The sequence below is a fragment of the Sphingobacterium sp. UBA6320 genome, assembly GCF_002440335.1.
Classification (GTDB): Bacteria; Bacteroidota; Bacteroidia; order Sphingobacteriales; family Sphingobacteriaceae; genus Sphingobacterium.
Window position 1 is genome coordinate 51,256 of sequence record NZ_DJTA01000002.1, and the last position, 46,105, is coordinate 97,360.

Here is a 46,105-nt window from a genome sequence, read left to right on the forward strand (position 1 = left end):
TTAGAGCTTTTTTAGTTTTTTTTATCTTATGATGAAGGCCATTCTATTTTTTAATACCAATAATAGTGATCTCATCCATTTGAGATTCAGGTATAGTTTTTACCGAATCGTGGTTATTTTTCACTTTAATGCTGACTCCCTTAATTGTTTTTCCGTTATCACTTTTTAATGTAGTCGAATTTCCGGAGGTTTCCTTTTTTGTTGTTACGATGATGACGCCATTTTCTGCTTTGGCTCCATAAAGCGCAGTTGCAGAAGCATCTTTTAAAACTTCTATACTTTCGATATGATCAGGTTGAATTGAACTTATTTCACCCTCATAGATTTTTCCATCAACTAGATATAAGGGGTCATTAGCCAATCTATCTCTTTTATGAATAGTAATCCTTGGTGAAGTGGTGCTCACGAAAGTTGCAGAAGTTCTTTGCTTAATTTCAATTCCGTCATTTTTATTCTTCAAGCTACTAGTAGATTCTGAGGCTGTTGGTGCTGAAAATTTTTCCGCAGAGGATTTGGTCGTTATAAATATCACTCCATTCTTCGCCTTTTCACCATATTTAACTGTAGCAACCTGATCTTTAACCACACTAATTTCTTTTATATGATATGGATCAATACTACTGATATCATCAGCTTGAGTCTCTTTTCCATCCACTATATATAAGACATCCTTACCTAAAGATGAATTACCTCTTATTATAACAGTTTTCACCTCATTACTTTCAGTTGTTTTAAAAGAAGCATCTACTATTGCACTTCCTCTGATAACAGTATCGGTGTTTAACTTAAAACCGATTACTTTTCCTTTTAATGTATCTGGCTTGGTATCGATTACTTTCTCTATGGTATCAACAGGTTTTTGAACCTCTGATACGACAGGTGCTAAAGTCATTTCCTTAGCCGCATCTACCGCTTCTGTAATCTTCGCTTCAGCTTTATTTAAAGTAAATGCTGCAGCAGTTAATACAAATACAGGCAGCATAAAAGCATATTTGCTCATTTGTATTTTTGCTGATCGTTTTTTATTCATCATCATAATCCTTCTTTTTAAGGCTTTAAAACTAAATTGATTCCCTAATGTAGCAGCACCCCCACTACTGTTGACACGCAACAGGCTATATTGATATGCTTGTTTATCGACTCCATGGTTAAGTACTTGTTGGTCTGTCAAAAATTCTAAATTTTCACGTATCCCTTTCCGCATCAACCAGACTAAAGGATTGAACCAACTACTGATTAAAGTAAATTCGCTGATCAAAATATCAATAGAGTGCAGACCTTTAACATGGATATCTTCGTGTTTAAAAATATCCAATAATTCAGGTTCGTCATGATGGTCTCGATTGACATAGATTTTATTCAGAAATGAAAAAGGAACAATAGGTATAAAAACATTTCTAAAAAGATAAGATTGCCATTGTGCAGGTTCCGAATAGATATGAATGCGCAACAAACTGATCATCTGGATCAAAAACCGTATAAATAAAACAGCAATACCTATACCCAATATGATAATCAATATGTTATTTAAAGTGAAAAATGATTGCTCAACATCTTGATCCAAAAACATAGACCAATCCATCGCGATCTCCCCAACGGATGGAATGGGTTTACTAAACCAAGATTGTATGTCAAGAAACGGATATACAAATGAAAAGACAATACCTGTCAACAAGTACACCCGATTGAGCATATAAAATGTTAGGTTTTTTAATAAAAATGCATAACCTAAGTAGACAACAGTAAGTAATACATTAATTTGAATAGCATAATTTAGGATATTTTCCATACTTATTCGCTTTTGTTATCTTTAATCATCTGCATGATTTCTTCCAATTCAGATGCAGAAAGTTTTTCTTCTTTTACAAAGAATGACACCATCTCTTTGTATGAATTCTTGAAATAATCTCCAACAAAGGAGTGCATAAATTTTTCCTTGTAATCCTCTTCAGATATAAGGGGCTCATATCGATTGGCATTTGCATATTTAACAGATTTGACGAATCCCTTTTTTTCTAAATTTTTAACTGTAGAGGCCAATGTGGTGTAAGGCATTTTCTCTCCTTTAATATGATCTAAAATCTCCTTCACGAAACATGCCTTAAGATTCCAAATTGCTTGCATCGCTTGTTCTTCTTGTGCTGTTAACTTTTCCATATCTGATTATTAAACTACTAATTATACACAAGTCTACGAATAAATCGTAACAAACAAAAGAAATATTTTATTTTTTTCTTTCGATAGTCACATACGGCTACTTGTCTCCTATAAAAGTAAAACAAAAAATGCTTGCAAGCTTTCAGCTTACAGAGCTGTCCTATACCCTATTTGTGCAAGCAAGATTTAGGCGTACTCCAGTGTAATCATCCGACAACAAAAGAAGGATATGACATAAACTTTTGCCAGATTTAATGTGCATAAAAGATACATTTGTGAATAATAAAACTCTTATAAAGCTCTTCGCTATTGTGACAATATTGTTAATCCATGAAATCGCATCTATTTTTTTATAGATTTGGAGCAATACATGACATCACAATAAGGCTATATGGATTTCGATTTTAGACTAAAAGTATTTTATGTTGCAGCTCATACACTCAACTTCACCAAAGCAGCATCGGAACTGTTCATTTCTCAGCCTGCAGTGAGTAAAAATATTCAAGAAATTGAAAATTCAATAGGTACTGCTCTATTTGAAAGGTTAGGAAATCGTTTAGCGCTTACCCCTGCTGGAAAAATCCTCTATCATCATGCACAAATTATTTTGGAGCAATATAATCTGGCGACATATCAAATCAACGAAATCATTGGAAAGGAAAATGGAAATCTTTTACTCGGCATAAGTACGACTATATCCCAGTATGTCATACCTAAAATGCTAGTAGCATTTAATCAGCATTTTCCACAAAATGAAATTAAGGTGATCCAAGCAAATTCAAAACGTGTTGAACAGTTGCTGATAAAAAATGAGATTCATCTAGGTATTACAGAAGGATTGCCCGATAATAGATCGTTAAAATTTATTCCTTATATCAAAGATGAAATTGTTTTGGTCACCAGATGCAATAATATGATATGCAATGAGGATAAATATGCGCTTAACGATATCTACAAACTAGCTCTCGTCTTTAGAGAGGCAGGTTCTGGTACGCGCGATATTATTGATCGGAAATTGAAAGAAGCAGGAGTTTCTATACAACACCTTCATACAGAAATTACCTTATCTTCTTCTGAAAGTATAAAGCGTTATCTCAAATATAGCCATGCTGCAGCATTTTTATCCATTCATGCTATCCAAGAAGAACTTAAAAATGGTGAACTCAAAATTATAGAATTTGATAATTTCAGTATAGAACGTTATTTCTATATCACACATCTTGTCGGCGGCTTAACCGGTCTACCTATTAAATTTATGAACTTTATACAGCAGCATAAAGGTAAAATCTACTCATAACCATATGTTATGAGTAATAATAATTTTGAATTATAGTGTTGCTTTCGATTCAGCTACTTTTGTTTTAAACCCAAGTATGAATGGAAGAGGAAATAAAAAAAATTAGGAGAAGTAGTAGTACCATTATGGTGATCACGAGTATATTAGTATGCTTTATCATTTTATTTGCTTACATGACAAATGCTCTGCCTGATAAGTCTTCTCCCAAAGAGCATAAAAGTGAAGAAATGATCACACATGTGGATCAATTAAAACGAAGTCCCTATGAGCAAACTAACGAAGATAAGATGGCAAATTATGGGGAAAAATTGATTCGGGAGACTTACAATTATTTTTATCAGAAAAATGGAACAAAAATCGGTAATCATTTAGCTTGTACCAATTGTCATCTCAATGGTGGCACAAAATCATTTGCTGCACCTTACGTTGGTCTAACGGGTGTTTTCCCTATTTACATCGGAAGAGAAGATAAAATAGAATCGTTAGAAGAACGTATCAATGGTTGTTTTGAACGCAGTATGAATGGTCATGCTATTGATGTCAACAGTACTGAAATGAGATCCATAATTACTTATATCAAATATATCAGCAAAAATGTACCTATTGGAAAAAGAATTGCTGGTCAGGGATTTGTGAAAGTCACCATTCCAGAACGGGCCGCCAATCAAAAAAATGGTGCTGCCGTATTTCAACAACAGTGTCAAAGTTGTCATGGTGCAAATGGGGAAGGTCAAAAACTTACAGATAGTAGGGGTTATCAATATCCACCATTATGGGGTGATGATTCCTACAACGATGGTGCAGGAATGGCACGCGTGTTGACGGCAATGAAATTTATTAAAGGGAATATGCCTTTAGGTGCTACACATGACAATCCCATCTTAACAGATGAGGAGGCATATGATGTAGCAGCATATATCAATTCTTTTTCGAGACCTATCAAAGCAAATAAAGAAAAAGACTATCCCAATTTAGCTAAGAAACCAAAGGACTCTCCTTACCCACCCTACAACGATAAAATTAGTGCAATACAACATAAATTTGGACCTTTTAATTTTTAAAAAATGAATAAAACGATGATGATCATGATCATTTCTCTACTAAGTGTAGGGAAATTATCCGCTCAGACCCCAGAGGAATTGACTAAAAATGCTTCATTTCAGGGAGCTATTGCCGAAAAGAAAGCTTATCATACGATCTATCAATTGGATAGTAACGATCCTAAAACGATTGAAAAAGCGATTCGAAATATCAATAATGTATTAGATGATCCAAGATTAAAGGGAAAATTAACAGTAGAGCTCATTACTTTTTCTGGAGGAACGGAGGCTTTTCTAAAAAGCACGTCTAAATATGAGGAACAATTCAAAAAGCTAATTGCCCGAGGTGTTATTGTAGCACAATGTACCAATTCGCTAAAGGAAAGAAACCTCACGAAAGAACAGCTTTTTGACTTTATCGGTTATGTACCGAGTGGTAACGGTGAATTGATCATCAGAGCTCATCAAGGATGGAATATTGTTAAACCATAATTAAGGACAACACATGAAAATATTCTTTCAAACACTTCTTGCTTTTCTGCTAGGAACAGCATTTACATATGCCCAAGATTACCAATTTCATCCCCCATGGAATACACCACCTGAATCTGCAGTAAATTTTACGATTCCAGGCATTGATAATATTCCTGATCTATACGGTGAGATCGAAAACCCACAATTGGTTATTTTCTTTGCAGGAAATCAGTTTATGGTTATTGACGATCTCATCAAAACGTTTAAAAAGGAATACCCACAGTATGAACGTATTTTTGTAGAAACACTTCCTCCTGGAATTTTAGCTAAACAAATACAGGGTGGATCTTTGACGATTGGTAATCTGAAGATCACCCATACACCTGATATCTATACGGCTGGTCAAAGAAGGATCACCGAAATGGCAGACTACTTCGATCACACAATTGCATATGCGACCAATAAACTGACCCTTATGGTTCCTAAAGGAAATCCAAAAAACATCAAGTCTTTAACAGATCTGAAACGCAAAGATGTTCGCATCAGTATGCCAAATCCAGCATGGGAAGGGGTTGGAGAACAAATAAAAACGGCTTATCGGAAAGCAGGCGGAGAAGAACTCATTCATGCTGTTATGAAAGAAAAAGTAGCCGATAAATCAACTTACCTCACTAAAATTCATCATCGGGAAAGTCCTTTGAGAATACTAGAGGGACAAGCTGATGTGGCTCCGGTATGGTATTCTGAAGCCTACTTTCAAAAGATAAAAAATCATCCAATTGAAAGTATTGCTATTCCAGATCATGAAAATATAACGGCAAAATACATGGCTGGTAAATTAAAAAAATCAAAAAATAAGCAGGCCGCAACTGATTTTATGACTTATCTACAGTCATCATCGGCTAAAAATATCTATAAAAAATATGGTTTTCAAGTTGATTAAAAACTAAGCTTTTTTAAAATCAATTTTACTGTAAAAGAATAACATATGGATCCTTACTATGGAGCGGAAAACGATCAATCTCCGATCGTGTAGATCTCTTATATTATACTTAAAAAATTATATTTTTAACTTTTTTATCCATCTAAAACTTTTGGATAACCAAATGGCAGTTATGAGTAAAAACTGCCATTTGTAATTAAAATTAAAGTCAAAAACAAGCGGATTATGGCATTATTATTACGAAAATCTAGTATATTAGCTATCAATTTTATTACATTTGCATAAACACATGATAACATAAGAAGCTTATGTCTGAAACAGCATCTATTATTTTAAATGGTTCGTCATACGAATTTCCAGTTGTTACTGGTACAGAAAACGAAAAAGCAGTTGACATCTCTAAATTGAGAGATCAATCTGGATATATTACTTTAGATCCAGGTTTTAAAAACACAGGAGCAGCAAAAAGTGCCATTACTTTCCTAGACGGTGAAACCGGTATTTTGAGATACCGCGGATATCCTATTGAACAATTAGCTGAAAAATCGACTTTCTTAGAAGTTGCTTATCTATTGATATACGGAGATCTTCCTACAAAAGCCGTTTTAGAACAATTCCGCACGGACATCAAATCACAAATGATGATCCATGAAGACATGAAGAACTTCTTTGCAGGTTTTCCTTCAAAATCTCATCCAATGGGACAATTATCATGTCTAGTTGGTGCTTTATCGGCATTCTATCCAGAATCTTTAGATCCTAACCCTACACCAGAAGAAGAAGATAAAACAATCATCAATTTATTGGCAAAAATGCCGACTATTGTTTCTTGGATTCAAAAGAAATCTTTAGGTCATCCTGTTGTCTATCCTAAAACTAATTTAGGCTATATCGACAATTTCTTAAATATGATTTTTGGAGAAGTCAATCAAGATAAGACTTTTGATCCTGTTGTCATTGATGCTATGCATAAATTGTTGATTTTACATGCTGACCACGAACAAAACTGTTCGACTTCTACGGTACGTATCGTAGGTTCTTCAAATGCAAATTTATACGCATCGGTATCTGCCGGTATCAATGCGCTTTGGGGTCCATTACACGGTGGTGCTAATCAAGCTGTCATTGAAATGCTGGAAGCAATCAAAAATGATGGTGGTGATGCAGAAAAATATTTAGCAAAAGCAAAAGATAAAAATGATCCTTTCCGTTTAATGGGATTTGGTCACCGCGTTTACAAAAATTTCGATCCTCGTGCTAAAATTATTAAAAAAGCATGTGATGATATTCTAGAAAAATTAGGAGTGAATGATCCTGTTTTAGATATCGCGAAAAAATTGGAAGAAGCTGCATTAAACGATCAATACTTTATTGACAGAAAATTATATCCAAACGTCGATTTCTATTCGGGAATTATTTATCGCGCATTAGGATTTAATTCGGAAATGTTTACCGTATTATTTGCATTAGGTCGTCTTCCGGGATGGATCGCACAATGGAAAGAAATGCGTGAAAACAAAGAGCCGATCGGCCGTCCAAGACAAGTTTACACTGGACAAACAGAACGTAATTATGTTGAAATTACACAACGTTAATCGTTAAAATATTTCTATAAAAAAGCATCTTTTAAGATGCTTTTTTTGTTTCTAAAAACAAATGTCTATTAAACCAGTATATAATTTGTTTTTCCTGCTCTTAATTCATACCTTTTACTTAAATTTGCCTACTAGAATTTCACTTATTCATAATCATTACAAATAAGACTTGTTAGATTTATTTATCCATATCCTTGTTCCTGTCGCTATATTCATGTTTATAGCGATCTTCACGTTGTTTGCAGTATATGCTGAACGTAAAATAGCTGGGTTTGTTCAAGACAGACTTGGTCCTATGGAAACTGGAAAATATGGTTCTCTCCAAACCATTGCTGATATCTTAAAACTGCTACAAAAGGAATTAATCACTCCACTCTTAGCTGATAAAATTTTATTCCGTCTGGCTCCGATCATTATTTTCGTGGCCGTTTTCACGGGGTTTTCTGTTATGCCCTGGTCACAAGATTTTATTCCCGTCAATACACATACGGGTTTATTCCTTATTATGGCCATTGTATCCATTGATGCAATCGGGATTTTAATGGCAGGCTGGGGTTCCAACAATAAATTTTCATTACTGGGTTCGATGCGTGCCATTGCACAGATGGTCTCCTATGAAATCCCTGTTGGCTTATCATTGATCGCTGCTGTTATGCTGACACAAACATTAAACTTAAATGATATTGCAACCAATCAAGGCGTACTGGCAACAGAAGAAATCAAATTTTTAGGTATCTGGTCGATCAAAAATGTTGGTGGAATATTCGCGTGGAATATCTTTCAGGCTCCACATATGATCGTCACCTATATCATCTTTTTTATCGCGACATTGGCAGAATGTAACCGTGCCCCATTTGATATACCCGAAGCAGAATCAGAATTAGTAGGTGGTTTTCATACCGAATATGGAGGGATACAATTTGCATTCTTATTTTTAGCTGAATATGCGATGATGTTTTTAGTGTCTATGTTGGGAGTGGTCATCTTCTTAGGGGCTTGGAACACTCCTTTACCTAATATTGGCGCATTGAAGCTTGCCGATTGGACAACAGGCTTTGCTTGGGGAATATTTTGGACATTTTCAAAGTCGCTTTTTTTAGTTGGTGTGCAGATGTGGATCCGCTGGACATTACCTCGTTTACGTGCAGACCAACTGATGAATTTATGCTGGAAAGTATTAACACCACTAGCATTTCTATGTATGGCAATCTCTGCAATCTGGAGAATTTTAGTAATTGTTTAATTTGGTTAAATTGATATGATATTCAAAACGGCTTTTCATGCATTAACGACTGCTTTCAAAGGATTATCTCTGACAGTAAAGCATCTATTTGGTGCTCGTAAGGCGCGTCAAGAACTGGATATTACAAAAGATAATTATTTTGATAAGCAGGAAGGTATTGCGACAGTTCAATATCCCAAAGTCAAAATGCCCATTCCTGAAGTTGCACGCTATCAACTTGAAGTTGAAATTGACGATTGTATCGTCTGTGATTTATGTGCCAAAGCCTGTCCTGTCGACTGTATTGCAATTGAGGCCATCAAATCGCCAGAAGCGATAGGAAAAACTTCTGATGGCAGTGTCAAACGATTATATCCAGCAAAGTTTGATATTGACATGGCTAAATGCATGTACTGTGGATTGTGTACCGTGGTCTGTCCAACAGAATGTATTGTTATGACCAATCAATATGATCGTAGTTCAACCAAACTGACCGATTTAATTTATGGGTTTTCGGACATGACAGATGATCAGGTAGCGCAAAGAAAATCGGAATGGACTAAATTTCAAGCTGAAAAGGAGGCAGCAAAAGCAAAATAATGAATATAGAACTTTTTTTATTTTACGCTTTCGCAACCCTAGCTGTCGGTTCAGCTATATTGGTGGTGAGTTTAAAAAATATAGCACGGGCCCTATTTTTATTTTTTGTAGTATTATTCGCTATGGCGGGTCTTTACTTATTTGCCTTAGCCGATTTTGTCGCGATCACACAGATCATGGTCTATGTCGGTGGTGTACTTATTTTGTTATTATTCGCCTTTATGCTTTCGAATAAAGAATTGCTCAACGATCTACAACAGACTACGGGATCTTTGTTTTCGCTCCCTACATGGAAAGTACTTCCTTTGATCTTGGCGTTTTTAGGAATGATGATTTTCGGTATTATAGAATGGCAACAGACCCCTACGGTGTGGATGACTACAGCTATTGAAAATAATACCGTTATCAAAAGCACAGATAATAATATCCATCAACTGGGTATTAAATTTATGACTCAATATGTGTTGCCTTTTGAAGTGATATCCATCTTTTTGATGATGGCTTTAATAGGTGCATCGCATTTATCACGAAAGGATTTACAAAAATGATCACCTTAACACACTTTTTAGTTGTTTCAGCTTGTATCTTTTGTATCGGCCTATATGCTGTATTAGCAAAAAAGAATGCGATTATGATTTTGGTGGGTATTGAATTGATGATCAATGCTGCTATTCTCAATTTTGTTGCTTTTGGTAAGTATGACAAGATCAATTATAGTGGGCAGATATTTGCCTTATTTGCAATTGTATTAGCTGCAGCTGCGGTTGCAGTTGGGTTAGCTATTATTCTCAACGTATACCGCTACTACAAAACCGTTAATCCGGATCAAATTCGGGAATTAAAAGATTAACATTGGACTTTTTATTAAACATATCGCCTATTTGTACTGCACTTTTAACTGTAGTCATCCCTTTATTGGCTTTTTTATATCAAGCTATTGTTGGTAAAAAAGACCAATCAGGTCTCGTTGGGACGTTAGCGATTATATTCAGTTTTGTCTTCAGCTTACTGACATTTCTTGATGTATGGAATGCCATGCCCCTATCCTCTGAAATCACCTGGTTTAAAATAGGCAACACGACATTTACGGTTGGTATATTGCTGAATAACCTCAGTTCGCTGATGCTGCTTCTGGTTTCCACCATAGCAGTTCCTGTTCATATTTATTCGAAATCCTACATGCACGGCGATGCTGGAATACACCGTTATTGGATGTATCTCAGTTTATTCTGTTTCGCAATGCTCGGACTTGTCATCATGAACAACTTACTGCTCATGTACGTATTTTGGGAACTTGTTGGCTTTGCATCCTATTTATTGATTGGATTCTGGTATACCAAGGATGCTGCTGTACAAGCCAATAAAAAAGCTTTTTTAGTCAACAGAATCGGTGATTTGGGATTCTTAATTGGTATAGCCATTGTCTACTCGCAATTTGGCACTTTAAATCTCGTCACATTATTTGGAAACGATGGTTTGATTGCGAACACAACTATTGAAAATGGACTCTGGATATCACCATACAACAGTATGGATGCGATCTGGTTAACGGTAACTGGAATTTCGTTTTTCTTAGGGGCCATGGCAAAATCAGCGCAATTTCCACTACATGTCTGGTTACCTGATGCCATGGAGGGTCCTACCTCCGTTTCTTCATTAATACATGCTGCGACCATGGTTGCCGCGGGAGTATTTTTAATGAGTACCTTATTTCCGCTTTTTAATGATACTGTACTTTTGATCATGGTTATCATTGGTACGATAACGGCTACTACTGCAGCGTACTTTGCGTTAGCGCAGTATGATATCAAAAAGATATTAGCCTTTTCTACGATTTCACAACTGGGCTATATGATGGTGGGTATCGGTATCGGTACTTGGGATGCAGCGATGTTTCACTTATTGACTCATGCCTTTTTCAAGTGTTTACTGTTTCTATGTGCTGGAGCTGTCATCCATGAGATGGCACATCTTAAAGTACATCATAAACTTGATTTTGACCCTCAAGATCTGCGTAACATGGGGGGACTACGTCAATATATGCCTCAAACATTTATTTTAATGACCGTTGCTTCACTAGCACTCGCAGGATTTCCCCTGACTTCAGGCTATCTATCTAAGGACAGTATTATTATTTCTGCATTTGAATGGGCAGCAGCAAAAGGTCCCATCTTTCAGATCGTACCGACAATTTTGATTATCGTCAGCATCATGACTGCATTTTATATTGGACGTCTCATTTTTAAAGCCTTCTTTTCGGAGTTACGCATTAAAAATTTATTGGGGTCATCAGTTCATTTGAATGACTCTCCTAAATTGATGCTCTGGCCCATGTACTTCTTAGGAATTTGCTGTTTCTTTCCCCTATTTTCCATAAACCCCATTTCCTACCATGATGCATGGGTCATGGATGGATTGCTTGTACAGTATCCCTATGAAACTAATCATACGGCACATCTTATTATTCCAATAATCTTAACTGCTGGTGCATTATCGGTATGGGTATTGGGATGGAGATGGTATGCTCAAGGACAATATCCACTGCATGCCAATAGCCTTGCTAATCGAATATCTTTCAATCAGGGTTATCTCAATCTTTTTAATGAGAAAGTTATAGTCAACGGTGTGTTGAATTTAAGTAAATTTTCTTATTGGATAGATCGCCATATTGTTGATGGTTTCATTCATATATTTACAAAATTAATCCAGCAAATAGCCCTTTTGAGTCATTGGTTGGATAAAAACATTGTTGATGGCCTTGTTAATGCTTTTGGGAAAATTGCACTTACATTAGGAAATTTTGCACGGTCAGCACAGAATGGAAAACTACAGACCTATTTATATTCTGTTTTTTTACTTGTTATAGTTGGTTTAGTTTATCTTTTATTACGTTAGAAAATGCCTACACTATCCTTATTAATCTTTTTACCTCTTCTAGCCACAGCGATCATACTTGCGCTTCCTAGTCGATTCAAAGATGTTTATAAATACATTGCCCTTGCTATAACTGCTGTACAGCTTGTTTTGGCAGGAATGGCTTATTTCTCCTTTAACCCCACTTCAACTGGTATCAATACATTAGCTGGGTATCAATTGGTCGAACAGCTACCTTGGATCCGACTGGATTTGGGCACTACTGGAAAATTAGAAATTGATTACTTATTGGGTGTAGACGGTATATCGATGCCCTTATTGGTATTAAGTACATTTGTGATGTTAATGGCTATCGGTGCTTCTTGGAATATGAAGAAAAGCCTGAAGGGGTACTTTGCCTTATTGATGTTATTGAATATGGCGGTGATCGGTATCTTTTGTGCTTTGGATTTCTTCTTATTTTACCTCTTCTATGAAGTGATGCTACTGCCCCTGTATTTCTTGATTGGTATATGGGGTGGAGAACGACGAGAGTATGCTGCGATGAAATTCTTCATCTACACCTTATTTGGTTCTGTATTTATGCTGTTGGTTATTGTTGGTCTTTATTTTTCTGTCATTAATCCAGTAACAGGTGCTCATACCTTTAGTATGATCCATATGATGAATCCAGATAACTATGTGGATGGCTCTATATTTGCGCTTGATGGTTATCAAGAAATATTTGGTATATCTGCCCGCTTAATTGGTTTTATCGTACTTTTCTTTGCTTTTGCCATTAAAGTCCCCATTGTTCCGCTACATACTTGGTTGCCTGATGCCCACGTGGAAGCTCCAACACCGGTATCGATCATATTAGCCGGTATATTATTAAAAATTGGTGGATACGGTATCATACGCGTTTGCTTTAGCATCTTCCCTGATGCTGCAGCACAAAGTAACTGGTGGCTGGGTCTCATTGGTGTCATTTCTATTTTATATGGGGCTTTTAACGCTTTGGCTCAAAAAGATTTAAAACGTCTGATTGCCTATTCTTCCGTATCACATATGGGCTTTGTGTTGCTTGGCTTAGCATCATTTACTACAGAAGGTATCTCTGGAGCAATGTTCCAAATGATTAGCCATGGCTTTCTATCTGCTGCTTTATTCTTTTTAGTCGGTGTGATTTATGATCGTGTGCATGATCGATACATTCCACATTTTAGAGGTTTAGCTACCATTATGCCCAAGTACACAGCCTATGTTGCGATCGCATTTTTTGCTTCACTAGGTCTACCTGGATTCTCGGCATTTATAGCAGAGGCATTTGTTATTATTGGTACATTTAATTCTGCAAGTCTCGGTACTGGTCTTCCGAGATGGATGGCTATAGCGGGTTCTGTTGGTATACTGATGAGTGCTGCTTATCTATTATGGACTCTGCAACGTATGTTTTTTGGACAAACAAGGTTGAAAGGTGGCGACTCTTGGAATATGGCTCTGGTGGACTTAACAGGACGAGAGCAACTCATCCTGTTCCCTACATTAGCACTTGCGTTGATTTTGGGGATATGCCCATTTATTGTATTTGATCAAATGAACGCCTCGGTTATCAATTTGGTTGCATTTATTCAACAGTATAACTAAGAACATGTCAGCATTTGCTTCATCAATTTCATCAATCTTAGATCATATCATTGCAAGTATTCCCCTTTTCAAGCCGGAGCTTACTTTAATGATTGCTTTTGTATGCAGTATCATTTGCAGTTTGTTTGTAGACAAAATATGGAAATTCAGTTCCTTTATCATTACTGTAGCAGGTTTACTCATTAGTTTATTTTTCCTTTTGGATCAGCATCAGTTATTCATTGGTCAATCTGGATTCTTTGAAATGATCAAAATTGATCAATTATCCATTCTATCTCGCATCATCATATCGGTATCGACATTATTCATATCGGTTTTCATACAGCAGCGTTTTTCAAACCAAATTCGCCCAATTGGAGATTTGTATGCGGTCTTGATCACTGCAACCTTGGGACTGCATCTATTGACTCTAAGCAGCAATTGGCTGTTGATCTTTATTGCTATAGAAACTGTATCCATCAGTTCGTACGTGATGGTAGGATACTTTTCCAAAACGAAGTTTGAGGCTGAGGCTGCAATGAAATATGTCCTCTTCGGTTCCATCTGTGCTGCAGTGATGTTATATGGATTATCGCTGATATACGGTTTCACGGGAAACTTAAATTTTGACTCGGCACAACATATACAAGGACTTATTGAAGCTCCTAAAATCATGTGCAGCATCGCATTTCTATTTCTGCTTACTGGCATTGGTTTTAAGTTGAGTTTCGCTCCTTTTCATGTATGGAGTCCCGATGTATATCAAGGCGCTCCGACTCCGATCACTGCTTATTTATCAACTGTTCCTAAAATCGGCGCCCTCGTTCTTTTATCACGTTTATTGGCAAGTTGGACCGCTAGTCCTTTCTATTATTCCGAGTTTCTAACCACGATCATTATCATCATTGCTATCGCCACGATGCTGATCGGAAATTTAGCTGCCTTAAAACAAAAAGATGTGAAAAGAATGATGGCTTATTCTTCTATTGGTCATACGGGTATCTTGTTGATGGTAGCTCTCGTCTATGTCCAGCATGATATCGCTGTCCTATTATTCTATATAACGATTTATGCTTTGATGAATATTGCTGTTTTCATATTGATTGATCAATTGGAAAATGGGATTGGCAACACTAAAATTGAATCCTATACCGGTTTGGGCAAAAAATATCCTCTTCTATTCGTATGCTTCTCAATCCTCTTGATTTCTTTGATCGGATTGCCTCCTACTGCTGGTTTTATCGGTAAACTTCTGGTATTTTCCAAGGTCTTCGAACAATATCAAGTTGTAAATGAAGTGTCCTTACTCATCTTACTTATCGTAGGTGCACTAACATCGGTGATCTCTTTATTCTATTATTTTAAAATTCCTTTACAAGCATTTTTAAGAGAAAATCAAGCAGTTACAGATTTACCCAAATTCAATATCTTTTTAATCTCTATAGCCGTTTCCATTAGTATTGTAGTCATGATTTTGGGTATTTATCCCAGTTTACTATTGAATTTCATAAATTAAGTTACCTATTTCATTTATCATGATATTTCAATTATAAAATAATTTGGAATCAGACAAAAGCGCGTGACTATTGTAAATCCATCATGAAGACCGTCTAAAAGAGATTCTGATGAATAAATTTGTTTTTATATATGACGTAATTAAGATTGTAAATAAAACAAATTTATCTAAGTTTGTAGTATGATAAGTGCATTAGCTAACACTATTTTTCAACGTGCAATCGCAGATTATCACGTTGAAAACGAAATTGATCAAGTTATTCAAAATCCATTTGAATCGTCGTCATTAGAACATTTACTCTATATGAAATGTTGGATTGATACGGTACAGTGGCATATGGAAGATGTGGTCAGAAATCCAGAGATCGATCCTAAAGAAGGTTTATACTGGAAAAGAAGAATTGATGAGTCCAATCAGCACCGCACAGATACAGTAGAATATATAGATAGTTATTATCTTTTAAAGTTTCAGCATATTACTCCAAATGAGGATGCTAAAATCAATACGGAAAGTCCAGCTTGGGCAATTGACCGCTTGTCTATACTTGCATTGAAAATCTACCATATGGAGCAAGAAACATTACGTGAAGATGTCGAGCAAAGTCATATCGATGCTTGTCAAATTAAACTAAATGTATTATTGGAACAACGCATTGATTTGTCTCAAAGTATTGACGAATTGCTTTCGGATATTCAAGCAGGCAAAAAATATATGAAGGTCTACAAACAGATGAAAATGTATAATGACCCAAGTTTAAATCCCGTGTTATATCAGGCAGCTAAATAATGGCTTTACCTTCAAAAATAATTGTTACACGCTTTTCTGCCATGGGAGATGTTGCCATGGTTGCTTCTGTGCTGAAAGAATTTGCAGAGCAATATCCATCAGTCTCCATCATTATGGTCAGTCGTCCGCTTTTTCAAGCCTTTTTTGAAGGAATACCCAATATCAAATTTCATAGTTTTTATCCTAAGGAAAAACATAAGGGATTAAAGGGAATTATAGCCCTGAAGAAAGAATTAGCATCGGAAGGTGCTGATGCTGTTGCAGATCTACATTTTAATTTAAGATCTAGGATTTTGTCGGCTCTTTTTAAGTTCTCTGGCTTACAAGTAAAGCAATTGGATAAAGGGCGTAAAGAGAAAAAAGAACTGACTCGCTTCCCTAACAAGGTTCTGAAACCCTTGAAACCCACTGTTGAACGCTATGCGGATGTATTTCGCCAACTGGGTTTTCAATTTGTACTTCAAAATAAATTAGTACCAAATCAATTGCCATTACCCAATCTAGCACATGCTCTATTTGCTAATGATGACAGTAAAAAAATTGGGATTGCACCATTTGCTCAACATCCCTACAAAGTTTTTTCACTCGAAAAAATGCAAGAGGTAATCAGTTACTTATCGCACAATAATGTGGATGTCTATATCTTTGGAGGCGGTAAAACTGAGCAGACACAAGCAGAAAAATGGCAGGTATTATATCCCAATGTGCATAGTACGATCGGTCGCTTCAAACTCAAGGAAGAATTATCCATTATCTCTAATTTAGATTTAATGATCAGCATGGATTCGTCCGGAATGCATATGGCTTCTTTAATGGGCGTACGTTGCTTATCAATATGGGGGGCAACTCATCCTTTTGCTGGATTTCTAGGATATGGACAAACGATTTCAGACTGCATACAAGTGGAACATCCAAATAGACCTAATTCTGTTTACGGCAATAAGTCCTGCCTTTGTGATGGAACTGAAGCGATCGACTTGGTCTCTTCCGAAATGGTTATTTCAAGCATCAATCAAATTATTTAAATGGGGAAAATTGGATTTATAACGGTACGTTATGGTTTAGATGTAACCGGCGGTGCCGAATTTCATTGTAGAATGCTAGCTGAAAGGTTAGTCAATAAGTATGATGTTGAGGTACTAACCACAACAATAAAAGATTACACAACATTCATTCCTGAATTAAAAGAAGAATGTGATGAAATAAACGGAGTTAAAATTAGACGTTTTAACAATAATCCATTTGACAAGGATCAATACAGAAAATTACAAAAAAAGACAAAAAAAGCAAGAAAAATTAGACGGTTAATTTATCGTTTAAAATTATCTAATATCATTTTCCCCATTTTTCCTATTTGGAATTATCAAAAAGATGCAGAATATAAGTTAATGAAACATCATGGCTTTTATTCTGATAATTTACTAAATTTTATTAAAAAGCATCAAAAGGGATATGATGTTTTGATATTTTTAACGTATGAAAACGCTATAACTCATTTTGGTGCACTTATAGCGCCCGAAAAAACTATTTTGATACCAACAGCTCATTTGGAAAGCATGTTATTTCGCTCTATTAATTCCCACTTATTTACCAAAGTTGGTTTTATAGCATTTAATACTAGTACTGAACAGGAAATGTGCAGAAAAATTTTTCAACACAAACTTGCCTCAAACGAAGTTATATCAGTTGGGGTAGATATTACTCCTGCAAATGTTGATGATATTCAAAAGATAAAAGATAATTTATCCAGTCCCTATTTACTATTTTGTGGAAGAATTGTTGAAGGTAAGCTAAACAATTTTTTAGATTATTTTGTTAGTTTTAAGCACAAATATAAAATAGATTTAAAATTAGTTCTCACAGGTGATTTATTTATGCCAAAAGTAGAACATCCAGATATTATTTATACTGGATTTGTATCTGAATCAGAAAAAACGGCGTTAATACAAAACTCTTTTGCAGTCGTAAACCCCTCAATTTATGAAAGCCTTTCCCTGATAGCACTAGAAGCTTTATCATTAGGAAAAATGGTAATTGCTAATAAACGATGTAATGTAATGATTGAGCATGAAAGTAAAAGTAAAGGTGCTCTAGTATGCTATAAATCAGAAACTGACCTACATAAAATTTTATTTAATTTGCTTAATAATCCTATTATAGTTAAACAAAAAGGTATTGATGGTATGAAATACGTTGAGGAAAATTATAAATGGGATATAATTATAGATAAACTGACAAATTGTATTGAACGAATAAAATCAAAAATATAAATATGCTTAATTTAGGATTTGATGCAAAGCGTTTTTTTAATAATCAGACGGGCTTAGGAAACTATAGTCGTGATTTAATTCGTATTTTACGTGCATACTTTCCTGAAGAGAACTATTTATTATACACTCCGCATCTTGGAAAACAAGAATACGATCAACTTGTCCCAAATCATATTGTAAGACAACCAGGTGGTTTTATTAATAGAACTTTCAAAAGTTACTGGCGAGGAGATGGTATTGTTGAAGACCTGAAAAGAGATATGATTCAAATATTTCACGGTTTATCTGGAGAGATTCCAGTTGGCCTACAGGAAACTTCAATTAAATCTGTAGTGACTATGCACGATTTGATTTTCATACGTTATCCTGAGTTATATAAAAAGATAGATCGTACTGTTTATCACAAGAAGTTCAAATATGCTTGCGAGCATGCTGATCAAATCGTTGCGATCAGCGAACAGACTAAACTAGATATCTGTGAATTTTTTCACATTCCTGAAAATAAAGTTAAAGTCATCTATCAAGGTTGTCATGAATCATTTAAGTCCATTAAAACAGACGAAGAAAAAAATAACTTAATAAGTAAGCTTGGCCTGCCAAGAGATTTTATCTTGAATGTGGGAACAATTGAGTCTCGAAAAAATGCACTGTCAATTGTTAAAGCAATTGTAGATAAAGACATACCCTTAGTGATTGTCGGTAAACCTACAGCATATACAAAAGAAATACATGAATTTGTAGACCTTAACGGCATGCAAAATCGTGTCATCTTTTTACAGGGGTTATCTATGCAGGAATTATCTGTACTTTATAGCATTGCTAAAATATTTGTTTATCCTTCTATATTTGAAGGTTTTGGAATTCCAATTATCGAAGCATTGTATAGCGGTACACCAGTAATTACAACAGCTTCTGGTGTATTCCCAGAAGCTGGAGGTCCATCCTCTTATTATGTCAACCCTAACGATATCGACCAACTGAGTGATGCTATCGATACGATTTTAGATTCACCTCTTCTGCAAGAGAAAATGAGTAAAAAAGGATTGGAATATGCACAACAATTCAATGATGATACCTTAGCGAATCAATGGATGAATCTTTACAGACAACTCGACAATGAAAATAGCATTTTTTAACACTATAAAATCTTGGGGTGGTGGAGAGAAGTGGCATTTCGATGCGGCAGTTCACTTCGCAAACATTGGTCACGAGGTTTATTTTTTTGGTGACTCTAATAGTAGATTAAAAACAAGATTACTTGATTTTCCTGCGATTACTTACATTGCCATTAACCTAAATAATTTTAGCTTCTTGAATCCATTGAAACGGTGTGCTTTAATGTCTAAATTTCAGGAATTAATGATTGAAACCGTTTTAATCAATAATCCAAAGGATTTAAAAATAGCGGCCTATGCTGCACATACAGCTAAAGTTCCACGCATTATTTATCGGAGAGGATCAGCTATTCCGATTAAAAATACATTTTTAAATCAACGTATTTTCAAAAATTATGTGACCGATGTGCTAGCGAATTCACAAGCAACAAAAGAAACAATACTAGCAAACAATAGTCAATTATTTCCAAAAGATAGAATCAAGGTGATCTATAATCCTATTGATATACAAAAATTTGATCGATTAGAATATAAAAGAATCGTTCCAAATCATACAGAAGATGAGTTGATTATTGGAAACTTGGCAAGACTAGCTCCACAGAAAAATCAAAAATTTCTAATTGATTTATCTCTAGAGCTTTCTCAACAAGGTGTTAAGCATCAGATATATATTACAGGAAAAGGAGAGTTGGAGGAGGAATTAAAGAATTATAATACTGAAAAAGGAACTTTGAATAATGTTCATTTTTTGGGATTCACAGATTCACCTAGAAGTTTTTTAATTGATATCGATATTTTTGTATTAAGTTCCCTATGGGAAGGTTTTGGTTACGTTTTAGCGGAAGCATCATTAGCGGAGAAACCAATCATTGCTTTTAATATCAGTAGTAATCCCGAATTGGTCAAAGATCATATTTCAGGTTTTCTAACCGAAACAAATAATATATCACAAATTGTAGAAAAGATAAAAATTTTACAAGACTCAAATCTTCGCCGTAAAATGGGTGATGCTGGCCGCAAGTTTGTATTGGAATCTTTTGATAAAAATAGCATTTACAAACATTTGGAAGAGTATATTTTACAAGGGAAATAAATTTATGGTTTGAGTTTATTAATCTCTCTAACTTTTAGACACTTTATAAAAACATAATAAGAAGAAAGTTTACTCCAATAATATCCTTCTATTCCATTTAAAAAATTAAGGTTTAACAAGTACTTTTTTAAGAACTGTATTTTCGGCTTGACAACCACTTGTAATAAGGAATAATTTTTACCTTTTTTTAAAGCCTTTTGGGCATTAAGGCTAGTATATTTATTTACCGTATTCATATAGGCCTCATAAGATGCATAACTATCATGTAACAAATAGCCGTCTAAAATTTCAGTTTTTCCCTCAGATTTTAATACTTCATGAACAATATCTTGAGTAAAACTTGCTCGATCAGAAACTAACCGTAAAATTTTTCTTGCTGACTCATCACCATATTTAAAGATCTTACCCATGAAGACCTGTCTCCTTTTGATATAATATGCCTTACAATCTGTATTATTCAATAGGACTTGTTTAATACTTGTTATTAACTGATCGTCCAATACTTCATCAGCATCCAAAGACAATTTCCATTGATATTGACAAGCTTCCAATGCTGTTTGCTTCTGTTTACCAAAACCTTCAAATTTTTTAGTAATTACCTTTGCTCCAAATTCGTTCGCAATAGCAACTGTACGATCTGTGCTAAAAGAATCCACAATAATGATTTCATCACACCATGTTAATTTTTCAAGTGTTTTGGGGAGATTTTTCTCTTCATTATAGGTGATAATAAATGCGGAAATCTTGTTTTTAGGCATATTATTTGAATTATGAGCAACTTTACAATACAAAAATATAAAATTCCAATGAAAAGTAATATTTACATTAATTAACATTATTATTGTAACATAAACAAGACAATTCTCGTTATATGAATATAAAAGAGATTGTACTACCATGCATAAGATGAATATGAGTATTAGTTTAATAATTTCAACATATAACTGGCCTGAAGCATTGGGCTTAGTATTGGACAGTGTTGCATCTCAAACAAGAATTCCCGATGAAATTATAATTGCTGACGATGGATCTGATGCTAGGACAAGTAAATTGATTGCAAATTTTGAGTCAAAACACAATCTCAACATCAAACATATCTGGCATGAAGATAAAGGTTTTAGAAAATGTATTATCTTGAATAAAGCACTTCATGCAAGCACATCATCTTATATAATAGAAATTGATGGCGATATCATTTTGAATAAACATTTTATTAATGATCATTTAAAGGCCGCCGAAAAAGGTTTTTTTATACAAGGAAGCCGATCTATGATAGGAGAAACAAGATCGAAGCAAATCTTAACAACTAAGAAGTGTAAACTCCATGCATTTTCGGCAGGTATGGTTACGCGTTTTAATGCTATCCGTTTTCCTTTACTATCTACAATATTCAAAACTGATCCAACAAGTTCCCATAATGTTAAAGGATGTAACTTAGCCTTCTGGAAAGAAGATTATATCAATATAAACGGATATTTTAATGGTTTTGAAGGATGGGGATGGGAAGATTATGAATTTGCTGAACGATTGATTAATTCAGGTGTTAAAAAGAAAAGATTGAAATGGGCTGCTGTTTGCTACCACCTTTTCCATCCGCTTAGCTGCAGAGCTAACTTTATACCAAATGAAATGATTTACCAGGAAACTGTAAGAGAAAGAATCATTCGCAGAACTCCAGGCTACAGCGAAGTTCAATACAGTTGAGAAAATAATGGAAGTATAATGTAATCAATAGCACACTATACTTCCATAAAAATTTTATCAAGAAACTGTGTTTCTAATTTGGGATGATGATGTTTTTCAAAATATGAGCGCGCCTCAATTTGATGTTGAGTATAAAATGTCTGATCTGATAATAATTTTAAAATATATCTCGCAAATTCCTTTTCTTCATTTGCGATTAAACATCCATTTTGTGACTTATTAACCAAACCATCTACACCTCTTCGAGTTGTTACAACAGGCAACCCATAAGATAATGATTCTAATACTTTTATTTTAACTCCTGTGCCAGTTAACATTGGACAAATTGTAATTTTAGACTGTTTGTAGATCGCATCTAGATCATTAACAAGACCTAGTTTAACAATATTTGCTTCATCCTGAATTTTCGAGCATATCTTACCGACAATATATATTTTAACATTACCTAATAAAGGTAGTACACGATTTATAAACCATTGTATGCTATTGACATTATGCTGATTATCACTAGCTACATACAAAACCGAATACTTGATAGGAGCTGCTAAATCATTACTATTTACAGCAGACGAAACAGGTACTAATTTAACATTTGAATTAGTAAATTGATCGAAAATATAATGTTCTTCAATGGAATAGGTCCAAATTTCATTATACTTTTTCAAAACATTCATTTCGTTTCTAAAAAGCTTTCCAATATCAAAATCTATACTATCTTCATAATTGATTTTATACTGCAATGTCATAAAATCATGCGTGTCTAAAATGAAATAAGGTCCTTGAATATCATCAATTATATTTCCCCAAGTAGAATAACTAATCATCACGATATCATAATGGTTATCTTGAATTTCTTTTTTAAAAAGACCTCTAAAATAAGGTGTTGTAAGATCTAAGGTATTCTTATTAAAAGCTCTATTTAATTCCTTTGGAATTTTGTCATTAATCAAATATTTAAACAAATTTGATTTGGACATTTTTAATTGAAAAATCTTTAGATTTAAATCAGGATATTTCAATTTAAATACCTGTTCACTCTCCTCGTCCCAATCCATCGAAAAAATAAAAGTGACATCAAGTGTATTACAATTTTTTTGAAAATAGGTTAACATCTGATTACATCTGGTTAAATTCCCCCCCTTTCCTTTCAAAGGATTATCAGGCATATAATATAAGACCTTCTTTTTAGACATAAAATAAACTTTTCAATTTTGGATAGATAATTTACATATTTCCTTAATAAATTTATTCCAATCTGCTGAATTTTTTGATTCATTGAAAACTTCTACAGAATTCTTGGCATTCCTTCCAAGATAATTACGAAGGGTTGCGTTCTCCATCACTTTATCCATAAAAAACATCAATTCGTCAACATTTCCTGCTAAAAAACCTGTATTTTCATGCTTTATGAGTTCGTTAACACCTGAACAACTCTTTAAACCAATACAAGGTAGACCTACTGACATTGCTTCAACTAAAGCCAAGCCAAAGCCTTCATATTTACTTGGAAAAACAAATACATCTGCTTCACTCAATTTTTGAATTGGATTATCTGTAAATCCCATTAAAAAAATCCGCTCTTGCATGTTGAGCTCTAAAATTTGCTTTTCTAATAATTGTCGATCGGGTCCTTCTCCCCATAATTCAAAATCCCAGTTTACATACTTAGATGCTAACTGCGCAAAACTCCTAATTGCTAAATGCTGTTGCTTACATCCTATATCTAATCGTGCAACATGAATTATTTTATACCGATCTTTTACAACAGAATGATCTACACTTTTATCAATTTTAGGAACTGGATTGGAAATTACAGCAGTTTTACCCCTAAAAGAATCTGGTAAGTACTCACGGTAACTATCAAATAATATTTGAACTCCAGCTAGATGTTGAAAAGAATCTTTTAACAAGTTAACTTCAAGTGATTTCCTTCCACCAAAAATATTGGTATAATCATAGTCTGGTCTTCCATTTACTGAATTAATAACTGGAATGGTCATTTCATTTTTATATGAAATCTCCAGTAACGAACTAATAGACATTGTAATGATAAGATCGGGTTTCAACTGATCTATGTATAATTTCCATGCTTTGGAACGCCTCTCTAGATTGTAGATAAATAAATTCCCTTCACCTCCCATCCTCTTCTTTAAAAAAACATTATATAGCTTCGCGTACTTCTTCCTAATTTTATAATATAGCCATAAAAACGGTTTTTTTCCTCTATAATTGTAGATTGGGATCAGTTCTTTTTGATCAATATTTGCATCAAAAATATTGGTTACTTTTACCTGATCCACCAAGGGAAACATTGCAGTTCCAGAAATATTTTCATTTGTTGCAATTTCAACCTGATGTCCACTTTTTACAAAATTATTAGCGAGAACACAACAGATTTTTTCAGTTCCGCCAGTCCCGTTCAAAAAATACACATGTTGGATTAGGAGTATTTTCATAACTTGTTATAATTCTTACGGACTTTCTTTCTAAATTCTCTTCTCCATTTAGATATTGGAATCAGCTTGATAAAAAACAATTGCATCTTAATTTTTTTAGTTTTCTTACACTGATAATTTACATAAAACTCGTCAAAATGTTTATGATCATCGGCTGTCAAAAAGAATCTGAATGGGATACTTAGTTCAGTTAATTCATTATCACATAAGAATGGCATCACATGCTGTTGCATGAAAGTTTTAATTAGTGAAAATAAAAAGCTTTTTTGTGGATCTTCAAATGGCATTCTTATATAACGAAGTTCAAAAGGTTCATGTTCTATAAATAATGCTAAATGAAGAGCATGGGATTTATAAAGGCTATTTTTTAAATAAAAGCCTTTGAGAATCTCTAGCCACTCTGGAATCTGAGCTAAAACTTTAGTCGTGTTTTTATTAATTAGAATATGATTTTGATCATCATGCTGACGATAATGGTACATTCCCTCCGGATATAAAGCAACTTGATTTGTTAACGCTAACAACTGATGGGAAAATAATCCATCTTCACAAGGTTGGATTCCATTGGGAAATCTAATATCTGGATGGGACCTCAGAAATTCCATTTTTAAAAACATGGCACATGTAGGCAAGGCCATAATATGCTTAGAACGAAAACAATAATCTTCGCCAATGGCGACAAAATCACTTTTATTCTTTTCGGCAATTCTCAGAGCTTCTTTTAAAAATTTGCGATCTATTCTATCATCGCCATCCAAAAAAAACACATATGAGCCATTTACTTCCGATAATCCACTATTTCTGGCAGCCGACACCCCCCTATTTGTCTGTTCATAATAACGTATATGATCGTACTGCTCTATATATTTATAACAAATTTCCCGCGACTTATCTGTACTCCCGTCATTGACTAAGATTAATTCCAAAAATCCATAATCCTGACTTAAGACACTTTGTATAGCATCCTCCAAGTATAATTCTTGATTATAAATTGGAATTATTACTGATATCAATATTTGGTCTGACTGCATACAAACATTTTAGCACTAAATAGCTAGTGGATAGCAAAGGTAGCAAAATAGGTACCTCTACTCAAAAAAATATGCTATTTCCAACAATTATCAATCTTTTCTTTACTAAGTGTAAATTCTTTATACCTAAATTGTCCTGATTTATTTGCTATCATAGCTCCCATTTGAATCATCTTCTCATCGGTCTTCATGGGAAAGATTGAAGATCTGTAGGCGTTGTTCTCAACGATAGCTTTTGGGAAAACCTGATAATTTAAACCATCTTTTGAATAGGCAATATACAGCGCTTCTGAAGTATACTTTTTAACATCGCCTATTGCCATACATAAAAAATAATATCCATCAACATATGTTGCTTGGATATGCCAAGGTGAATAAGCTGGATTTAATTTTAACCAAGGTTTATTCAGAAAATTTACAATTTTGCTTTCTCTAAAGTAATCAAAATTCATTCCATCACTGGAATTTCTTCGGATTACATAAGAAGGATCATTACCTTTAAAATTTTTCTTACCAAAATTTAATTCGATTTCATAGCTTGTGAATTTATTTCCATCATGAATAAAAGATGGAGATAAAACATGATTATTACGAGGAGTATAAGGTGGATTACTCGTAAAAGCAATGCTTATGGGAGACCAGTTAACGCCATCTGATGAAGTTTGTTGTACAATCGTCCTTTGAGCGTCCACTTCTAACTTTTTTAGATTTTCACTATTTTTTTCAACTTTTTTCTTTAATGATGATGCCGAAATGAAACTAGCTCTGTAGTATAGATGAAATTTATGATTTACATATACCCAATCAACATCTGACCAAAACCCCTGCTTGGGATCACGGTTATTCTCTCTTATACTTTCTTGTGGAAAAGGAGCTGCCATAATTGGATTAATCAAACCAACAGGGCTTACCCAATTTATACCATCATTTGAGACAACAACAGTGGGATTTTCAAATCGCTTCGAATTCTGATGTGTACCAACCGCTCCAAAATAAGGGGTAAATACCATCCAATATTTGTAGCCATTAAATCCTTGAGGAAAATACAACACATCTGGATGACAGTAACTATGATTTTCTTTAGCGATATCTATCAGAAATTTACTATAATTAAAGCCAAAGAAATTGGCATTTGCCATAATATTTATATTAACAATTCCTTTTTCATCATCAAATAGTACAGAATCTACAGGTTTAGCTATTAAATCCAATTGATCAGGATCTTGTGCGTATAAATTTTCATCGACGCGAGTACAGGAAAACAACAAATTTAACAGACATAAAACTGCAAATATACTTTTATACATATATTTAAAAACCAAAATTGTAAGCTGAAATTCAAAAATAATATTCGTTTATAAAACATAATATTATCGCTGATTTTTTACTGCCCAAAAATATATTTTTAATATTAAATTTCACGCAGTCTGAAACAAAATATAAGTGGATTTAGTATATTTATATAGATAACTTCATATTATGTCTAAAAATCTTTATATCGTCCGTCATGCAAAGGCTGAACAGTCATTTTCCAAAAGGGATTTCGACCGTATATTAATAGACAAAGGCATTGAAAGAGCACAACGCATTTCCCATCAACTATCCTTGCACATGCAAGCTGATGCAACTACGCTTTGTATTTCTTCTTCAGCAGATAGAGCATACCAAACAGCCGAAATATTTATTAAAGCGATCAAATATCCACAAATTGCTTTAATAAAAGAAGATCAGCTGTATGAAGCAACCTACTTGGATATTTTAACATTAATCAATCAGGTACCTGCACATATCAATACGCTTTTTATCTTTGGTCATAACCCGGGCCTATCCGACTTTATTGAATACGTCAGCAATGAATCGGTTCCATTATCAACTTCACAGGTCGTACACTTAGTACTTGATGATGGATTTGATTTTAATACTTTGACTTCCAACTCGGCAACGCTTTTAAATACTATAGTATAATTCCTTTTTGTACCTTCGGGTTATGGCAAATCAATTGCAATTTGAAAATTCTCCCTACCTGAAGCAACATGCTCACAATCCAGTTCATTGGATGCCATGGGGAGAGGAAGCTTTAAAAAAAGCTCAAGAAGAAAATAAATTGATCATCATCAGTATTGGTTACTCTGCGTGCCACTGGTGTCATGTCATGGAACGGGAAAGCTTTGAAAATGAAGTGATCGCTCAAACCATGAACAAGTTCTATGTACCAATCAAAATTGATCGGGAAGAACGTCCGGATATTGATCAAGTATACATGACTGCAGTACAACTCATGACTAACGCGGGCGGATGGCCATTAAACTGTATCTGTTTACCTGATGGTAGACCGATTTACGGTGGCACTTACTTTAAAGCACATGACTGGCAAAACATATTAATTCAGATTGCCCAAATGTGGGAAGAACAACCTGAGGTGACACTGGAATATGCTGACAAATTGACAAGAGGTATTCAACAAAGTGAACGTTTTCCAATAAATCCAATTCCTGAACAATATAAATTGGATGATTTGAAAGATATCATCAACCCCTGGAAAGAGCTATTCGATCCAAAAGATGGCGGTTATCACCGTAGTCCTAAGTTTCCTCTTCCAAACAACTGGTTATTCTTATTACGCTATGCCGTCTTAGCGCATGATCATGAAACCTTAAATCATGTGCATTTTACGCTTCAAAAAATAGCCTCAGGAGGTATTTATGACCATATTGGTGGTGGGTTTGCTCGTTACTCGGTTGATAGTGAATGGCATGTCCCTCATTTTGAGAAAATGCTTTACGACAATGGTCAACTGATTTCCTTATATGCAGAAGCATATCAACAACATCCTTTACCTTTGTACAAACGTATTGTTGAAGAAACAATTACATGGGCCAAGCGAGAGATGTTAGCTCCAAATAAGGGCTTTTACTCAGCCTTGGATGCAGATAGTGAAGGAGTAGAAGGAAAGTTTTATACTTTTGATTTATCGGAAATTAAAACCATCTTGGGCGATGATGCTGATTTATTTATCGCTTACTTTAATATTACAGCTGAGGGAAATTGGGAAGAAGAAAAAATCAATATCCTGAATTGTGATATTGATGCAGATCAAATGGCTCAAGAAGCAGGATATACCTCCGAAGAATGGGAAGCTTATCTGCGTACAATTAAGAAAAAATTATTTGATTACCGAAAAAAACGTATTCATCCGGGACTTGACCATAAACAGCTCGCCACTTGGAATGCACTTCTTCTAAATGGTCTAATCGATGCGTATCGCGTATTTGATAAGCAAGACTATTTAGAACTCGCTTTGGAAAATGCGGAATTCTTGATGCATGAATTGATTGCAGAAGATTTCACAATGCTCCATCAACCGAAAGATTCTAATCGGAGTATTCCCGGATTTTTAGATGATTATGCTTTCACTATCGCTGCATTTACAGCATTGTATGAAGCGACATTCGAAGAGAAATGGCTTTATACAGCAAAAGGATTATTAGATAAAACAATCGAACTGTTTTACGACAATCATGAAAAAACCTTCTACTACAGCGCTTCTAATGCAGAAAAATTAATTGCTCGAAAAAGTGAAGTCATGGATAATGTCATTCCGTCATCTACATCTACAATCTGTCATCAATTAAAAAAAATAGGACTACTATTTGATAATGAGGGATATATAGCGATATCAGATCAATTATTTGCAAATGTATTTCCACAAATCAAGACATATGGCTCTGCTTATTCAAATTGGGCAATATTATTGTTAGAAGAATTGTATGGTTGCAATGAGATTGCGCTAACTGGAGAGGATGCTCAGGCATTTCGTAAAGAGCTAGATCATTATTACATTCCGAATAAAATCGTATTAGGTGGAACAAAAGGCAGTCTACCATTGTTATTAAATAGAGAGGGTTTAAAATCAAAAGCCTACCTTTGTAGAAATAAAACATGCAGTCTGCCACAGAATACGATTGCAGAACTTATAAAAATAATAGAATAATAACGGGGAAAATCCCAAAAATCAAAACAAATGGCAATAGTAACTAATGACGTAGTAGCGTTAACTTACAAACTTCACACAATCGAAAACGGCGAAAAAGTTTTCGTAGAAGAAACAACAACAGAAAATCCTTTAGACTTCTTATACGGTGTTGGCATGATGCTTCCTAAATTTGAAGAAAACATCGCTGGCTTAAATGTTGGTGACACTACTGCATTTGAATTATCTGCAGAAGATGCATATGGTGAAAAAGACGAACGTGCTGTTGCCCAATTACCAGCAGATATGTTTAAAGAAACGGGTTTACCTCCAGTTGGAGAAGTTATCCCATTACAAGATAACCAAGGTAACCAATTCCGTGCTGTAGTTGTAGAAGTAACTCCAGAAGTTGTTGTTGCTGACCTAAATCACCCAATGGCTGGTAAATCATTACATTTCGAAATTGAAATTTTAAATGTGCGCCCTGCAACTGAAGAAGAGTTATCTCATGGTCACTCTCATGGTGTAGACGGTACTCAAGGTCACTAATTCTGATCGAGATAAATAAAAAAAGCGGATGCTGGTTTTAAACTGGCATCCGCTTTTTTTATAAGTTCTAAAATTACAATATAAAATGGAAAACTCTTTTTCCCTTATATATTTTCATTCCTATTTGATACCCAAAATTTCTCTATTAAAATGATCATCTGCTCCCGATGCTGCAAAATCATCAAACGCGCGTTCAGTTACTTTAATGATGTGTTTCTTTATAAATTCTGCCCCTTCAGTTGCACCATCTACGCTGTTTTTTAATGCACATTCCCATTCCATCACTGCCCAGCCATCAAAATCATAAGCGGCAAGTTTACTAAATATCCCTTTGAAGTCTACTTGTCCATCTCCCAACGATCGGAAACGTCCTGCACGATCCAACCAGCTACTGTAGCCTCCATACATCCCCTGCTTACCTGTAGGGTTAAATTCCGCATCTTTCACATGGAACATTTTGATGCGTTCATGGTAATGATCAATATAACTTAAGTAATCCATACCTTGTAATAATAAGTGTGATGGATCGTAAAGTAAACACGCTCGTGGATGGTTATTTGCAGCTTCTAAAAAGCGCTCGTAGCTCACACCATCGTGCAGATCCTCCCCTGGATGTATCTCATAACAAAGATCTACTCCATGCTTGTCAAATTCATTTAAAATGGGAACCCAACGATTCGCCAACTCTTTAAAACCAAGTTCAACAACACCGGAAGGTCTTTGTGGCCAAGGATAAACCATATGCCATAACAAAGCACCGCTGAAAGTCGCATGCGCATTTAATCCTAGATTTGCAGATGCTTTTGCGGCATATATTAATTGCTGTGTAGCCCATTCGGTTCTAGCTTTTGGATTATTACGAACTTCTGCCGGAGCAAATCCGTCAAAGAGCTGATCATATGCTGGATGAACTGCAATTAACTGGCCCTGCAAATGTGTAGAAAGTTCCGTAATTTCTAAACCTATCTCCCCTAATTTTCCTTTTATTTCATCCGCATACGTTTTACTTTCAGCGGCTTTTTGTAAATCAAAGTATTGTGGATCATTGGTCGGTAACTGTACGCCTTTAAATCCGAGAGATTTAACCCATTTACCAATATTTTCAAGTGTGTTATAAGGTTCCTCGTTAGCAACAAATTGGGCTAAGAAAATTCCTGGTCCTTTTAGTGTCTTCATAAATAAATCGTTTGCTAAATATAATAAAATTAAAAAAGTAAATGAACATAAATTGCTTTAAAAACCATTATACTGTTTATAATCTAGCATAAGAGTACTGAAAAAATCCATCTTACAGTATAATCTACTTCCACTTTATTATATATGATGCATGCTAACTCATAAATGTAATACGATGATATTGTTTCTGCTACACTACTTGAAGATTATGATCAGTCAGTAATCACCACACTTATTCACCTAATCCATGTATTAAACAATTCTATTAAATTGCACTGTAAAGGTTGAACCTTCACCAATTGCAGATTGAACAAATAATTGACCATCGTGCATATCAATGATCCGCTGCACAATTGAAAGTCCGATACCATGTCCATTTTGGTCTGGAGAAGATGCTGATCGGTAAAAAAGTTCAAATATATGCGGTAAATCCTCAGATGAAATCCCTCTCCCCTTGTCAGAAATATGTATTGTTGCAATCCCTTTATTGTACATGATCTCTACTAAGCAATGCTTATCAGCACTATATTTGCACGCATTCTCGATCAAATTAGCAAAAGCCACTTTAAGTAAATAAGCATTGCCCATTACCAAAATTTCATCTTGATCTTCACCAGCATGGAGCAATTCATAATCAAAAGATATGCTGACACGGTAATCCTTATCTTTATCCTGAACCAAAAATTTTGATTCAACTAGAATTTCGTCCAATCGCAGGGAACTAAAACTAACTTGTGAACTATCATAGTTCGCACGTGCAAAATCCAACAAGGAATTAGATAAAACAGTTGCTTCTTTAGCATCTAGTAAAGCGGTATCGATCGAATGCTTATAATCTTCCAAGGTAGTATTCAACTCTTTGGCAAGTTCCAGTTCAGCGATCATAGCGGACAAAGGAGTCCGAAATTCGTGGGATATAATAGAAACAAAATGTCTTTGGTTGTTGAACGATTTCTCCAGTCGATTGAAAGTCCCATTAAATGTATCGATCAATTCAGAGAGTTCATCCTTTGCTTCTCGATAATATACCCTTTTACTTAGATTATGTTCAGAGACGTCCCTAATTTCATTAATAATATGTTTGATTGGTTTTAGAATATATTGGGCAAAGAAAAAAGAAGCTATAAATATAAAAATAATGGCAACGATGTAAATACTAATCAGAAGTTGCTGTAAACGTTGCATATGGGCATAACCAGTCTGGTCATACGCATGTCCAATAAGATAGTATTGTTTGCCTTGAAAAGGATAATGCATCCCCATAAACAGCTCATCACCCTGATTCCAAGTCATAAAATTTTTATTTCGAATCTTCTCTAATAGAGCTCGATCATAATTTTGTTCGCCAAAGTCTACAAAGAGCTTTTGAAATTGATTGTCAAAAACTGTTATCTGAGCCTCATTGATCATTTTTTTATTTTGTTCATGAATCTGACGCAATTGCGCTTCACTCACTTTGGCATCAAAAATAAATTCTGCACGCCAAGTAATTTTATACCTCAACCGGTCTATAAATTCTTCCTCCCTATTTTTCTCGGAAAAGAAATAGATACTATAAGCAAAAAGAAATAGTATTGCCGCAGAAAATAACGTAAATACTAACGAGGTCCGAGAAGCTATTTTCATTCTTTATTTGATAAGATAAAACCATGTCCTGATTTGGTGTGGATAAGTTTAGTTTCAAAATCTCTATCTACTTTTTTTCTAAGATAATTGATGTATACATCAATATAATTAGTCCCAGTATCAAAATTTTTTCCCCATACATTTCTGGCGATCTCATCACGGCTCAATAACGTTTCATGATGGCGCATAAAGAATACAAGTAGATCAAATTCTTTTGGGGTCAATTTAATGTCCATATGATTGCGTGTCACACTTTTACTTCTCAAATTGACCGATAGCGAATCATAATCTAAAGTTTCATTATTTTCCCAACCGCCAAACTCTTTATTTCTTTTTAGAACAGCTGCAATGCGGACATATAATTCGCGAAGATCAAAGGGTTTTACCATATAGTCGTCTGCTCCGGCATCAAAACCGGCGATCTTTTCATCGATTTGACCAAGAGCTGTGAGCATAATAATCGGTATTTTAGGATAGATCGATTTCATGCGCTTGCTCAATTCGATGCCGCTCATGCGAGGAAGCATAATATCGATAATGAGCATATCATAATCAAGTAACTTCACCTGCTTTAAAGCAGATTCAGCATCAGGGGCAACACTAACTTGATAGTCTTGGCTCTTTAATCCTTTTTGTAATACCGAACTTACACGTTCATTGTCTTCTACGACCAATACCCTCATATAAACAAATGTAGATACTTTTTAAATAAAATAAAATCAACAAGAAATTGCTATGCATACTGTTATATACAGCATGCACAGCAAAATCTATCTTTGCTTTGATCATTATACTATTGAAAAAATAGTATTTCTCCTATTGGCATCTCTATTTTTTCGAGTCATAACTGGCGACAAATAAATCATCGGCCCCTTCTTGTAGCGGTATGTATAAACGTTCCCAGCTTTTGGTATGAACCATTTCCCAACTGTGGCCTTTCCCTTTCAAATCTTCTGCGAGTAAGATCACTCCTGGTTTAATCAAAAATGTGGAACCATCACTAACTTTAAAACGGATTTTGCCTTTTAGTGTCACTACATATTGACGTCTGGGAGCAGGGTGAGCATTTTTTTCCCAATCCTCTGTTTTATTGCTAGACCAAAAAGTAGTTGTACTGGCATGTTTCAATGTTGGAATATATCCTTTTTCAAAAGAACAAGTTCCGTCAGGATTATTGATCAAGCGTATCGCGGGCATTTTACCTTCACTTTCTTCTACTTTTACCGATGTGATGTTTCCATGGTTTTCTTGTGCTTTTACTGATTGACCAATAAATGCTAAACTGACAAGCATGATTGCTTTTGAGATAATTTTCATTTTTTATTAATTTTAAGATCTATTATTATTTTTACAAATTTTCATATACACTGTCGTGAACCATCATACGGTCAAAGTAAGGCTTATACTGCGCTACCAAAGCAAGATGCTGCGGTAATTTTCCGTAAGCTTCTAATTCTTCGAGGCTATCAAATTCCATCGAGACATTGTACGTAAAACTATTATCTAACACAGTACGTGGACTTGAAGCGGCAGGTCTACCATAACGTACATTTTTGACGTAGGGCAATTTTTTGAGTCCTTCAAAAAATTGTTTAAATTCTTCAACTTGCGTTACTGAAAGATCAGGTTTCAGCCAAAAAAGCAGATAATGAAAAAACACGGGTTTTACTTTTTTATGATTTGCTGCTAGTAAATTAGAACTTGTTACGCCCAAGACGCCTACAGTACCTAATGTTTGTATGAAATTTTTTCTTTTCATGTTATTATTAATTAAAATCTATTCTATATTTGAGGATAAAGGCCCATTTATGATCGGTGACCAAACTTTCTTTTGCTGCATTCATACTATAAATTGGTCTATTTTGAGCATCGAAGGTCAAGCGGCTACTATTTCCATGAAATAACATCGATATTCCAGCATCGTATATCGCACTATTATCTTTTAAAGCATTGTAGTTGGCAAGTTGTATGGATACTGCGGGCTGCAGTTGCAGGTTATGATTATTGCGGCTAAAATAGGGCAATGTACCTCCTATTTGAGCATAAAATGTATTACCCGTTCCTGCGGTAGGTAAAGCATTCCCAGCTCCATTTAAACTTGCATTGGCAGCTACTACTCCCGTAGCTGGATTATTTGTTCCAGAAAATCGGACATAATTGGGTCCGTAGTCATTATGCATAGCCATAGCATATGCACTGATAGACGTTCCTTTATCTTTATTGAGAGGCGCATCATAGAAAACATCGAGCGCAACACTTTTCATATCGTCGTTTTGTACTGCTTTATTAGCATCTAAATGCCATAGCGCATGGTTCATATATTCAAAACCTCCACCTACACTTAATACTTTTTTCTTCCCTAGATAGGTACCCGCATTAAATGGCGTTTCAATATTCTCCTTATCAAAAAATGCATATCTAAAGTAACCTGACACATCTTTACGGGCTTCATTTTTACTAAATTTAGCGACATTTAATTCCGGATCAGCATTTGTTGCCGTATAAGGGTCCGCCACCACCAGTCGGTAATCAAAACGTCCAAGTTGACCTTTAATATAAGCACTCATCTCCCGAACAGTCATATCTGTAATACCTGTATTTGAAGTCGCATATAAGGGAAGATCATAGAGTAAAGTTGCCTGAGGTCCTGTTGTAAAACGAGATAGTCCTCTCCAAGTGGAACGTCCAGCACCTACTGCAAGCTTAGGGCTAAAGCTATACTCTGCATATGCATCTAGAAGATCCATATAGGTATTATTTTTACTATTAACATTGACATTTGTGGGTCCCATTTGCAGTACGAAATACAAATTTTCAGTTGGTTTATACGTCATCTTTGCACGAATACGGCGCAGTGATAAATCGGATACACTTCCTACTGGTTCATTATTAACAAGGCTTCCTGGATTTAATTGAGTATAACGTGCCCACAGTTCTGCATACCCACTGAAGCTCACATAACGAGTATGCTCCTTATTTAAATAATGGGTAAGTTTGGGATTTCCAAAATCATTTGTTTGTGCCTTACTTGTTTGTACTCCAGTAAGACCAATGGTCAATAATAATGACGCAAACAGCGGCTTTTTATTCATGATAATTTGTCTTTAATATGATTCGTTTGTTAAGACAAATTTAGCTTGGAATAGAAAGGCAAATTATTAGAAAACTATTAGAAATATAGCTGTAATAATTTAAAAAGGTTAGCGAAACAAGTATATTTCAAATTTATTAAGATTTTACTTTTCATTGGATTGTTAACAGGAAATATGCCTTTAAACGATAATAGGAGATATTTTACTCGATATATTGGCTTTCTGTAATCGCTTCTTTAAAAGAAGGAGCTCCTTCTTTTAAAGAAGCGATCCAATCTTTCAAATAAGGGACACCCTCTTTCTAAAAAAGATCAGACTACCTACCAAAACGGTTCTATGTTTGTTTAATAACCTGGTACTTAGTGAAAAGAAAAGGATCAACTTTAATAGTTTTGGTTTATTATTCTAAAAAAGTGATCATATCCTGAAAACAAACGATCATAGCTTGAAAACAAGCGACCAAAACTTATAAACAAGGAGCTAAACCTTACAAACAAGGGACTGCTTATTAATAAGAAGGGATTGCATGTAGAGAAGAAGGACCTCAATGTTTAAAAGAAGGGATCCCTTCTTTTAAACATTGAAGTCCTTCTTGTAAAGAATCCAAGATAAAACCAAATAATCAGGACAATCTTTTCAAAAAGGGGTTACTTGTTGAAAAGATTGTCTTACTTCTGAATAACATGTGATCCCTTCTTGAGAAGAAGGGATTGCTCCGAACCAAGAAGTGATCCAACTTTTGCATACTATCTTAGGGTCTTGCAGCATGTTGAACATAAAACTTAGCACGCTAACTATTTTAATCACTGCTAATCCCTTCTTCTTACAAGAATACTTCATCATCATAAGAAGATGATGCCTTTATCATTTGTCGTTATGGGATAGAAAGGACGATAGCCCCATTTTGACCAGAAAAAGATCAGATAGGCTCGCTCTTCTCTATTAAATTTTTGTTGCCCGTAGCATTTCCCTTTTTCCTGGTGCACCAGGAGCTTTTTCAATCGTAAATCCTAAAGCCTTCATGCTTCTTTTAAGATTTCCAGTGATCGCATAGGTAACAAATACGCCTCCTGGCTTTATAAATTTAGCGACATGTGCTAATGCTTCATCTGACCACATTTCGGGTTGATGGACCGCAGCAAATGCATCAAAGTACACGATATCAAAAATCTTATTGGAGTTAAAATTCATCAATAAAGTATGATTGATATGTAACTGCGCTTGTTTGTTGATCTGCATTGTTCCAGTTAATGCGTCCTTATAATGCGAGATATAATTTTTCCAATCTTCCTCTGACACAAAAGCATCATAACCAATTTCTTGGATCACTTCTAGAGGTAATGGAAATCCCTCTATTCCAACATAATCTATCTCAACCTGTTTATCAGCAATGTAAGCTAGCGTTTGTGTAAAATTTAAACCTGTTCCAAACCCGACTTCTAAAATTGCAACTTTATCTAACTGATGCTGTTGTATATAATAATCAAGCCCTGTATGAATAAAAACATGTTTACTTTCCTGAACTGCACCATGTTTGGAGTGATAACACTCGCCTATTTGTTCATTGAACAATGTCTTTGAACCATCTCCTGTTGTTACAAATTCCATTTCTTGCATATGGAACAAAAGTAAAATAAATAGATCTTAATCGATACATCTATTCTAGTGTTATTCATCTTTATCTAACCTTAATGATATTAACAAACAAAAAGGCTAGGACGATTGCCTAAATTATAATTGAAAGATAGACTTACTATACCCCCAACAAAATATGGTTGGATAAAATTTGCTCAATCCTATAAGGAAAGATCCATATTCATCTCAATTTATATAAAATTCATATCGAGAACTTAAATTTATATTAAGCTGTTGATCTAACATGTTAAGTGAAATATGCTATTAAAACATTTTTAATAAAACATATTAGAAAAAAAACTAATTTAGTCTTCACAATGACATATTCAATCAATTTATTCCTCCAAAATTATGGGAATATCATCCTACTGATTGTAGGTATTCTTCTAGGTAGTATTTTAGGAATATATCTACCCCAAGTGGTGGTTTATATCAAACCTATAGGTGATATTTTTCTTAATTTACTATTTGTAGCGGTTATTCCTTTAGTATTTTTCGCTATTTCTTCCTCAGTAGCCAATATTGAAGGTACAAACCAGTTAGGAAAGATAATTGGTACGATGAGTATGGTATTTTTAATGGGGGTTTTAATTTCCGCTTGCGCAACTATTGCGGTACTTTATTTTTTTCCTTTGGAGGCTCCACATGTAGCCGATGGGGCTCATCTGCTTGACAACAATCCTGATGATACCTGGAGCGATAAAATGGTTCGCTTTATTACGGTTTCAGAATTTGGAAAATTACTCTCCAGGGAAAATATGCTCGCCCTCGTTATATTTTCATTTTTGGTTGGCATTTCCACTCGAAAATCCAGTACCGCTGCACAACCTTTTCTCGCCTTCTTGAATGGTGGAAACGAGGTAATGAAGAATTTACTGATTTTAATCATGAAAATTTCACCCTTAGGTTTAGGCGCATATTTTGCCTATCAAGTGAGTAGCTTAGGTCCACAATTATTTGGTTTCTATGCTAAACCTCTAGGTCTTTACTACCTTTTTGGTACCCTCTATTTCATTTTGGGTTTTAGCGTATTTGCTTTTATTTCTAATGGAAAATACGGTCTAACGTCATTCTGGAAAAACAATATTGTACCCACATTGACTGCGTTAGGTTCATGTAGCAGCTTGGCCACGATGCCCGCGAATTTACTTGCCGCAAAAAATATTGGAATTCCAGATGCGATCGCAAATGTTGTCATCCCATTAGGAACAACCTTGCATAAACAAGGTTCGAGTATATCGTCTATTTTTAAAATATATGTTGCTTTTCTACTCATAGGGAAAGATTTCTTTGATCCTACTACGCTCATCACAGCACTTGGTATTACTGTACTGGTAAGCGTTGTCGCTGGAGGAATTCCAAATGGTGGATATATTGGCGAAATGCTTATGATTTCAGTTCTTGGCCTACCTATTGAAGCTGTTCCTGCAGTTATGATAATCGGAACGTTAGTTGACCCCTTAGCTACCATCTTAAATGCAACAGGGGATACGGTAGCGAGCATGCTTGTAACAAAATTTACGGGCAATAAATTTCAGGTGGCAGCCGTAGATTCCTTAGAATCTTAATCCATAAAATATAGTACCGTATTGATGTGTTTTATAAAGCATCTCTTTTGCCTCACGCGATTGAAATACATAGGATAGTCCTAAAGATGATCTACCGTTTGCGAGCATAAAACCGATTTTATGGCTATAGATGATTTTTTCAATCTGATATTGTCCTTTGTTGATGTCTTGATGCCCCAACCCACCTTGAATAGTGGCATTATAACCATTAAAATAAACAGCAGGTACGTAGTATAAAAATAATTCGCGATCGTTTCTCGTGCTTTGCACATGCCCCTTTGTAAAAACCGAATGACTGAATGAGCGTAAGCTTCCCCAGCGTATAGGCAACCCTACATGCGCATTGATATGATTCATCCCTAATGTACTAGAGCCCACACCAGATATTTCAAAATTATTGTTTATCGATCTGTAAATTAATTTTTGATATTTCACACCAAGATCAACTCCAAAAGCATTCGATATTTCCTGATCCCAACCTGAAACTTCATACATCTTAAATACTTGATGAATTACTTGTTGGACTTCCTTTCCTTTTGCAAGTGGGCCAACTTGACCTAATTCTACTTTTAAACTTAATACTTGATCATCATTATAAAACTGATTCAATTCTCCGGACAAATATAAATAACCGGCAAAAGGACGATCCCACTGTAAAGACTTTGTCGTATATAAGTTAATCCCATTGTACATTTTTTGTCCAAATTCTATATCCAGTACCCGATTTTTTAGTCGAGAAGTATCCGACCTTAGCCCCAATCGATAGTTGATGTTAATTCCATTTGTATAATAACGATCCTGAGAAGTCAGCAAATAAACATCATTATCATTTTGAATAACAACTTCATGCCGTATATTTTTTGTTTGTGACCATGAATGCTTGACACTACATATTGCTAAACATACATACATGAAAGACAGAATAATTATTTTGATGTTATTCAACTGATTGTAAAAATTAAGATATAAACTAAATTAAAAATATTTAACAAGATTCTAGCTATCTCGTGCAGAATCATTTAAAGATATGTTTTCGATAACAAATAATTATTTAGAAAGGTTATAAATAAACTATCAGAGTTGCAAATTTAGTTACTTCGCCAATCTATTTGTAATTTTGTAGCCGATAAGGTGTTAAATTTTTTAGAATGAAACCTTCATGAGCTTAAATCAGCTCATCAATAAACATGAATAACTGTTCATAAATGATCATGAACATTAAAAAATTACTCGAATGAAAAAAAGTTCCATTGTTCTAATCGCCATCATTGCTGTTGCTATTGCTATGATTCTTGTTATTTACACAGATTCAAGTACATATTCAACTTTTACTGAAGCGAAAGAGAAAAAGACAGAGCTCTATGTTGTAGGTGTACTTAATAAAGAAAAAGCGTTGCATTACGATCCAAAAACAAATGCTAATCACTTTTCATTTTACATGTATGACAACGATAGTACTGAATGCGTCGTGGTATTCAATGGTTCAAAACCACAAGATATCGAACGTTCAGAACAGATCGTGTTAACAGGAAAAATGGATGGCGATGTATTTCACGCATCAAAAATTTTGATGAAATGCCCTTCAAAATACAACCAAGATCAGGTTGAAGTTATCGAAACGAACGCAGTAGCTTTTAATAAATAATATTTCATAATCACCTCATAAATGGACGTAAACTACGTAGGCGAGAATCTATTGCCTGGAAAAATAGGTCAATTTTTCGTTATTCTCTCATTTGGAACAGCACTACTTTCTTTCATCAGTTATTATTTTGCGACAACTAATACGAATAAAGAGGACAAATCTTGGTTAAAGATCGCTAGGATCTCCTTTTGGATAAATGCCGTTTCAATTCTTGCAATTGGGTCGACATTATTTTACATCATATACAATCATTTATTTGAATATCATTATGCTTGGGCCCATAGTTCGAAAGCACTTCCAACGCATTATATCATTTCCAGTTTTTGGGAAGGTCAAGAAGGTAGTTTTTTGCTTTGGATGTTTTGGCAAAGTGTATTAGGATCAGTTCTACTGTTTAAAGCAAAGGATTGGGAAGGTCCCGTGATGACCTTTATCATGTTGTGTCAAGTATTCTTGGCTTCGATGATCGTAGGGGTTCAAATTTTTGGATTTCACTTCGGTAGTTCGCCTTTTATCTTATTACGAGAGGCTATTGAAGGCCCAATTTTCAGTCAAGCTGATTATCTTTCCTTAATTCCCGATGGTCGAGGCTTAAATCCATTATTACAAAATTATTGGATGGTGATCCACCCTCCTACACTATTCTTAGGGTTTGCTTCTATGGTTGTTCCTTTTGCATACGCAGCTGGAGCACTTTGGACCAAACGTTACAAAGAATGGATCACACCTGCATTGCCATGGGCGCTTTTTGCGGTTATGATTTTGGGAGTAGGTATTATTATGGGTTCTTTTTGGGCGTATGAAGCCCTTAACTTTGGTGGTTTTTGGGCTTGGGATCCAGTAGAAAATGCTTCTATTATTCCTTGGTTTACATTAATTGCTGCTGTCCATGTCATGATCGCATACAAAAACTCCGGTCATTCTTATTTCACTGCTACATTTTTAGCATTGGTGAGTTTTGTACTGGTTATCTATGCATCATATCTAACAAGAAGTGGTATTCTTGGAGAAACATCTGTTCACTCCTTTACAGATCTTGGTTTAAACGGACAGTTGATCGCATTTAATGCCACATTCTTTGTCATTATGGTTGTAGCCTTGGTAGTGCGGAAAAAACATATGCCCACAACACAAAAGGAGGAAGATATCTATTCTAGAGAATTTTGGTTGTTCATCGGCGCTTTAGTACTGACTGTAGCCTGTGTTCAAATGATTTCGTCCACATCAATCCCCGTCTTTAATGCTATTTTTGGAACCAAAGTGGCTCCTCCTTTAGATCCTATCCAACATTATAATAAATGGCAATCAGGTTTTGCTGTTATTATTATGATTTTAACATCTATTACTCAGTTTTTAAAATATAAAAAAACAGATCCTAGAAAATTTTTCGCATCTACTATTGCCTCCTTAATCGTTGCGGTTGTATTGACTGCTGTCGTTTCTTATATCACTAAAACATATACAAACCTCATTTTCATATTGATTACTTTCTCTTCTTTATTCTGTATTCTTGCTAATATCCGTGTATTAGCCGATGCTATAAAAGGGAAATGGAAATTAGCGGGTTCGTCTGTAGCACATATTGGCTTTGGACTGCTATTAATTGGAGCTATGGTAGCTGCTTCTACAAACGAAGTCATCTCCATCAATAACACCGGTTATATCGCGGTATCAGGGTTTGATAAAGTGGAGAAACCTGGAGATAACTTGTTTTTAACAGAGGGAGAGCCTGTTCAAATGGGTGATTACCGTATTACCTATATCGGTGATAGTGTTGCTCAACCTAATGTATTTTATAAAATAAAATACGAAAAAATTGATGAAGAAAGTGGAAAAGTCGAAAGTTCATTTGTACTGATGCCATTTGCTCAAAATAATGAAAAAATGGGAGGATTGATTGGTACTCCAGCAACTAAACATTACTTTACTCATGATATTTACACTCTGATCACAGCTGCGGCTTCGGATCAGCAGGCAAAAAATGCGAATATTCCTGCCGAACAAAAAACGGGTTTTGAAGATTATGAAGAACCTGCAACTTATGAGGCTAACGTAGGCGATACACTCCGTTATAGAAATGGATTTTTCGTTATTGAAGGGGTGAATCGAAACGCACACTTAGAGAATATCCCAAAAGGAGATAAAGATGTGATCGTCGGGTTGAAAATTAAAGTGGTGGCTTCTGACAACAAAGAGTACCATGTAGAGCCTATATTCTTAATTAAAGACGGTACTTCTTACGATTTTAATAAGGATGTGAACGAACAAGGATTACGGTTCCGTTTTTCGAATATCTTGCCTAAAAAAGATAAGCTAGAAATTATGGTCTATCAAAAACCATTACCAGAGAAAAAATGGATTGTTTTCAAAGCAATTAAATTCCCATATATTAATTTCTTCTGGTGTGGGACAATCGTGATGTCAATCGGATTCTTCATGTCTATATTTAGAAGAAATAGTGAAGCAAAACGATTAGATAAAAAACAAAGCTAATGGATATTGTCATCTTAGGAAGTGGAAATGTAGCAACTCATTTTGCACAAAACTTTCATCATCAAGGTCACAAAATAAAACAAATATTCAGTCGACAAAAGGCCAATGCACAAGCATTGGCCTTTGCTGTAGATGCGAACAGCATAAGCGCGATATCTGAAATGCAAAGAGATGCAGATTTATATGTGATAGCCATATCAGATCAAGCGATCAGTTCCTTGATCGTAGATTTTCCAACAGATGTATCAGGCATTGTTGTACACTGCTCTGGAGCAACTGAGATGGACGTATTACATCAGTTTAAACATTACGGAGTCATTTATCCACCTCAATCAATTTCTAAAAATGAAGATTCGGACTTCAGCCAGATTCCATTCTGTATTGAGGGGAATACACCGAAAACACAGGACACTCTATTAACACTCATCCATACCATAGCGCCTAAATCTTTTGCATGTAGCACAAGTCAAAGATTAGCGATTCATGTGGCATCGGTATTTGCTAATAATTTTACGAATGCACTTTTCCAGATCAGCTATGAACTTTTGCAAAAGCATGATTTACCCTTTGATTTAGTACGACCGATTATTCTTGAAACAGCAAAAAAAGTACAAACAAAGATTCCAAAAGAGGTTCAAACCGGACCTGCTGTTAGAAATGACAAAATAACGATAAAAAAGCATTTAAATTTTATCAGAGAACAGGATGATTGGAAACAAATCTATCAACTATTATCACAAGAGATTGTGAAAAGAAAAAGCTAAATATCATTTCTTTACCAAGATTTTAAATCTTCTTCATACCTGCCAATAATTTTCGTTTACAACAAGTAACTTAGTACTTTTGCTTTGTCAAAATCGAACATTGGTTCAATATTTGAAAGTATAATAACATAAAAAAATGAATCACGCCAGTCCAACACATTTGATTGGTCAATGATCAAATTTTATTCAAGTAGAGTCTAAATATTATTTAAATTATGACCGTTAGAAAATTAATTCTTGGTACCATGACTGTAATCAATTTGATTATAATCTCCTTTGGTCTTATTTTTACACCACAGTGGTTTTGGTTATTAGTCATTCCAATGCCTCTTTTATTTGTAGCTATATATCATAGTTTCCAACATAAACATGCTATTTTACGCAATTATCCTTTAGTAGGATATTTCCGATATTTCTTTGAGTCTATTCGTCCAGAATTACGTCAATATTTTTGGGAATCTGACACCGATGGCCGTCCCTTTAACAGACGTCAACGTTCAATAGTCTACCAACGTGCAAAAAATCAAAGAGAGACCGTTGCTTTCGGTATGCAAACCGATCCCCAAACTGTAGGAAATGAATGGGCTGCACACTCTGTCTTTCCTTGTCATATTGAAAATCATGATTTACGGACTGTAGTAGGAAATGAATCATGTAAACATCCCTATAATTTAAGCGTCTTTAATATTTCTGCCATGAGTTATGGTGCATTGAGTAAAACAGCCATTACAGCTTTAAACAAAGGTGCTCAACTACAAAATTTCGCACACAATACGGGTGAAGGTGGTATCAGTGAATATCATAACAGTGGTGGTGACTTGATCTGGCAAGTGGGTACAGGTTATTTTGGATGTAGAACCCATGATGGTAAATTTGATCCTGAACTTTTTAGAGAAAAAACAGCTCGTCCAAATATCAAAATGATCGAGTTGAAAATCTCCCAAGGAGCAAAACCTGGCCACGGAGGTATCCTACCTGCAGCTAAAAATACTCCTGAGGTTGCGGCGATACGTCACGTCATTCCGGGGACAGATGTGATGTCTCCACCGGCACATAGTGCATTTTCAAATCCTATTGAAATGATGGAGTTCATTTATAAAATGAAGGAATTAAGTGATTTCAAACCTGTAGGATTCAAAATGTGTATCGGTGACAAACAAGAGTTTATCGAAATCTGCCGTGCTATGCAAACGACACAGATCTTCCCTGATTTCATTGCTATTGATGGCTCTGAAGGTGGGACCGGAGCTGCACCACTTGAATTTACAGATAATCTAGGTATGCCGTTATATGATGCATTAGCATTTGTAACAAAAACTCTTATTGCATTTGGCTTAAAGAAACATATCAAACTACTAGTATCCAGTAGAATCGTGACCGGTTTCGATTTATTAAAAGTCATTGCGCTTGGAGCAGACGCTTGTTATAGTGCAAGAGGTATGATGTTTGCATTAGGCTGTATTCAAGCTTTAAAATGTAACGAAGATACCTGTCCTGTTGGTGTTGCAACACAACAGCCACATCTATACAAAGGATTAGATGTCAATGATAAATATGTACGTGTCGCACAATTTCACCGCAATACTTTACGTGCGACAGTAGAAATTATGGAAGCTTGTGGTTTCAAAACTTTATCTGATGTCAGTGCTGACAAGTTTTTCAGAAAAGTTGATGCGGTCAATACGTTAAGTTTTCAAGACATCTACTTTGGAAGAGAAGGACGCCTGATCGAAAGTCACACCGATTTTGAAGCAAAAATGTTTTAAATAAAACAGCAAAAGGTATAAAAAACAGCAGGGGTCTTATGAT

Annotated in this window: 41 protein-coding genes; 26 read left to right on the forward strand and 15 right to left on the reverse strand. The window is 35.0% G+C overall.

Annotated features, from left to right (window positions below; all coding sequences use genetic code 11):
* Positions 1-43 precede the first annotated feature (43 nt).
* On the reverse strand, positions 44-1,789 hold the full coding sequence (locus B3P23_RS00580; protein WP_293923587.1) for a M56 family metallopeptidase: 1,746 nt from the start codon (positions 1,787-1,789) through the stop codon (positions 44-46).
* 2 nt (positions 1,790-1,791) lie between these two features.
* The gene (locus B3P23_RS00585; protein ID WP_045753795.1) at positions 1,792-2,157 is read right to left on the reverse strand and encodes a BlaI/MecI/CopY family transcriptional regulator; all 366 of its coding nucleotides are present in this window, start codon (positions 2,155-2,157) and stop codon (positions 1,792-1,794) included.
* Positions 2,158-2,548: 391 nt separating this feature from the next.
* Between B3P23_RS00585 and B3P23_RS00590 the strand changes: the two genes are divergently transcribed.
* From B3P23_RS00590 to B3P23_RS00670, 17 genes are all read left to right on the forward strand, one after another.
* Complete coding sequence (locus B3P23_RS00590) at positions 2,549-3,454, forward strand: LysR family transcriptional regulator (protein ID WP_045753794.1); 906 nt, start codon at positions 2,549-2,551, stop codon at positions 3,452-3,454.
* Between the two features lie 80 nt (positions 3,455-3,534).
* Positions 3,535-4,515: a c-type cytochrome gene (locus tag B3P23_RS00595; protein WP_293923589.1), complete on the forward strand. Its 981-nt coding sequence runs from the start codon at positions 3,535-3,537 to the stop codon at positions 4,513-4,515.
* A 3-nt stretch (positions 4,516-4,518) separates the two neighbouring features.
* On the forward strand, positions 4,519-4,986 hold the full coding sequence (locus B3P23_RS00600; protein ID WP_045753792.1) for a DsrE family protein: 468 nt from the start codon (positions 4,519-4,521) through the stop codon (positions 4,984-4,986).
* A 13-nt stretch (positions 4,987-4,999) separates the two neighbouring features.
* A complete protein-coding gene (locus tag B3P23_RS00605; RefSeq protein WP_293923591.1) occupies positions 5,000-5,911 on the forward strand; it encodes a molybdate ABC transporter substrate-binding protein in 912 nt (303 codons plus the stop codon).
* A 308-nt stretch (positions 5,912-6,219) separates the two neighbouring features.
* Positions 6,220-7,506 (forward strand): citrate synthase, encoded by a 1,287-nt coding sequence (locus tag B3P23_RS00610; protein WP_108158368.1) that lies wholly within the window; start codon positions 6,220-6,222, stop codon positions 7,504-7,506.
* Between the two features lie 169 nt (positions 7,507-7,675).
* Positions 7,676-8,749, forward strand: a complete 1,074-nt coding sequence (locus B3P23_RS00615) for a complex I subunit 1/NuoH family protein (RefSeq protein WP_084405323.1) — start codon at positions 7,676-7,678, stop codon at positions 8,747-8,749.
* A gap of 15 nt (positions 8,750-8,764) precedes the next feature.
* The gene (locus B3P23_RS00620) at positions 8,765-9,328 is read left to right on the forward strand and encodes a NuoI/complex I 23 kDa subunit family protein (RefSeq protein WP_293923595.1); all 564 of its coding nucleotides are present in this window, start codon (positions 8,765-8,767) and stop codon (positions 9,326-9,328) included.
* Positions 9,328-9,876 (forward strand): NADH-quinone oxidoreductase subunit J, encoded by a 549-nt coding sequence (locus B3P23_RS00625; RefSeq protein WP_293923597.1) that lies wholly within the window; start codon positions 9,328-9,330, stop codon positions 9,874-9,876. The genes B3P23_RS00620 and B3P23_RS00625 overlap by 1 nt, the downstream gene beginning before the upstream one ends.
* Positions 9,873-10,178 carry an NADH-quinone oxidoreductase subunit NuoK gene (gene nuoK, locus B3P23_RS00630; protein WP_045753786.1) on the forward strand — a complete coding sequence of 102 codons (306 nt, stop codon included), beginning with the start codon at positions 9,873-9,875 and terminating at the stop codon, positions 10,176-10,178. Before B3P23_RS00625 ends, nuoK begins: the two co-directional genes overlap by 4 nt.
* Positions 10,179-10,180: 2 nt before the next feature.
* Positions 10,181-12,223, forward strand: coding sequence for an NADH-quinone oxidoreductase subunit L (locus B3P23_RS00635; RefSeq protein ID WP_293923600.1), 2,043 nt, complete (start codon positions 10,181-10,183; stop codon positions 12,221-12,223).
* Between the two features lie 3 nt (positions 12,224-12,226).
* Complete coding sequence (locus tag B3P23_RS00640) at positions 12,227-13,828, forward strand: complex I subunit 4 family protein (RefSeq protein ID WP_293923602.1); 1,602 nt, start codon at positions 12,227-12,229, stop codon at positions 13,826-13,828.
* Between the two features lie 4 nt (positions 13,829-13,832).
* Positions 13,833-15,323, forward strand: a complete 1,491-nt coding sequence (locus tag B3P23_RS00645) for an NADH-quinone oxidoreductase subunit N (RefSeq protein ID WP_293923604.1) — start codon at positions 13,833-13,835, stop codon at positions 15,321-15,323.
* A 180-nt stretch (positions 15,324-15,503) separates the two neighbouring features.
* The gene (locus tag B3P23_RS00650) at positions 15,504-16,109 is read left to right on the forward strand and encodes a DUF4254 domain-containing protein (RefSeq protein ID WP_293923606.1); all 606 of its coding nucleotides are present in this window, start codon (positions 15,504-15,506) and stop codon (positions 16,107-16,109) included.
* Positions 16,109-17,134, forward strand: a complete 1,026-nt coding sequence (locus B3P23_RS00655) for a glycosyltransferase family 9 protein (protein ID WP_293923608.1) — start codon at positions 16,109-16,111, stop codon at positions 17,132-17,134. Before B3P23_RS00650 ends, B3P23_RS00655 begins: the two co-directional genes overlap by 1 nt.
* A complete protein-coding gene (locus B3P23_RS00660; RefSeq protein WP_293923610.1) occupies positions 17,135-18,379 on the forward strand; it encodes a glycosyltransferase family 4 protein in 1,245 nt (414 codons plus the stop codon). It abuts the gene before it with no gap.
* Between the two features lie 2 nt (positions 18,380-18,381).
* On the forward strand, positions 18,382-19,515 hold the full coding sequence (locus B3P23_RS00665; protein ID WP_293923611.1) for a glycosyltransferase family 4 protein: 1,134 nt from the start codon (positions 18,382-18,384) through the stop codon (positions 19,513-19,515).
* Positions 19,496-20,587: a glycosyltransferase gene (locus tag B3P23_RS00670; RefSeq protein WP_293923613.1), complete on the forward strand. Its 1,092-nt coding sequence runs from the start codon at positions 19,496-19,498 to the stop codon at positions 20,585-20,587. Before B3P23_RS00665 ends, B3P23_RS00670 begins: the two co-directional genes overlap by 20 nt.
* A gap of 2 nt (positions 20,588-20,589) precedes the next feature.
* On the opposite strand, the gene B3P23_RS00675 is transcribed toward B3P23_RS00670, so the two are convergent.
* A complete protein-coding gene (locus B3P23_RS00675) occupies positions 20,590-21,345 on the reverse strand; it encodes a glycosyltransferase family 2 protein (RefSeq protein WP_293923615.1) in 756 nt (251 codons plus the stop codon).
* 154 nt (positions 21,346-21,499) lie between these two features.
* Here B3P23_RS00675 and B3P23_RS00680 point away from each other — a divergent pair, with 154 nt between their 5' ends.
* Positions 21,500-22,291 (forward strand): glycosyltransferase family 2 protein, encoded by a 792-nt coding sequence (locus tag B3P23_RS00680; RefSeq protein ID WP_293923617.1) that lies wholly within the window; start codon positions 21,500-21,502, stop codon positions 22,289-22,291.
* A 35-nt stretch (positions 22,292-22,326) separates the two neighbouring features.
* On the opposite strand, the gene B3P23_RS00685 is transcribed toward B3P23_RS00680, so the two are convergent.
* The 4 genes from B3P23_RS00685 to B3P23_RS00700 form a co-directional block, all read right to left on the reverse strand.
* Positions 22,327-23,268 carry a glycosyltransferase family 4 protein gene (locus B3P23_RS00685; protein WP_293923619.1) on the reverse strand — a complete coding sequence of 314 codons (942 nt, stop codon included), beginning with the start codon at positions 23,266-23,268 and terminating at the stop codon, positions 22,327-22,329.
* A 228-nt stretch (positions 23,269-23,496) separates the two neighbouring features.
* The gene (locus B3P23_RS00690; RefSeq protein WP_293923621.1) at positions 23,497-24,747 is read right to left on the reverse strand and encodes a glycosyltransferase; all 1,251 of its coding nucleotides are present in this window, start codon (positions 24,745-24,747) and stop codon (positions 23,497-23,499) included.
* The gene (locus B3P23_RS00695; protein WP_293923622.1) at positions 24,744-25,778 is read right to left on the reverse strand and encodes a glycosyltransferase family 2 protein; all 1,035 of its coding nucleotides are present in this window, start codon (positions 25,776-25,778) and stop codon (positions 24,744-24,746) included. Before B3P23_RS00695 ends, B3P23_RS00690 begins: the two co-directional genes overlap by 4 nt.
* A gap of 74 nt (positions 25,779-25,852) precedes the next feature.
* Positions 25,853-27,085 (reverse strand): hypothetical protein, encoded by a 1,233-nt coding sequence (locus B3P23_RS00700; protein WP_293923625.1) that lies wholly within the window; start codon positions 27,083-27,085, stop codon positions 25,853-25,855.
* 172 nt (positions 27,086-27,257) lie between these two features.
* Between B3P23_RS00700 and B3P23_RS00705 the strand changes: the two genes are divergently transcribed.
* Genes B3P23_RS00705 through B3P23_RS00715 form a run of 3 tightly spaced genes read left to right on the forward strand, consistent with a single transcriptional unit; the run spans position 27,258 to position 30,297 of the window.
* Positions 27,258-27,743, forward strand: a complete 486-nt coding sequence (locus B3P23_RS00705) for a SixA phosphatase family protein (RefSeq protein ID WP_293923628.1) — start codon at positions 27,258-27,260, stop codon at positions 27,741-27,743.
* A 22-nt stretch (positions 27,744-27,765) separates the two neighbouring features.
* Positions 27,766-29,769, forward strand: coding sequence for a thioredoxin domain-containing protein (locus B3P23_RS00710; RefSeq protein ID WP_293923631.1), 2,004 nt, complete (start codon positions 27,766-27,768; stop codon positions 29,767-29,769).
* 30 nt (positions 29,770-29,799) lie between these two features.
* Positions 29,800-30,297: an FKBP-type peptidyl-prolyl cis-trans isomerase gene (locus B3P23_RS00715; protein WP_021190473.1), complete on the forward strand. Its 498-nt coding sequence runs from the start codon at positions 29,800-29,802 to the stop codon at positions 30,295-30,297.
* A gap of 120 nt (positions 30,298-30,417) precedes the next feature.
* Here the strand turns inward: B3P23_RS00715 and B3P23_RS00720 are convergent, their stop codons facing one another.
* The 7 genes from B3P23_RS00720 to mnmD all read right to left on the reverse strand — a co-directional run bounded on the left by B3P23_RS00720 (position 30,418) and on the right by mnmD (position 37,799).
* Positions 30,418-31,473 carry a sugar phosphate isomerase/epimerase family protein gene (locus B3P23_RS00720; RefSeq protein WP_045753771.1) on the reverse strand — a complete coding sequence of 352 codons (1,056 nt, stop codon included), beginning with the start codon at positions 31,471-31,473 and terminating at the stop codon, positions 30,418-30,420.
* A 252-nt stretch (positions 31,474-31,725) separates the two neighbouring features.
* On the reverse strand, positions 31,726-33,099 hold the full coding sequence (locus B3P23_RS00725; protein ID WP_045753770.1) for a sensor histidine kinase: 1,374 nt from the start codon (positions 33,097-33,099) through the stop codon (positions 31,726-31,728).
* Positions 33,096-33,782, reverse strand: coding sequence for a response regulator transcription factor (locus B3P23_RS00730; protein ID WP_293923643.1), 687 nt, complete (start codon positions 33,780-33,782; stop codon positions 33,096-33,098). Before B3P23_RS00730 ends, B3P23_RS00725 begins: the two co-directional genes overlap by 4 nt.
* A gap of 145 nt (positions 33,783-33,927) precedes the next feature.
* Positions 33,928-34,416 (reverse strand): hypothetical protein, encoded by a 489-nt coding sequence (locus B3P23_RS00735; RefSeq protein ID WP_045753768.1) that lies wholly within the window; start codon positions 34,414-34,416, stop codon positions 33,928-33,930.
* Between the two features lie 31 nt (positions 34,417-34,447).
* Entirely contained in the window at positions 34,448-34,858 is a 411-nt protein-coding gene (locus B3P23_RS00740; protein ID WP_094773293.1) for a Dabb family protein, read from the reverse strand.
* 7 nt (positions 34,859-34,865) lie between these two features.
* The gene (locus tag B3P23_RS00745; protein ID WP_293923649.1) at positions 34,866-36,191 is read right to left on the reverse strand and encodes a hypothetical protein; all 1,326 of its coding nucleotides are present in this window, start codon (positions 36,189-36,191) and stop codon (positions 34,866-34,868) included.
* 942 nt (positions 36,192-37,133) lie between these two features.
* Positions 37,134-37,799, reverse strand: coding sequence for a tRNA (5-methylaminomethyl-2-thiouridine)(34)-methyltransferase MnmD (gene mnmD, locus B3P23_RS00750; protein ID WP_094773332.1), 666 nt, complete (start codon positions 37,797-37,799; stop codon positions 37,134-37,136).
* A 344-nt stretch (positions 37,800-38,143) separates the two neighbouring features.
* Between mnmD and B3P23_RS00755 the strand changes: the two genes are divergently transcribed.
* Positions 38,144-39,394 carry a dicarboxylate/amino acid:cation symporter gene (locus B3P23_RS00755; RefSeq protein ID WP_293923652.1) on the forward strand — a complete coding sequence of 417 codons (1,251 nt, stop codon included), beginning with the start codon at positions 38,144-38,146 and terminating at the stop codon, positions 39,392-39,394.
* On the opposite strand, the gene B3P23_RS00760 is transcribed toward B3P23_RS00755, so the two are convergent.
* Complete coding sequence (locus B3P23_RS00760; protein ID WP_293923654.1) at positions 39,383-40,306, reverse strand: lipid A deacylase LpxR family protein; 924 nt, start codon at positions 40,304-40,306, stop codon at positions 39,383-39,385. The two genes, B3P23_RS00755 and B3P23_RS00760, sit on opposite strands and share 12 nt — an antisense overlap.
* 322 nt (positions 40,307-40,628) lie before the next feature.
* Here B3P23_RS00760 and B3P23_RS00765 point away from each other — a divergent pair, with 322 nt between their 5' ends.
* From B3P23_RS00765 to B3P23_RS00780, 4 genes are all read left to right on the forward strand, one after another.
* Positions 40,629-41,039 carry a cytochrome c maturation protein CcmE gene (locus B3P23_RS00765; RefSeq protein WP_045753311.1) on the forward strand — a complete coding sequence of 137 codons (411 nt, stop codon included), beginning with the start codon at positions 40,629-40,631 and terminating at the stop codon, positions 41,037-41,039.
* A 21-nt stretch (positions 41,040-41,060) separates the two neighbouring features.
* Positions 41,061-43,532, forward strand: a complete 2,472-nt coding sequence (locus B3P23_RS00770; protein WP_248755646.1) for a heme lyase CcmF/NrfE family subunit — start codon at positions 41,061-41,063, stop codon at positions 43,530-43,532.
* A complete protein-coding gene (locus B3P23_RS00775; RefSeq protein WP_293923660.1) occupies positions 43,532-44,296 on the forward strand; it encodes a Rossmann-like and DUF2520 domain-containing protein in 765 nt (254 codons plus the stop codon). The genes B3P23_RS00770 and B3P23_RS00775 overlap by 1 nt, the downstream gene beginning before the upstream one ends.
* A 215-nt stretch (positions 44,297-44,511) precedes the next feature.
* Entirely contained in the window at positions 44,512-46,062 is a 1,551-nt protein-coding gene (locus tag B3P23_RS00780) for an FMN-binding glutamate synthase family protein (protein WP_045753308.1), read from the forward strand.
* Positions 46,063-46,105: the final 43 nt, after the last annotated feature.

Coding starts and splice junctions, on each gene's coding strand:
- B3P23_RS00580 (WP_293923587.1), bottom strand. CDS start 1,789: ATGGAAAATATCCTAAATTATGCTATTCAAATTAATGTATTACTTACT.
- B3P23_RS00585 (WP_045753795.1), bottom strand. CDS start 2,157: ATGGAAAAGTTAACAGCACAAGAAGAACAAGCGATGCAAGCAATTTGG.
- B3P23_RS00590 (WP_045753794.1), top strand. CDS start 2,549: ATGGATTTCGATTTTAGACTAAAAGTATTTTATGTTGCAGCTCATACA.
- B3P23_RS00595 (WP_293923589.1), top strand. CDS start 3,535: ATGGAAGAGGAAATAAAAAAAATTAGGAGAAGTAGTAGTACCATTATG.
- B3P23_RS00600 (WP_045753792.1), top strand. CDS start 4,519: ATGAATAAAACGATGATGATCATGATCATTTCTCTACTAAGTGTAGGG.
- B3P23_RS00605 (WP_293923591.1), top strand. CDS start 5,000: ATGAAAATATTCTTTCAAACACTTCTTGCTTTTCTGCTAGGAACAGCA.
- B3P23_RS00610 (WP_108158368.1), top strand. CDS start 6,220: ATGTCTGAAACAGCATCTATTATTTTAAATGGTTCGTCATACGAATTT.
- B3P23_RS00620 (WP_293923595.1), top strand. CDS start 8,765: ATGATATTCAAAACGGCTTTTCATGCATTAACGACTGCTTTCAAAGGA.
- B3P23_RS00625 (WP_293923597.1), top strand. CDS start 9,328: ATGAATATAGAACTTTTTTTATTTTACGCTTTCGCAACCCTAGCTGTC.
- nuoK (WP_045753786.1), top strand. CDS start 9,873: ATGATCACCTTAACACACTTTTTAGTTGTTTCAGCTTGTATCTTTTGT.
- B3P23_RS00640 (WP_293923602.1), top strand. CDS start 12,227: ATGCCTACACTATCCTTATTAATCTTTTTACCTCTTCTAGCCACAGCG.
- B3P23_RS00645 (WP_293923604.1), top strand. CDS start 13,833: ATGTCAGCATTTGCTTCATCAATTTCATCAATCTTAGATCATATCATT.
- B3P23_RS00650 (WP_293923606.1), top strand. CDS start 15,504: ATGATAAGTGCATTAGCTAACACTATTTTTCAACGTGCAATCGCAGAT.
- B3P23_RS00655 (WP_293923608.1), top strand. CDS start 16,109: ATGGCTTTACCTTCAAAAATAATTGTTACACGCTTTTCTGCCATGGGA.
- B3P23_RS00660 (WP_293923610.1), top strand. CDS start 17,135: ATGGGGAAAATTGGATTTATAACGGTACGTTATGGTTTAGATGTAACC.
- B3P23_RS00665 (WP_293923611.1), top strand. CDS start 18,382: ATGCTTAATTTAGGATTTGATGCAAAGCGTTTTTTTAATAATCAGACG.
- B3P23_RS00670 (WP_293923613.1), top strand. CDS start 19,496: ATGAAAATAGCATTTTTTAACACTATAAAATCTTGGGGTGGTGGAGAG.
- B3P23_RS00675 (WP_293923615.1), bottom strand. CDS start 21,345: ATGCCTAAAAACAAGATTTCCGCATTTATTATCACCTATAATGAAGAG.
- B3P23_RS00680 (WP_293923617.1), top strand. CDS start 21,500: ATGAGTATTAGTTTAATAATTTCAACATATAACTGGCCTGAAGCATTG.
- B3P23_RS00685 (WP_293923619.1), bottom strand. CDS start 23,268: ATGTCCAAATCAAATTTGTTTAAATATTTGATTAATGACAAAATTCCA.
- B3P23_RS00690 (WP_293923621.1), bottom strand. CDS start 24,747: ATGAAAATACTCCTAATCCAACATGTGTATTTTTTGAACGGGACTGGC.
- B3P23_RS00695 (WP_293923622.1), bottom strand. CDS start 25,778: ATGCAGTCAGACCAAATATTGATATCAGTAATAATTCCAATTTATAAT.
- B3P23_RS00700 (WP_293923625.1), bottom strand. CDS start 27,085: ATGTATAAAAGTATATTTGCAGTTTTATGTCTGTTAAATTTGTTGTTT.
- B3P23_RS00705 (WP_293923628.1), top strand. CDS start 27,258: ATGTCTAAAAATCTTTATATCGTCCGTCATGCAAAGGCTGAACAGTCA.
- B3P23_RS00710 (WP_293923631.1), top strand. CDS start 27,766: ATGGCAAATCAATTGCAATTTGAAAATTCTCCCTACCTGAAGCAACAT.
- B3P23_RS00715 (WP_021190473.1), top strand. CDS start 29,800: ATGGCAATAGTAACTAATGACGTAGTAGCGTTAACTTACAAACTTCAC.
- B3P23_RS00720 (WP_045753771.1), bottom strand. CDS start 31,473: ATGAAGACACTAAAAGGACCAGGAATTTTCTTAGCCCAATTTGTTGCT.
- B3P23_RS00725 (WP_045753770.1), bottom strand. CDS start 33,099: ATGAAAATAGCTTCTCGGACCTCGTTAGTATTTACGTTATTTTCTGCG.
- B3P23_RS00730 (WP_293923643.1), bottom strand. CDS start 33,782: ATGAGGGTATTGGTCGTAGAAGACAATGAACGTGTAAGTTCGGTATTA.
- B3P23_RS00735 (WP_045753768.1), bottom strand. CDS start 34,416: ATGAAAATTATCTCAAAAGCAATCATGCTTGTCAGTTTAGCATTTATT.
- B3P23_RS00740 (WP_094773293.1), bottom strand. CDS start 34,858: ATGAAAAGAAAAAATTTCATACAAACATTAGGTACTGTAGGCGTCTTG.
- B3P23_RS00745 (WP_293923649.1), bottom strand. CDS start 36,191: ATGAATAAAAAGCCGCTGTTTGCGTCATTATTATTGACCATTGGTCTT.
- mnmD (WP_094773332.1), bottom strand. CDS start 37,799: ATGGAATTTGTAACAACAGGAGATGGTTCAAAGACATTGTTCAATGAA.
- B3P23_RS00755 (WP_293923652.1), top strand. CDS start 38,144: ATGACATATTCAATCAATTTATTCCTCCAAAATTATGGGAATATCATC.
- B3P23_RS00760 (WP_293923654.1), bottom strand. CDS start 40,306: ATGTATGTATGTTTAGCAATATGTAGTGTCAAGCATTCATGGTCACAA.
- B3P23_RS00765 (WP_045753311.1), top strand. CDS start 40,629: ATGAAAAAAAGTTCCATTGTTCTAATCGCCATCATTGCTGTTGCTATT.
- B3P23_RS00770 (WP_248755646.1), top strand. CDS start 41,061: ATGGACGTAAACTACGTAGGCGAGAATCTATTGCCTGGAAAAATAGGT.
- B3P23_RS00775 (WP_293923660.1), top strand. CDS start 43,532: ATGGATATTGTCATCTTAGGAAGTGGAAATGTAGCAACTCATTTTGCA.
- B3P23_RS00780 (WP_045753308.1), top strand. CDS start 44,512: ATGACCGTTAGAAAATTAATTCTTGGTACCATGACTGTAATCAATTTG.